Here is a 42,482-nt window from a genome sequence, read left to right as displayed (position 1 = left end):
CCCCCCGACACGACCCCTTCGCGCCGTACGCGACTGCCGGCCCCGTAGCTGCGGGCAGTCGTGCCGCTAGGGGCGGCACGGGTGGGCGCAGCGGCACCCCGCCAGCGCCGGGCTCGCGACCCCACCCGCCCCCCCCCCGCACCCGCGCCGGGGACCCGAGGACACCGGGCCGGTGTCAAGGACGTACCGTCACTTGTCGGCCTCCTCCAGCGGCGGTGCCGGCGGTGCCGCGGGGCGCAGCTTCAGCCAGGCCAGGAAGAAGAGGCCCAGGACCAGCATCCCCACCCCGGTCCACAGATTGATGTTCACCCCCTGCGCCTTGTCGATCTCCGCGTCGGACGCCGCGAAGCCCGCGATCGTCACGATGACGCCGTAGATCACGAACAGCCCGCCGATGATCCGCCGGATGTCGAACAGCCGCGCGGCGGTGGCGGACTTGGTCTCCAGCTCGGAGACCTCGTCCTGGAGGTTCTTGTCGGAGTAGGAATCAGACATGCTCTCTCAATCCTCCCGCGATCAGAACGAGAACGGGACGTAGCAGGCGGCGGCCAGGACGACCGCCCCCCAGCCCAGCAGCGCCGGCCGGCGGTACCACGCGTCGTCGCCCTTGGCCGGCGGCTCCGCCATGCCGGGGGACGTGGTGCCGTAGACCAGGCCCTGGAGCTCGGCGACCGGCTTGGGCCGGGTGAACAGGGACACCGCGACCATGACCACCGCACCGGCGACGAAGCCCGCGATCGCGGAGACGAAGTTGGCGCCCTGGTCGGAGGGGATGTCGATGATGCCCTGCTTGTAGATGACGAAGTAGTTCACCATCGCGGCGGTCGTGCCCGCGACCAGGCCCCAGAAGCCGGACTTCATGGACGCCCGCTTCCAGAACATGCCGATGATGAAGACCACGAACATCGGCACGTTGAAGAAGGAGAAGAGCGTCTGGAGGTAGCTCATGATGTTGGAGAACGAGGAGGCCAGGAACGCCGTGCCGATGGAGGCGAGGACGCCGATCACCGTGATCAGGCGGCCGAAGCGGACGTAGTAGCCGTCCTCGCGGTCCTTCGCCACGTACTTCTGCCAGATGTCGGTGGTGAAGACCGTGTTGAAGGAGGAGATGTTGGCCGCCATGCCCGCCATGAAGGCGGCCAGCAGACCGGTCACCGCGATGCCCAGGACGCCGTTGGGCAGCAACTGCTGCATGAGGTACGGGATCGCGTCGTTGTACTGGAGGTCCGAGCCGGGGGTGCCGATCTTCGGGACGAGGACGGCGGCGACCAGGCCGGGGATCATCACGACGAAGACGATGAAGATCTTGGGGAAGGCCGCGATCAGCGGGGTGCGCTGGGCCGCGGAGAGGTTCTTCGCCGACAGGGCGCGCTGCACCTCGGCGAAGTTCGTCGTCCAGTAGCCGAAGGACAGGACGAAGCCGAGGCCGAGCACGATGGTCAGCCAGTTGGCGCCCAGCGGGTTGTCGCTGCCGATGCCCGTGCCGCCCCACGCCGTCATGAAGTCGGAGCCGTGGGAGTGGGAGAGGGAGTCCGACAGGCCGTCCCAGCCGCCGACCTTCTTCAGGCCCAGGACGGTGATCGGGATGAGGCCGGCCAGGATCACGAAGAACTGGAGGACCTCGTTGTAGATGGCCGAGGACAGGCCGCCCAGGGTGATGTACGCCAGCACGAAGAAGCCGGCCACCACGATGGCGACCCACTCCGGCCAGCCCAGGAGGGCCTCGACGACGATCGCGAGGGCGTACAGGTTCACACCGGCGATGAGGATGGCCGCGACGGCGAACAGGGCCGAGCTGAGCAGGTGGGCGGCCTTGTCGAAGCGGAGCAGGAGGAACTCCGGGACCGAGCGGACCTTCGAGCCGTAGTAGAACGGCATCATCACCAGGCCGAGGAAGACCATCGCCGGGATGGCGCCGATCCAGTACCAGTGGGTCGTGTAGACGCCGTACTGGGCGCTGTTGGCGGCCATGCCGAGGATCTCGGTGGCGCCCAGGTTGGCGGCGACGAAGGCGAGACCGGTGACCCAGGCGGGCAGTGAACGGCCGGACAGGAAGAAGTCCAGGCTGGTCCTGACCGAGCGGCGGGCCGCGAAGCCGATGCCCAGCACGACCAGGAAGTAGATGCCGAGGATCGTGTAGTCGAGCCAGTTGGTGGGGAGTCGAAGCTCGGCGGCCAGATATGTGGTGCTTGTGGGGGTTTGCATTGAGCACTCGCTTCGTTCGCGAACTGATCCGCAGCGGAACCTACGCCTCCGCGTTCAGAAACTGAACACTTGCGGTGATGAACTTTGTTTGATCGTGATGAAGGGAGGGTGCGAAGGCGGCTGTGGTGGGTTGTGGCGTGTTATGTTTGATTGTGTTTGGTGATGGGACGGGTGGGCGCAGAGGAGTGCGGCAGTGAAGAAGACCTCGACCCGGCTGGCCGACGGCCGTGAGCTGGTCTACTACGACCTGCGGGACGACACCGTGCGCGATGCCGTCGACCGCCGTCCGCTGGAGCGGACCGTCACCACGTCCGAAGTGCGTCGTGATCCGCTGCTCGGCGACTCGGTCGCCGTCGCCTCGCACCGGCAGGGCCGCACCTACCACCCGCCGGCCGACCAGTGCCCGCTGTGCCCGTCGGACGGGGAGCGGCTGAGCGAGATCCCGGACTCGTCGTACGACGTGGTGGTCTTCGAGAACCGCTTCCCCTCGCTGGCCGGCGACTCCGGCCGCTGCGAGGTCGTGTGCTTCACCTCCGACCACGACGCCTCCTTCGCCGATCTGACCGAGGAGCAGGCCCGGCTCGTGCTCGACGCCTGGACCGACCGCACCTCCGAGCTGTCCCATCTCCCCTCCGTCGAGCAGGTGTTCTGCTTCGAGAACCGGGGCGCCGAAATCGGCGTGACACTGGGTCACCCGCACGGGCAGATCTACGCCTACCCGTTCACCACCCCCCGCACCGCCCTGATGCTGCGTTCCCTCGCCGCCCACAAGGACGCGACCGGCGGGGAGAACCTGTTCGACGCCGTCCTGGCCGGGGAGCTCTCCGGCGAGCGGGTCGTCCTGGAAGGCGAGCACTGGGCCGCCTTCGTGCCGTACGCCGCGCACTGGCCGTACGAGGTGCACCTCTACCCCAAGCGGCGGGTGCCCGACCTGCTCGGGCTCGACGAGGCGGCGCGCACAGAATTCCCCCAGGTCTATCTGGAACTGTTGAGACGCTTCGACCGGATCTTCGGCGAGGGCGAGCCTCCGACGCCCTACATCGCGGCCTGGCACCAGGCCCCGTTCGGGCACCTGGAGGAGTTCGACGGTGTGACGCGGGACGACTTCGCGCTGCACCTGGAGCTTTTCACCATCCGCCGTACGTCCGGCAAGCTGAAGTTCCTCGCGGGTTCCGAGTCCGGTATGAACGTCTTCATCAACGACGTGCCGCCGGAGCGCGCGGCCGAGCGACTGCGAGAGGTAGCGAGTTGATGAGCGGGAAGTACCTGGTGACGGGCGGGGCCGGATATGTCGGCAGCGTCGTCGCCCAGCACCTGCTGGAGGCCGGGCACGAGGTCGTCGTGCTCGACAACCTGTCGACCGGATTCCGCGAAGGCGTGCCGGCGGGTGCCTCGTTCGTCGAGGGCGACATCCGCGACGCCGCCAAGTGGCTGGACGGCTCCTTCGACGGCGTCCTGCACTTCGCCGCCTTCTCGCAGGTCGGCGAGTCGGTCGTGAAGCCCGAGAAGTACTGGGACAACAATGTCGGCGGGACCATGGCGCTGCTGGAGGCCATGCGGGGCGCGGGCGTGCGGCGGCTCGTCTTCTCCTCCACCGCCGCCACCTACGGCGAGCCGGAGCAGGTCCCGATCGTCGAGTCCGCGCCGACGAAGCCCACCAATCCGTACGGCGCCTCGAAGCTCGCCGTCGACCACATGATCACCGGCGAGGCGGCGGCCCACGGCCTGGGCGCGGTCTCGCTGCGGTACTTCAACGTCGCGGGCGCGTACGGGGAGTACGGCGAGCGCCACGATCCCGAGTCGCATCTGATTCCGCTGGTCCTCCAGGTGGCGCAGGGCAGGCGCGAGGCCGTCTCCGTCTTCGGCGACGACTACCCGACGCCGGACGGCACCTGCGTGCGCGACTACATCCACGTCGCCGACCTGGCCGAGGCGCACCTGCTGGCCGTGGCCGCCGCCACCCCGGGCGAGCACCTCATCTGCAACCTGGGCAACGGCAACGGCTTCTCGGTCCGCGAGGTCGTCGAGACGGTGCGCCGGGTGACGGGCCACCCGATCCCCGAGGTCGTGGCCCCGCGCCGGGGCGGCGACCCGGCGGTCCTGGTGGCGTCGGCGGACACCGCCCGCGAGAAACTGGGCTGGAACCCGTCCCGCGCGGACCTCGCGGGGATCGTGTCGGACGCGTGGGAGTTCGCGCAGCGGCGCGCGGGCTAGTACTTACCGCAGTTACCGGAAGGGCGAGGGGTCAGGGCATGGGCGAGGCTGTCGCGGGGACCGTCGGCGAGCGGTTCCGGGAGCTGTACGGGGCGGAGCCGGAGGGGGTGTGGGCGGCGCCGGGCCGGGTGAACCTCATCGGCGAGCACACCGACTACAACGACGGCTTCGTCATGCCCTTCGCCCTCCCGCACCAGGCCGTCGCGGCCGTCTCCCGGCGCGACGACGGCATCCTGCGCCTGCACTCGGCCGACATCGCGTCCGACCCCGTCGAACTGCGCGTCGCCGACCTGGCCCCCGGCTCGGACAAGTCCTGGACGGCGTACCCCTCGGGCGTCGTCTGGGCGCTGCGCGAGGCCGGTCACGAGCTGACCGGCGCCGACGTCCACCTGGCCTCCACGGTCCCGTCGGGCGCGGGGCTCTCCTCCTCCGCGGCCCTGGAGGTCGTGGTGGCCCTGGCGCTGAACGACCTGTACTCGCTCGGCCTGCGCGGCTGGCAGTTGGCCCGGCTGTGCCAGCGCGCGGAGAACGTCTACGTCGGCGCCCCCGTCGGCATCATGGACCAGACGGCCTCCGCGTGCTGCGAGGAGGGCCACGCCCTCTTCCTGGACACCCGCGACCTCTCCCAGCGGCAGATCCCCTTCGACCTCGCCGCCGAGGGCATGCGCCTGCTCGTCGTCGACACCCGCGTCAAGCACTCCCACAGCGAGGGCGAGTACGGCAAGCGCCGCGCCGGCTGCGAGAAGGGCGCCGCGCTGCTGGGCGTCGACGCCCTGCGCGACGTGCCGTACGACGGCCTGGACGCGGCACTGGAGCGGCTGGGCGACGAGGAGGAGGTGCGCCGCCTGGTCCGGCACGTCGTCACCGAGGACGAGCGCGTCGAGCGGGTGGTCTCGCTGCTGGAGTCCGGCGACACCCGGGCCATCGGGCCCGTCCTGGTGGAGGGCCACGCCTCGCTCCGCGACGACTTCCGCATCTCCTGCCCCGAACTGGACCTGGTCGTCGACACCTCCCTCGCCTCCGGCGCGCTCGGCGCCCGCATGACCGGCGGCGGCTTCGGCGGCTCGGCGATCGTCCTGGTGGAGGCCGCCGACGTGGACGCCGTCACCAAGGCGGTCGAGGACGCCTTCGCGGCCGCGGGGCTCAAGGAGCCGCGGGTGTTCGAGGCGGTGCCTTCGGCGGGGGCCCGGCGGCTGCTCTGACCGGGGCCGGGGCGGCGGCCCGGGGGCTTGTCCCCCGGGGGAGCTACGGGCAGGTGTCCACCGCGGGGTGACGATCGGGGACGGCCGGGTTCCTAGAGTCTTCCTCAGTCGCCGGGAACGACAACCGGGCGGCCGAGCAAGACCCTTGAGCACCCGACACCCGCCCCGTTCCTGCCCGTTGGAGGCCCCCATGTTCCGCACCCTCGCCAAGGCGACCGCCGCGATCGCCGTCGTCTCCACCGTGGCCGGCGCGGGCCTGGTCCTGGGCGAGCAGTACGCCAACGCCGACGCGAAGGCCAAGGACGCCGCCTCCGCGCGCTCGGCCGGGGCCTCCTTCACCGGCGAGAAGAAGATCCGCGTCGGCGGCCACACGGTCAACGTCTCCTGCTCCGGCCGCGCCGCGCACCGCCACGACCCCCTGGTGCTGCTGATGGCCGGCGGCGGCGAGGGCCTGGACAACATGGCCCCGCTCCAGAAGACGCTGAGCACGACCCACCGCGTCTGCTCCTACGACCGCCTCGGCGAGGGCAGGAGCGACAAGCCCGCCCGGGGCACCCTGCAGACCGCGGACGACACCGGTGCCCTGCTCACCAAGGTCCTCGACCGCCTCGCCGGCGACCGTCCCGTCGTCCTGGCCGGGCACTCCCTCGGCGGCTACATCGCCGCCCGCTACGCCCCCGACCACACCGACCGCGTCAAGGGCCTGGTCCTCCTCGACGCGACCATCCCCCACCTCACCCGCGACATGAACCGCACCGTCCCCGCCGACGCCACCGGCGTCGCCGCCCAGCTCCGCGACGGCGCCCTCGCGGTCAACGCCGGCCAGAACCCCGAGCAGTTCGTCATCGCCGACGGACCGGTCCGCTCCGCCGGGCGCATCCCCGTGGAGATCCTCAAGCACGAGTCGCAGTACGCCGAGGTCCCCCAGTACGGCCCCGCCCTCGAAGAGATGTGGGCCAACGGCCAGCGCGAGTGGCGCAAGCTCTCCCGTGACAGCCGGGTCACCACCGCCAAGGGCAGCGGCCACTACATCCACACCGACCGCCCCGACCTCGCCGTCAAGGCCGTCAACAAGGTCGCCCACCGCGCCGCCCACGCCCACTGAGACCTCCGCACCCCCTGACCGGCCCCGGACCGCGGCTTCCCCCGCCGCGGTCCGGGGCCCGGGGCGTCGAGGCAGCTCACCCCCGCTGTCTCAGCCCCACCGCTTCACCAGCGTGTACTCCGTGACACCGGGCGGGTAGTCGGGGATCACGCACACGACGTCGTAGCCGCGCCCCGTGTAGAAGCCGGGGGCCTGGAAGTCCCAGGTCTCCACGCGGGCGGCGGTGCAGCCGCGTTCGGTGCGGGCGGTGTGCTCGGCCTCGTCGAGGAGGGCCGAGCCCAGCCCCGAGCCGCGGTGGCGGTCGTCCACCCACAGGTACGTGACGTGGAGCCAGGTCGCCCAGGTGTGGCCGACCAGGCCGCCCGTCAGGTCTCCGGTCTCGTCCAGCATCCAGACGTGCAGCGGGAATTCGCGTTCGTGAGGGGTTCCGCGCAGGGAACGCAGGACGGAGGAGGCCGCCGTGTTCGTCTCCCGCAGGCGGGCGCGCAGCAGATCGCGCCGTTCCTTGTCGACTTCTGTCACTAGACGAAACATGCGGCACACCATAAACGCGCACGGGGGTCAGTTCTGCGAATAGCCTTCCGCCGCCTGCGCCCGCCCGTACTCTGATGGGCAGCACCGGTGGGGGCCGGTGCCGTTCAGGGGGCGGGACTGCCGGGTACGACGCCCGGGCGGGGGTAGCAGTAATCACACGGCACAGGTGTGTGCGGGGTCCGGGCACGGGACATCGGACGCCGTATCCGCGCCCGTGCCGGTGCCGCCATCCGAGGACGGACAGACGATGGGTATCCCCTGCTCCGCGCGGAGCTCGGGGGAGGGGGTTTCGTGGTTCGTATCCGAGTCCTGGTCGTCGACGACCACCGCATCTTCGCCGAGTCGCTCGCCGCCGCCCTGGCCGCCGAGCCCGACGTCGAGGTCTCCGCGGCCGGCAGCGGTCCGGCCGCGCTGCGCTGCCTGGAACGCGCCGCGTCCGAGGGGCGGCGGTTCGACGTCCTGCTCGTCGACGCCGACCTGGGCGGTCACGTGCCCGGCGCCCGGCCCGCCGTACCCGTGCGCGACGGCAACGAGGACGGGCTGGTGGACGGGATCTCCCTGGTCGCCGGGGTGCGCTCGGGGCAGCCGGGCGTCCGGGTCGTCGTCCTCGCCGAGAAGGACGACCCGAGGCGGGCCGCGCTGGCACTCGGGGCCGGGGCCTGCGGCTGGGTGGCCAAGGACTGCTCCCTGTCCCGGCTGCTCAGCGTCGTCCGGGGCGTGCTGCGCGACGAGACGCACCTGCCGCCCGCCCTGCTCACCGGCGTGCTGCGCGAGCTGACCGCCGCCCGCAAGCACCGCACCGAGAGCGAACTGCTGGTGGAGTCGCTGACCCCGCGCGAGCGCGAGGTCCTGCGCTGCATGGTCGCCGGCCTCGGCCGCAAGGCGGTCGCCGAGCGGCTGTACCTGTCCCCGCACACGGTGCGCACCCACATGCAGAACGTCCTGGGCAAGCTGGGCGTCCACTCCACCCTGGCCGCGGTGGCGCTGGCGCGCCGGGCCGGGGTGGGGCCCGCCGACCTAACCGGGGATGTTGTCGAACGGGGCGGTCAGCTGGCGTAGCAGGGCCGCCAGTTCGCTGCGCTGGGCGCGGGACAGCTCACCGAGGATCGCGCGCTCCTGGGCCAGCAGGCCCGCCAGCGACTGGTCGGCGCGGTCGCGGCCCTCGTCCGTGAGCCGGACCAGGACACCGCGTCGGTCGCTGGGGTCGGGCAGGCGCTCGACCAGGCCCTTCTTGGCCAGCCGGTCGATGCGGTTGGTCATCGTGCCCGAGGTGACCAGGGTCTGGGTGAGGAGCTGTCCCGGGGAGAGCTGGTAGGGGGTGCCGGCCCGGCGCAGTGCCGTCAGCACGTCGAACTCCCACGGCTCCAACTGGTGTTCGGAGAAGGCCAGCCGCCGTGCGCGGTCCAGGTGCCGGGCCAGCCTGCTGACGCGGCTCAGCACCTCGAGCGGTTCCACGTCGAGGTCCGGGCGCTCCCGGCGCCACGCTGCGACCAGCCGATCGACCTCGTCCTCCATGACGATCAGTGTAGTGGTTGTGTCGACGTGAAGTCTCTTGATGTCGACTCTCTTGACGTCGAGACAGTGTGGGCGTGACGCTGGGTACCCGTTCCGCACGGACACCCCTGGAGGCCCCATGCCCGCCACCGCCCCCACCTGGGACCCCGCCCAGTACCTGCGGCACGCCGGCCCGCGTGCCCGCCCCTTCACCGACCTCCTCGCCCGGGTCCCCGACCTCCCCGGCGACCCGCCCCGCATCGCCGACCTCGGCTGCGGACCCGGCAACGCCACCGTCCTGCTCGCCGACCGCTGGCCCACCGCCCGCATCACCGGCTACGACAACTCGCCCCCGATGCTCGAACGGGCCCGGCAGTACGCCGGTCCCACCCCCGGCGGCGGCCACCTCGGCTTCGCCGCCGCCGACGCCCGCACCTGGACCCCCGACGAGCCGTACGACCTCCTCGTCAGCAACGCCACCCTCCAGTGGGTCCCCGGCCACGCCGACCGCTTCCCCGACTGGATCGACGGCCTCGCCCCCGGCGGCACCCTCGCCCTCCAGGTGCCCGGCAACTTCGACGCCCCCAGCCACCGCCTGATGCGCGAACTCGCCGAGTCCCGGCGCTGGCGGGACCGCCTGGCCGGCGTCCTGCGCCACGACGACGCCGTCCTCACCCCGGAGGCCTACCTCGCCCGCCTCACCGCCGCCGGCTGCACCGCCGACGTGTGGGAGACGACGTACGTCCACCTGCTGCCCGGCGACGACGCCGTCCTCGACTGGGTGAAGGGGACGGGACTGCGGCCGGTGCTGGACGCCCTCGCCGACGACCCGGCCGCCCGCGACGCGTTCGTCGACGAGTACCGGGCCGTCCTGCGCGCCGCCTACCCCGCCCAGGCGCACGGCACCCCGTTCCCCTTCCGCCGGGTCTTCGCCGTCGCGCGGAAGGGAGACGGCCGCTGAGCACCGGCCCCGGCCGGGACGGCCGCTGAGCACCGGCCCCGGTCGGGGACGGCCGCTGAGTACCGTGCCCCGGCCCATGCGGCACGCCGCGCCCCCGGGCCCGGCTCACACCACGCCGTCGGCGGCGAGCACGTCGATCTCCTCCTCCGACAGACCGAGACCGCCGAGCACGGCCCGGGTGTGCTCGCCCAGCGCCGGGACCGCCTCCATGCGCGGCGCCCCGCCGGTCGGGCCGGGCGGGGCCAGTGCCGGGACCGGACCCGCCGGGGTGGGCACCTCGTGCAGGCGTCCGCGCGCGGCGAGCTGAGGGTGGTCCCACACCTCGGCGAGCGTGTTCACCCGGGCGTTGGCCACCGGCACCGCGTCGAGCAGCGCGATCGCCTCGGCACCGGTCAGCTCCGCGAACCGGGCCGCGATCAGCCCGTCCAGCTCCTCCCGGTGCGCGTCGCGGTCCGCGTTGGTGGCGTAGTGCGGGTGACCGGCCAGCTCCGGACGGCGCAGGAAGCCCGCGCAGAAGCCGCGCCACTCGCGCTCGTTCTGCACCGCCGTCATCACGATCGTCCCGTCGCCCGCCGTGAACGGGCCGTACGGACAGATCGTCGCGTGCGCCGCGCCCGCCCGCGGCGGCGGACCGGCACCGTCGAAGGAGTAGTAGAGGGGGAAACCCAGCCACTCCACCGTCGCCTCCAGCATCGACACGTCCAGGTGCGCGCCCCGCCCCGTCCGGCCCCGTTCGAGCAGCGCGGCGAGGACCGAGCTGTACGCGTACATCCCGGCGGCGATGTCCGACACCGGGATGCCCGCCTTCGCCACCTCCCGCGGCGTGCCCGTGACCGACAGCAGCCCCGACTCGGACTGCACCAGCAGGTCGTACGCCTTGCGGTCCGCGTAGGGGCCCGGCGCGCCGTAGCCGGAGATGTCGCAGACGATCAGCCCCGGATGCGCCGCCCGCAGCTCCCCGGCGCCCAGACCGGCCCGGGCCGCCGCGCCCGGCGCCAGGTTCTGCAGGAAGACGTCGGCGTCCGCGATCAGCCGGCGCAGCAGTTCCAGGCCCCGCGGATCCTTGAAGTCCAGGGTGAGGGACTCCTTGTTGCGGTTGACCCACACGAAGTGCGAACTCAGCCCCCGCACCCGGGTGTCGTACGCCCGGGCGAAGTCCCCCGTCCCCGGGCGCTCCACCTTGATCACCCGCGCGCCCAGATCGGCGAGCTGACGGCTCGCGTACGGAGCGGCGATCGCCTGCTCCAGCGAGACGACGGTGACTCCACGCAGCGGCTGCATGCCCTCGCCCCCCGGCGTCTAGCTCTTGCGGTGCCCGATCAGCCGCGGCTTCGGCTCCAGGCCGTCCAGGCCGTGCCAGGCCAGGTTCACCAGGTGCGCCGCCACCTCCGCCTTCTTCGGGCGCCGCACGTCCAGCCACCACTGGCCGGTCAGCGCCACCATGCCGACCAGCGCCTGCGCGTACAGCGGGGCCAGCTTGGCGTCGAAGCCGCGGCTCTTGAACTCGCGGCCCAGGATGTCCTCCACCTGGGTGGCGATGTCCGAGATGAGGGAGGCGAAGGAGCCCGTCGACTGGGGGATGGGGGAGTCGCGGACCAGGATGCGGAACCCGTCCGTGTACTCCTCGATGTAGTCCAGGAGCGCGAACGCCGCCTGCTCGCACAGCTCCCGCGGGTGCCCCGCGGTCAGGGAGCCGGTCACCATCTCGAGCAGCCGCCGCATCTCGCGGTCCACGACCACCGCGTACAGGCCCTCCTTGCCGCCGAAGTGCTCGTAGACCACCGGCTTGGAGACCCCGGCCTTCGCCGCGATCTCCTCCACGGACGTGCCCTCGAAGCCCTTCTCCGCGAAGAGGGTGCGACCGATCTCCAGCAACTGCTGGCGGCGCTCGGCGCCGGTCATCCGGGTGCGACGTGCGCGCCGCGGCTTGTCGTTGCTTGGGGTGCTGCTGGAGTCGGTCGCCACGGCGTCAATCATGCCGCCTTCGCCGTCTCCTTCCGGCGGCGGGCGTCGTCCTGCTCCGTGGTGCGGCGCGAATCGATACGCGAGCGTGACGGCCAGCGCACGTCGTACGCCCATCCCAGCCGCTCGAACCAGCGGATCAGCCGCGCGGAGGAGTCCACCTGTCCGCGCATCACACCGTGCCGTGCCGACGTCGGGTCCGCGTGGTGCAGGTTGTGCCACGACTCGCCGCAGGACAGGACCGCCAGCCACCACACGTTGCCCGAACGGTCCCGGGACTTGAACGGGCGCTTGCCCACCGCGTGGCAGATCGAGTTGATCGACCACGTCACGTGGTGCAGCAACGCCACCCGGACGAGTGAACCCCAGAAGAACCCGGTGAACGCACCCCACCAGGACATCGTGACCAGCCCGCCGATCAGCGCCGGCAGCGCCAGGGACACCACCGTCCACAGGACGAACTGGCGGGAGACCGCCCGCAGCGCCGGGTCCTTGATCAGGTCCGGGGCGTACTTGTCCTGCGGCGTCTGCTCCTCGTCGAACATCCAGGCGATGTGCGCCCACCACAGGCCCTTGATCAGGGCCGGCACCGTCTCGCCGTACCGCCACGGCGAGTGCGGATCGCCCTCGGCGTCCGAGAACTTGTGGTGCTTGCGGTGGTCCGCCACCCAGCGCACCAGCGGCCCCTCGACCGCCATCGACCCCGCGATCGCCAGCGCGATCTTCAACGGCCGCTTCGCCTTGAAGGAACCATGGGTGAAGTGGCGGTGGAAGCCGATCGTGATGCCGTGGCAGCCCAGGAAGTAGAAGAAGACCAGCAGCCCCAGGTCCAGCCAGCTCACGCCCCACCCCCACGCCAGTGGCACCGCCGCCACCAGCGCGAGGAACGGAACGGCGATGAACAGCAGCAGCGTGATCTGCTCGATCGAACGCTTCTGTTCACCGCCCAGCGTGGCGGAGGACGCCGCGGCGGAACCGGCCGGCTGCGGAGCGTCTGGAATCACATCGGAACTCGTGGTCATGCGCGTCCCCTGTGGGGTCGAGAACAGGTCCGGTGCCGGGCTCCGGAAACCCGTGCGGTTTTCCTACGGTTCCGTAACCTACGGCGACGTAAGTATGGCAGTGCGTGGCCGCACGGCAAGAGCCCCAGAGCCTGCGCGTCCCGGCCGACACCTATCCTGGAAGCCGGTCGGACAGCGCGGTCCGCTCTGATTACTTCCCGGACGACCCGACCGGTAAGCGGCGCCCCGCCGCACGGGACGGCCGTCCGGGTTCCCTCCCAGACGAGCTTCAACACTGCAAGGAGCCGCACCTGTGAGCAGTGCCGACGACCAGACCACCACGACGACCAGCAGCGAGCTGCGCGCCGACATCCGCCGGCTGGGTGATCTCCTCGGAGAGACCCTCGTCCGCCAGGAGGGCCCCGAGCTGCTGGAACTCGTCGAGAAGGTGCGCCGACTCACCCGCGAGGACGGCGAGGCAGCCGCCGAACTGCTGCGCGGCACCGAACTGGAGACCGCCGCCAAGCTCGTCCGCGCCTTCTCCACCTACTTCCACCTCGCCAACGTCACCGAACAGGTCCACCGCGGCCGCGAACTCGGCGCCAAGCGCGCCGCCGAGGGCGGACTCCTCGCCCGTACCGCCGACCGGCTGAAGGACGCCGACCCCGAGCACCTGCGCGAAACGGTCCGCAACCTCAACGTGCGCCCCGTCTTCACCGCGCACCCCACCGAGGCCGCCCGCCGCTCCGTCCTCAACAAGCTGCGCCGCATCGCCGCACTCCTGGACACCCCGGTCAACGAGTCCGACCGCCGCCGCCTGGACACCCGCCTCGCCGAGAACATCGACCTGGTGTGGCAGACCGACGAACTGCGCGTCGTACGGCCCGAACCCGCCGACGAGGCCCGCAACGCCATTTACTACCTCGACGAGCTGCACCTGGGCGCCGTCGGCGACGTCCTCGAGGACCTCACCGCCGAACTGGAGCGCGCCGGCGTCGAGCTCCCCGACGACACCCGCCCCCTCACCTTCGGCACCTGGATCGGCGGCGACCGCGACGGCAACCCCAACGTCACCCCCCAGGTCACCTGGGACATCCTCATCCTCCAGCACGAACACGGCATCAACGACGCCCTGGAGATGATCGACGAGCTGCGCGGCTTCCTCTCCAACTCCATCCGCTACGCCGGCGCGACCGAGGAACTGCTGACCTCGCTCCAGACCGACCTGGAGCGGCTGCCCGAGATCAGCCCCCGCTACAAGCGCCTCAACGCCGAGGAGCCCTACCGGCTCAAGGCCACCTGCATCCGGCAGAAGCTGGAGAACACCAAGCAGCGCCTCGCCAAGGGCACCCCCCACGAAGAGGGCCGCGACTACCTCGGCACCGCCCAGCTCATCGACGACCTGCGCATCGTCCAGACCTCCCTGCGCGAACACCGCGGCGGCCTCTTCGCCGACGGCCGCCTCGCCCGCACCATCCGCACCCTGGCCGCCTTCGGCCTCCAGCTCGCCACCATGGACGTCCGCGAACACGCCGACGCCCACCACCACGCCCTCGGCCAGCTCTTCGACCGGCTCGGCGAGGAGTCCTGGCGCTACGCCGACATGCCCCGCGAGTACCGCACCAAGCTCCTCGCCAAGGAACTGCGCTCCCGCAGGCCGCTGGCCCCCACCCCGGCCCCCGTCGATGCACCCGGCGAAAAGACCCTCGGCGTCTTCCAGACCGTCCGGCGCGCCCTGGAGGTCTTCGGCCCCGAGGTCATCGAGTCCTACATCATCTCCATGTGCCAGGGCGCCGACGACGTCTTCGCCGCGACCGTCCTGGCCCGCGAGGCCGGCCTCATCGACCTGCACGCCGGCTGGGCCAGGATCGGCATCGTGCCGCTCCTGGAGACCACCGACGAGCTCAAGGCCGCCGACACCATCCTGGAGGACCTGCTCGCCGACCCCTCCTACCGGCGCCTGGTCGCCCTGCGCGGCGACGTCCAGGAGGTCATGCTCGGCTACTCCGACTCCTCCAAGTTCGGCGGCATCACCACCAGCCAGTGGGAGATCCACCGCGCCCAGCGCCGCCTGCGCGACGTCGCCCACCGCTACGGGGTGCGGCTGCGCCTCTTCCACGGCCGCGGCGGCACCGTCGGCCGCGGCGGCGGCCCCACCCACGACGCCATCCTCGCCCAGCCCTGGGGCACCCTGGAGGGCGAGATCAAGGTGACCGAGCAGGGCGAGGTCATCTCCGACAAGTACCTCATCCCGGCGCTCGCCCGGGAGAACCTGGAGCTGACCGTCGCGGCCACCCTCCAGGCCTCCGCCCTGCACACCGCGCCCCGCCAGTCCGACGAGGCCCTCGCCCGCTGGGACGCCGCCATGGACGTCGTCTCCGACGCCGCCCACACGGCCTACCGCAAGCTCGTCGAGGACCCCGACCTGCCGACCTACTTCCTGGCCTCCACGCCGGTCGACCAGCTCGCCGACCTCCACCTGGGCTCGCGGCCCTCCCGCCGCCCCGGCTCCGGCGTCTCCCTCGACGGACTGCGCGCCATCCCGTGGGTGTTCGGCTGGACCCAGTCCCGGCAGATCGTCCCCGGCTGGTACGGCGTCGGCTCCGGCCTCAAGGCCCTGCGCGAGGCCGGCCTGGACACGGTGCTGGACGAGATGCACCAGCAGTGGCACTTCTTCCGGAACTTCATCTCCAACGTCGAGATGACCCTCGCCAAGACCGACCTGCGCATCGCCCAGCACTACGTCGACACCCTCGTCCCGGACGAGCTCAAGCACGTCTTCGACGCCATCAAGGCCGAGCACGAGCTGACGGTCCGCGAGGTCCTGCGCGTCACCGGCGAGACGGAACTCCTCGACGCCGACCCGGTCCTCAAGCAGACCTTCGCCATCCGCGACGCCTACCTCGACCCCATCTCCTACCTCCAGGTCGCCCTCCTGGGCCGCCAGCGCGAGGCCGCCGCCGCGGGCGAGGAAGTCGACCCGCTGCTCGCCCGGGCCCTCCTCCTCACCGTCAACGGCGTTGCGGCGGGCCTGCGCAACACGGGCTGACCCGGCCCGGCCGGCCCGCGGCCACCCTGACGGCCCGCGCGTGAAACACCGGTGCCCCGAGCTCACCGAGCCCGGGGCACCTCACGTCGTACGCCCGAACTCACACCGCGACAAACGCCGCCGTCAGCAGCGCGAACCCCGCCGCCGCCATCCCCCACGCCACCCGGGTACGCCGCAGCCCGCCCGCCACGACCACCGACGCCAGCAGCAGCGCCCCGCCCAACGGCACCCACGCGTACAGGATCCCGGCCGGACCCGACCGCACCGCGCCGTCACCGCCGGGCTTCAGCACCACGCTGTACGTCCGCCCCTTCGCCACCGCGACCGAGTCCTCGACGACGACCCGCTCCCGCGCCTGCGACCCCGCCGACACCGGCGTGTACGGCCCACTGCACACCCCACCCCCGCACCGGGTCACCTCAACGGTGCCCTGCTCCCGCCCCTTGGTCAGCAGCACGTGCTGCGCCGTGCCCCAGGACGCCCACACCCCCGCGATCAGGATCAGCACCGTCACCGTCCCCATCGCCGCGACCCGGCCGAACGTCAGCAGGGCGGAGGAGGCAGACGATGCGGAGGACGCGGACGATGCGGACGATGCGGAGGAGGCAGACGGGGCCTGACGGGCCCGAGCGGCGGCGGAGGCAGGCATGGCGGGGATCATTGGCCATGTCCGCACGCCCGGTCAACTCACCCGCGCACCATCGGCGGACAAGTCACGAGTTGTACGCGCTCTGCGCCCGCTCCAGCCCCTCGATCACCAGCGCCTCCACCGCGTCGGCCGCCCGGTCCACGAAGTAGCCCAGCTCCTTGCGCTCCGCCGACGAGAAGTCCCGCAGCACGAAATCCGCCACCGGCATCCGGCCCGGCGGCCGCCCGATCCCGAAGCGCACCCGGTGGTAGTCCGGGCCCAGCGACTTCGTGATCGACTTCAGCCCGTTGTGCCCGTTGTCCCCGCCGCCCAGCTTCAGCCGCAGGACGCCGTAGTCGATGTCCAACTCGTCGTGCACCGCCACGACGTTGCCCACCGGCACCTTGTAGAAGTCCCGCAGCACCGTCACCGGACCGCCCGACACGTTCATGAACGACATCGGTTTCGCCAGGATCACCCGCCGGTTCGCGGGCCCGGGCGGACCGATCCGCCCCTCCACCACCTGCGCCTGCGCCTTGCCGTGCCGCTTGAACCGCGCCCCGATCCGCTCCGCCAGCAGATCCACCACCATGAAACCGACGTTGTGCCGGTTCGCGGCGTACTCACCGCCCGGATTGCCGAGGCCGGCCACCAGCCACGGCGCGCCCGCGTCCGTCGTCACGTCCCTGTCTCCTTCGCGTCCCTCGTACCCGTGCCTGCCCGTCCCCGCATACGCGTCGGCCGCTGCCCCGCACGGGAACAGCGGCCGACCACACGATGACCGTGGAGAGGATCAGGCCTCGGCGGCCGCCTCGCCCTCGCCCTCGCCCTCGGCCGGGGCCTCCTCGGCCTGCGCGGCCAGGACCTGCAGCACGACGGTGTCGTCCTCGACGGCCAGCGACACGCCGGAGGGCAGCTCGATGTCCCGGGCGTGGATCGAGGCACCGGCCTCCAGACCCGCCACCGACACCGTGACCTGCTGCGGGATGTGCGTGGCCTCGGCCTCGACCGGCAGCGCGTCCAGGACGTACTCCAGCAGGTAGCCGCCGGGGGCCAGCTCGCCCTCGGCCTGGACCGGGATCTCGACCTGGACCTTCTCGCCGCGCTTCACCAGCAGCAGGTCGACGTGCTCCAGGAAGCCCTTGATCGGGTCGCGCTGGACCGACTTCGGGATCGCCAGCTCGTTGGTCTTGCCGTCGATGTCCAGCGCGATCAGCACGTTCGACGTACGCAGCGCCAGCAGCAGCTCGTGACCCGGCAGGGTCAGGTGCAGCGGGTCCGAGCCGTGGCCGTACAGGACACCGGGGACCTTGTTGTCACGACGGATACGACGGGCGGCACCCTTGCCGAACTCGGTACGGGTCTCGGCGGCGAGCTTCACCTCGGACATGATCACTCCTCGTAGTAAGAACAGGAACGGACGTGGTCACCCGGCCACGAACGGCCTGCTACGAAGAGCGCGTCGATAACGGAGACCCACACCCGCGAACACGGGTACGGCCTCCCTCGCCGAGCAACTCCAGCAGTCTACTCGGACGGGAAGGCCGTACCCAAAACGATCAACAGGCGAGGTCGCAGCCTGCAGAACGGTTACTGCACAAAGCTCACTGCTCGTCGAACAGGCTCGTCACCGAACCGTCCTCGAACACCTCGCGCACCGCACGCGCGATCGTCGGCGCGATCGACAGCACCGTGATCTTGTCCAGCTCCAGCTCGCTCGGCGTCGGCAGCGTGTTCGTGAACACGAACTCACTCACCTTCGAGTTCTTCAGCCGGTCCGCCGCCGGACCCGACAGCACACCGTGCGTCGCCGTCACGATGACGTCCTCCGCACCATGCGCGAACAGCGCGTCCGCCGCCGCGCAGATCGTGCCGCCCGTGTCGATCATGTCGTCCACCAGGACGCAGATACGCCCCTTCACATGACCCACGACCTCGTGCACCGTGACCTGGTTCGCCACGTCCTTGTCCCGCCGCTTGTGCACGATCGCCAGCGGCGCGCCCAGCCGGTCGCACCAACGGTCGGCCACCCGCACCCGGCCCGCGTCCGGCGAGACCACCGTCAGCTTCGAACGGTCCACCTTCGCACCCACGTAGTCCGCCAGCAGCGGCAGCGCGAACAGGTGGTCCACCGGGCCGTCGAAGAAGCCCTGGATCTGGTCCGTGTGCAGGTCCACCGTCAGAATCCGGTCCGCACCCGCAGTCTTCATCAGGTCCGCGACCAGACGCGCCGAGATCGGTTCACGCCCGCGGTGCTTCTTGTCCTGCCGCGCGTAACCGTAGAACGGCACGATCACGGTGATGGAGCGGGCCGACGCGCGCTTCAACGCGTCGATCATGATGAGCTGCTCCATGATCCACTTGTTGATCGGAGCCGTGTGGCTCTGGATCAGGAAGCAGTCCGCACCACGTGCCGACTCCTGATACCGCACGTAGATCTCGCCGTTGGCGAAATCGAAGGCCTTCGTCGGGACGACCCCGACACCCAACTGCTGGGCGACCTCCTCGGCAAGCTCGGGGTGTGCGCGGCCGGAGAAGAGCATCATCTTCTTCTCGCCGGTCGTCTTGATCCCGGTCACAGCACTTTCTCCTCAGAGGTTCGCAGCTGAGCGACATGGGCGCTCACCCGACTGACCGCGGGGGCGTCTCAGCTTGTGGGGTGCGGATGTGCACTTATCACGGTACGCCGTGTCCGACGCGCCGGTTTCCGGTCAGTCTTCGCCGTCCGCCTCACGGGACGCCGCCTCGGCCGCCTTCGCCGCCGCGCTCCCCGGACGCTTCCGGGCCACCCAGCCCTCGATATTCCGCTGCTGGCCACGGGCCACGGCCAGCGAACCGGGCGGCACGTCCTTCGTGATCACCGAGCCGGCGGCGGTGTAGGCACCGTCCCCGACCGTGACAGGAGCCACAAACATGTTGTCCGAACCGGTACGGCAGTGCGAGCCGATCGTCGTGTGGTGCTTGTCCTGCCCGTCGTAGTTCACGAACACACTCGCGGCACCGATGTTCGAGAACTCGCCGATCGTCGCGTCACCCATGTACGACAGGTGCGGGACCTTCGTCCCCTCGCCGATCGACGCGTTCTTCGCCTCGACGAACGTACCGATCTTCGACTTGAGGCCCAGCCGGGTCCCGGGCCGCAGATACGCGTACGGACCCACGGAAGCCTGCGGACCGACGTGCGCGCCGTTGGCGACCGTGTTGTCCACCCGCGCCCCCGCCCCGACCCGGGTGTCCGTCAGGCGGGTGTTGGGGCCCACCTCGCAGCCCTCCGCCAGATGCGTCGCCCCGTGCAACTGCGTACCCGGGTGGACGACCACGTCCTGCTCGAACGTCACCGTCACGTCCACCCACGTCGTGGCCGGGTCCACCACCGTCACGCCGGCCAGCATCGCCCCGGTCAGCAGCCGGTCGTTCAGGATCCGGCGCGCCTCGGCGAGCTGCACCCGGTTGTTGATCCCCGCGATCTCGCGGTGATCCCCGGCCACCGACGCACCCACCCGGTGCCCCGCCTCGCGCAGGATCCCGAGCACGTCCGTCAGGTACTCCTCGCCCTGGCTGTTGTCCGTGCGCACCTTGCCCAGCGCGTCCGCGAGCAACTGCCCGTCGAAGGCGAAGACACCCGAGTTGATCTCCCGGATCGCCCGCTGCGACTCCGAGGCGTCCTTGTGCTCCACGATCGCCGTGACGGCACCCGAGGCCCCGTCCCGCACGATCCGGCCGTACCCGGTCGCGTCCGGCACCTCGGCGGTCAGCACCGTGACGGCGTTCCCGTCGGCCGTGTGCGTGGCCGCGAGCGCCTTGAGCGTCTCGCCGGTGAGGAGGGGAGTGTCCCCGCAGACCACCACCACGGTCCCGTCCACGGCACCGCCCAGCGCCTCCAGGCCCATCCGCACGGCGTGCCCGGTGCCGTTCTGCTGCTCCTGGACGGCGGTGCGGACGCCGGGGGCGACCTCGGCGAGGTGCGCGGTGACCTTCTCGCGGGCGTGCCCGACGACGGCGACCAGGTTCTCGGGGTCCAGCTCACCGGCGGCGGCGAGCACGTGCCCGACGAGGGACCGGCCGCACAGCTCGTGCAGGACCTTGGGAGTGGCCGACTTCATACGGGTGCCCTCACCCGCTGCGAGAACGACGACGGCTGCCGGGCGAATGGCGCTCACGGGATGCCCTTCGGCTGTTGAGGAGGTGGGGACATCCGCAGGATACCGGGGCGGTTTGCGGGGGACATGAGTGCGGGCCCTGACGGCACTGTCTGGCAGTCAGGACCCGAACTCAAGGCTCCCGGGGAAGGAATCGAACCCTCATTCAAGAGACCAAAACTCTTTGTCCTGCCATTAGACGACCCGGGATGGTTTGCCTGCTATGTCCGATTTTCTAGATCGGTTGCGGGCGCAGCCCCTACTATGCCGTACCAGGCGCCCTCCATGCGACGGTACGGGTCGGCGCTCTTGCGGACGTAGATCATCAGGCAACCGTGGTAAGAGTTCCCGGTGTTTTCGCGTCGTACGAGGGTTGTGCTTCTTGAGCGTGGCCCTGCTGAATGCTGACGCGTACGGTCGGGCGGTCTCGCGTCACTTCCAGCAGGTCGAGCCGTCGCAGGAAGAGGCTGATCACGTTGGGGTCTGACTGCTGTGCGCTCGGGCGAGGCAGGTCCCGCACCCACAGCGAGATCGAGCTCTTGCTGCACCCCAGCTCCATCTGAATCTGGTCGTACGTCGAGCCCTGAAGCCGTAGCTCCCGGGCCCGCTCCCTCAGGCCGTCCTTCGCGCGCGGCCGCTTCGTCCACTCGGGAGGCGGCTCGCCCTTCACGAGCCGGTTGAGTCCGCGTACCTGTTCTGTGAACGTGCCATGGGCATACCGTCCGGCCGGAATGCTCGCCTCCGGAGATGAAGGGCGCGGGGTTCACCGGTTCGAGGGGTATCGCGTCCTATCGTTTGTCGAAAGTCACCGGAAAGGGGGCGGTCGGCGCCCGTAGGCTGGAGGCATGACCACGACGGGGGAAGACCACGCGCCGGCCCGGGGTGGGCCCGCGTGGTGGGACAGGCGGCGCGGTGCGGTGCTCGACGTGAGCCTCGGTGCCGTGTCCGCGCTGGAGTGTGCGGTGGAGGGGGTTCCGTTCGCGCGGGACGCCGGGATCCCGGTGGGGACGGGGGTCCTGTTCGGGCTGCTGGCCGGTTCGGTGCTGGTGGTGCGGCGGAAGTGGCCGGTTGCGGTGGTGCTGGTGGCGCTGGCCATCACGCCGGCCGAGATGGGCTTCCTGCTGGGAGTCGTCGGCCTGTACACGCTGGCGGCGTCGGAGCTGCCGCGGCGGATCATCGGGGCCCTGGCGGGGATGACGTTCCTGGGGACGTTGATCGTGACGTTCGTGCGGTTGCGGCAGGACATGGGCCGGGAGGGCGTGGACGTGGGGGACTGGTTCTTTCCCTTCGCGTCGATCGGGACGTCCCTGGGCATGACCGCGCCGCCGTTGCTGCTCGGCCTGTACGTGGGGCAGCGGCGCCGGCTGATGGAGAGCCTGCGGGAGCGGGCGGACAGCCTGGAGCGGGAGCTGCAACTGCTCGCCGAGCGGGCGGAGGAGCGCGCGGAGTGGGCGCGCGGCGAGGAGCGGACGCGCATCGCGCGGGAGATGCACGACGTGGTCGCGCACCGGGTGAGTCTGATGGTGGTGCACGCCGCCGCGCTCCAGGCGGTGGCGCGGAAGGACCCGGAGAAGGCGGTGAAGAACGCGGCGCTGGTGGGCGACATGGGCCGGCAGGCGCTGACGGAGCTGCGCGAGATGCTCGGGGTGCTGCGCAGCGGCGGGGGCGGTGCGCGTGCGGAGCGGGCGTCGGTGCCGTTGGCGGCGGTGGGGATGGCCGCCGCGGTGGCGGCGTCGCGGGCGGCGGAGGACGGGGAGGCGTCGTCGGACGGGCCGTGTCTGTCGGAGCTGGAGGAGCTGATCGGGCAGTCGCAGGCGGCCGGGATGGTCGTGGACCTGTCGGTGGAGGGGGAGACGCGGCTGTATGCGGCGGAGGTGGAGTCGACGGCGTTCCGCGTGGTGCAGGAGGCGCTGACGAACGTGCACAAGCACGCGGCGGGCGCGAAGACGTATGTGCGGCTGGCTCACCGGGTGTCGGAGATCGCGATGCAGGTGGAGAACGAGCCGCCGCCGGAGCTGTCGGGGGAGGCGTCGGCGCGGTTGCCGTCGGGGGGCAACGGTCTGGTGGGGATGAAGGAGCGGGTGGCCGCTCTGGGGGGTGTGTTCGTGTCGGGGCCGACCGATGCGGGGGGTTTCCGGGTGTCGGCGGTGATTCCGGCGTCGTAGGTGCGGCGGCGTAGGCCCGGCGTCGTGGGTGCGGCGTCGTGGGTGCGGGGCGGTTTCAGCTCGTGGTGAGGCGGGTGGGCTGGGTGCCGGCGACCAGGGTGGCGAGGGCGGCGTCGATGGTGGGGCCGAGGTACCAGTCGCCGGTGTGGTCGAGGGCGTAGACGCGGCCTTCGGCGTCGATGGCGATGAGGGCGTGGCTGTCGGTCTCGGTGCCGAGGGGGCAGGTCTGGGTGTCCAGGGCGCGGCCGAGGTCGCCGAGGGTGCGGGCCATGTGGAGGCCGTGCAGGGGGTCGAGGTGGACGGCGGCGGGGGCGATCTGGCGGCCGGGTCCGGTGGGGGTGATGTGGAGGCCGCCGAATTCGGCCCACGCTTCCACGGCGGCGGGGAAGACGGTGTGGCGGTGTCCCGCGGGTGAGGTGTGTGCGCGCAGGGTGTCGGCCCAGATCTCGGCCTGTTTGATGTCCCAGCGTCCGGGTTGCCAGCCGGCGTCGCGGAGGGCGGCGTCGACGGGGACGGGGAAGCGGGGGGTGGAGGTGCGGTCGGCTTGCATCTGCCCTTGGTTCGTCTCGTCGGCTGGTTCGGCTCGGTCTGTCCGGTCAGTCCTGGTCGGCCGTGGGGTCGACGACGCGGACGCCGAAGTGGGCGGTGAGGGCGGTGCAGGCGCGGCAGGGTGCGGCGAAGGCGCCGTGGAGGGGGTCGCCGTCCTCGCGGATGCGGCGGGTGGTGAGTTTGGCGTGTTTGAGCGCTTTGCGGGCTTCGCCGTTGGTCATGGGTCTGCGTGCGGCGCGCTTGCTGCGTGCGGCGTCGGCGGTGGCGAGGTGCCGGGAGATGAGGATGGTCTCCGCGCAGCGTCCGGTGTAGCGGTCGCGTTGGCCGCTGGTGAGGGTGTCGAGGAAGTCCTGGACGAGGTGGTGCAGGGCGGGCGGGGTGTCGGCGCGGGTGGCGGTGCCGGTGAGTGTGGTGCCGCGTACGGAGAGGGCGGCGGCGACGGTGGGGAGTATGCCGTCGCGGCGGTGCCGGAGGGTGGGGGCCTGGGCGGCGTCGGTGCTGCTCCAGCCGATGCGGGGGTCGCCGCCGCGGGGGTCGTCGGACCGCGCGGTGTCGGGTCCCGTCTGTGTCGCACTCATGATCGTTTCCCCTCCTGAGCATCCCCCCGGAGGTCACAGGGTGCCAAATCGCGTGGCTGCTGTGGAAGCTGGGGCGTGGCGACACGCCCGGGTATGGGCGGTGTGTCACGGGAGGGTGACGGCTGGTCACGGAAGCGGGGCGGGCGGGTGACGGGCGCGGGGTCCGGTGCCGGTGACCCCTCCGGCGGTACCGCATAGGCTGTCGGCACCGCGCTCGGACGCGGTGGACCAGACAGTGCAGGCAGATCAGACGGATCTGGCAGCAGACAGACGCCGCAGGGGGCAACCGCCATGACGACAGGTCGGCTCGGGCAAGCAGCCGCGCCGCCGAACGCGGCCTATGCCGGGCAGGTCGTGCATTTCCCGGATCCGGTGCGGGCGGCCCGTCACCCGAGAGGGGTACGGGTGGACGCGGGTGGTTACCCCGATTTCTCGCCGTACGCGCGTGCGGTGGCGGAGATCGCGGACCCGCCGGAGGGGTTCGGGGTCGACGAGTTGCGGCTGACGGACTACGTGTCGGCGAACGCGGCGCTGTCGGCGTCGGGGCACGAACTGTGGGACACGGTGCCGGCGGTGGCGACGCCGCACGGCTGGACGTGGCACCACGTGGCGGGTTCGCGGCGGATGGAGCTGGTTCCGGTCGAGGTGAAGGCGTTGTTGCGCCATCACGGCGGGATCGCGACGGCGGCGGTGGACCAGGGCAAGCGGGGCACGCGGCCGTTGCAGGAGACGCGTCCGGCGCACTTCGGTCTGCCGAAGTCGGGTGTGGCGGTCACGGAGCAGCAGGTGCAGGGGGTCGAGGAGGATCTCGGGTACCGGCTGCCGGGTGCGTACCGGTCGTTCCTGAAGGCGGCGGGCGGGTGCGCGCCGGTGGGTACGGCGCTCGACGCGGAACTGGGGCTGCTGGTGGACCAGCCGTTCTTCACGGTGCGTGAGGAGGCGGCGGTCAACGACCTGGTCTACGTGAACAAGTGCCTGCGGGACCACCTGACGAAGGACTACCTGGGTGTCGCGTTCGTCCAGGGCGGTCTGCTCGCGGTGAAGGTGAAGGGCGAGCGGATCGGTTCGGTGTGGTTCTGCGCGTACGACGACGTGCGGGACGTGGATCCCGCGTGGCCGCCGGCGGAGCGGGTGGAGCGGCTGCTGCTGCCGTGCGGTGAGGATTTCGACGCGTTCCTGTCGCGTCTGGCGGGCTCCCCGCCGGAGTTGGAGACGGTGGCGAACCTGATGGTGGACGGCGGGTTCGCGCGTGCGGTGCCCGTGTCGGCGTCGGTAGGGGAGTGAGCTGACGATGGTGACGTTCGCGCAGGCGCAGGAGCGCGCGGAGGAGTGGGTCAACGGCGAGTTGCCGGCGTACCAGCACCGGGAGGTGCGGGTGCGGGAGTTCGACCTCGGGTTCGTGGTGTGGGCCGAGGACCGCGCGGACGGCCCGCGTTCGGACGGGGGTGCGCAACGGCTGGTGATCGCCCGGGACAGCGGGGAGGCGACGCTGTGGCCCTCGTTGCCGGTGGGCGAGGTGATCCGCCGTTACGAGGAGGAGTACGGCCGTCCCGACGAGGCCGAGGCGTCGGTTCCGCCGCCCGCGGCGCGGGTGGACCTGAACCAGACGTCGTTCCTGCTGAGTCCGCCGGAGTGGTTGCAGGAGGCGGCGGACCGGATCGGCATTCCGGACCGCCGCCGGGGTGACGGCGACGGGTCGGGTGGCGACGCCGGGGGTGCGGGGTCGGGCGCCGGTGGTGCGCTGCCCGGGACGCGGGCCGGGGTGCCGTCGGCGCCGGCGGCGTCGGCGGACGCCTCGTCCGGGAGCGGCGCGGGCTGGCCGGGCGCGGGTGCGTCCGGGGCGCCGGGTGCGCCCGCCGGGGCGACTCCGTGGGCGGGGACGGACACCAACGCGGACGCCGGTGAGGACCGTTCCGTGCCGCTGCCGCAGACCGTGTTCGCGCCGCCGTTGAGCGGTGCCGACGACGAGACGCCGCCGCCCTCGACGGCGTCGGACGCCAAGACGGCGCTGATGTCGGGCGGCAGTCAGCTTCCGCCGACGGCGCTCGCTCCGGCGATCGGGGAGCCGAGTGCGCCGGGCGCGCCGGGTGGTCCGCACGCGCCGGGAGCGCCCGCCGGGGCGGGTACGCCGACGCCGCCGCCCGCGGGCGCCGGGAGCAGTACGCCGCCGCCCGCGCCGTCGACGCCGCCCGCGGGGCAGCCGTCCGCCGGTGCGGGTGCGCCCGCCGCGCCGTCCGGGCCGTCCGCGGCGCCCGCCGGGGACATCGCCGACGCGGCGACCAGCAGGGCGACGCCTCCGCCGCGCCGTGGCGCCGGCGCGTCCACGCCGCATCCGCCGGGCGCCCCGGGGGTGCCGGGCGCGCGTCCGGGGAGCACGCCCGCGCCGGGCACGCCGGCGGGCGGTTACGTGCCGACCCAGCTCGTGTCGTCGCTCGGCCCCGAGGGACCGGAGGGCGGTCCCGGCACGCCGCCTCCGCCCAGCGCCCCCGGCACGCCGCCTCCGGCCGCGCCGGGTACGCCGCCTCCGCCGAGTGCGCCGAACGCTCCGGGTGGGACACCGCCGGGCGGGGTGCACCACGCCGCCACGATGCTGGCCGACCCGGGCAGGCCGGGGGCTCCCGGCGCCCCGCAGCCTCCCGGGCCGCCGCCCGCGGCTCCGCGTGCGCCCGGCGCCCCCGGCGCCCCCGGTGCTCCGGCCGCGCCGGGTACGCCACCGCCGCCCCCGGCGGCTCCCGGCGCTCCCGGTGCCGTGCACCACGCGCAGACCGTGCTGGCGTCGCCGTCCCTGGGTGGCCCCGGCGGCATCGGCACGCCTCCGCCGCCGCCCGGTGCGCCCGGCGCTCCGGGTGCCGTACCGCCGCCTCCCGGGCAGCCGGTGCCGGGGCAGCCGCCGGCGTACGGCTATCCGCCGCAGCCCACCGGTCAGCCGACCGTCGGCCCCGGCTACCAGGCCGTGCTGCGCTACCGCGCGCAGGACGGCTCCGAGCAGCAGCTGATCCGGCGTTCCGCGCCGGGCACGCCGCACCCGGAGTGGCAGATGTTCCACGAGCTGCGCTCCATGAACGTGCCGCCGGACCAGGTGCTCGAACTGCACACCGAGCTGGAGTCGTGCGAGCTGCCGGGCGCGTACTGCGCGCGGATGATCCGGGAGCAGTGGCCGCAGGCGCGGATCACCTCGATCGCGCCGTACGGTCCCGATCACGCGAGCCGGCAGCAGGGCATGCAGCAACTTCTGGCGCACCAGGGCGAGTTGCACCAGGTGGCCGACGGTCCCGCGCGTCCGGCACCGGTGCGGGCGCCGCTGCCGCAGGTGCAGCCGGCGCCGCCGGTTCCGCCGGAGGGCATCGGGCAGGAGCTGGCGGCGGCGTTCGGACCGGGTGTCTTCCGGTTCGAGCAGGCGGCGGTGTCCCGGCAGGGCGTGCCGCCGGTAGTGGCGCAGACGCTGGTGGCGGCCGGGCTGCCGATGGACATGGGCCCGTTCTTCTGGGCGCAGGCCCAGCCGGGGCGCCCGGTGCCGACGCTGGCGGAGCTGGCGGCGGAGCGCGGGGTGCAGCCGGCCTCGGACGCGGGGTCGTACCTCGTCGTGGGCAGCGACTTCGGGCGGGCGGTCTGTGTGCAGTACGGCACGGCGGCCATCGTGGCGGTGCCGGTGGAGGCGGGGCCGGGCGGTGCGCCGGTGCCGCCGCAGTTCGTGAACACGGGGCTGCCGGAGTTCGCGCGCTGTCTGGCGCTGCTGGGCCGGATGTGGCGGCTCAGGTTCGGTCTGAACCAGGAGCAGGCGGGCCGCTGGACGGTGGACTTCCAGGCGCAGTTGGCCGCGCTGGACCCGGCGGCGCTGGGGTCGCCGGAGAGCTGGTGGTCGGTGCTGCTGGAGCAGATGTGGGACGGGCTGCTGTGAGGCGCTCGCGCCGCTGACGTGCCCGAGGGGCGGGGCCCGGCCGACCGGTGAGTCGGCGGGGCCCCGCCCTTTTGTGTGCGGTGTGTCGGATTATGTGGGCTTACATCCGGTCCATAGAGTCGGACGGGTCCATGTGATGCGGCAGGTTCACCCCGGGGTGGGCCTCGGGTGATGCAGGGGTGATGGGCATGAGCGGTGCTTCGGCGTCTCCCCACGGCTTCGCGACCGTACGCGGGCGCGGGCGCGGCTACCGTCCCGATCAGGTGGACGCGTACGTCGCGGCCCTCTCCGACGAGCGTGACGCGGCCTGGGAGCGGGCCGCCCGGCTCACCGTGCTGGCCAGGGAGATGGAAGCGGACCTCGGGGACCTGGAGGAGGCGGTCGAGCAGCTCACCGAGCAGGACTACGAGGTGCTGGGGGAGCGTGCCAGGGAGTTGTTCCGGCTCGTCGAGGCGGAGGCCGAGGCGGTGCGGGAGCGGGCGCGTGAAGCGGCGGCGGAGCTGACGCAGGACGCGCGGGCGTACGCCGCCGGGGTGCGGGAGGCGGCCCGGGCGCACGCCGACGCCGTACGCGCCGAGGCCGACGAACGGGCCCGGCAGGTGCTGCTCGCGGCCCGTGCGGAGGCCGACGGGGCGAGGATCGAGGCGCGGCGCGAGGTGAAGGCGGGGCGCGCGGAGGCGCTGAACGCGCTGCGGGAGGCGCGCGGGCGCAGTACCCGGATCGCGGCCGAGCAGGAGCGGGAGCTGGCCGAGCGGTGGGCCGCCGCCGAGCGGGACGAGCAGGAACGCGCGCGGGCCCTGGACGCCCGCCATGCGGAACTGCTGGGGCGCGCGGAGCAGGCGGTGCGCGAGGCCGAGCGGGAGCTGGCGGAGGCCGGGCAGGCGGCCGGGCGGTGCCAGGAGGAGGCGCGGGAGCGGGCGGCCGGGCTGCTCGCCGGGGCCCGGGCGCGTCAGGAGCGCATCGCCCGCGACACCGAACGGGTGCTGCGCGAGCACGGGGAGCGGTGGGACGAACTGCAGGCCCAGATGGAGTCCGTGCGCAGCAACCTCAGTTCGCTGACGGGCCGCGCGGTGGAGTGACGCCCGCGCGGAAGGGGCGGGCCGGTGTGCGGCCGGGCCCCGAAACGCCCGGTCGGCTTGCTCCTGACGTCGCGTCAGGGTGGAGGCTCGGTGCGCCCCAGGGGGGAGGGCAACCCCGAGACCTGCTCCACCGAGGGGTGGAGTGCCCCTAGGGGTACCTCCGTACTACGGGTCGGGGAGGGTTCGTACCGGCGGAGGACGAGAGGGGCCCGGTGCGGTCCTTAATCTGGCTTTACGCCGCTGGGGGGCGGCGGACCAGACCCGCGGGGGTGGGGTTTTCCCCAGCAGAAGACTGCGCTGAACACCAGCGCGGTCGGCCCCCGGTTCCGGCCAGACTCTTCGGGACGGCAGCACGGTACGGGCGCGGCGGCACGGACGCCGCGCAGGGCACCGGCGGCCCACTCGATGACCGACATAGGAGACTTGACATGACATCGGCCGTGAGGATTCCCCCGCACGGGAGCACGGGAGGGCGTACGGCCGTTGCCGCGCGGGCGCGGCAGGTCGTGAAGGCCTACGGAACGGGCGAGACCCGGGTGGTCGCCCTCGACCACGTGGACGTGGACATAGCCCGCGGTCGGTTCACCGCGATCATGGGTCCCTCGGGGTCCGGCAAGTCCACGCTGATGCACTGCCTGGCGGGCCTGGACACCGTCACCAGCGGGCAGATCTTCCTGGACGAGACCGAGATCACCGGCCTGAAGGACAAGAAGCTCACGCAACTGCGCAGGGACCGGATCGGGTTCATCTTCCAGGCGTTCAACCTGCTCCCGACGCTCAACGCGCTCGAGAACATCACGCTGCCCATGGACATCGCCGGCCGCAGGTACGACCGCGCGTGGCTGGAGAGGGTCGTGGAGACCGTGGGGCTCGCCGGGCGGCTCAAGCACCGGCCCACCCAGCTCTCCGGCGGTCAGCAGCAGCGGGTCGCGGTGGCGCGGGCGCTGGCCGCCCAGCCCGAGATCATCTTCGGTGACGAGCCGACCGGAAACCTCGACTCCCGCGCCGGTGCCGAGGTCCTGGGCTTCCTGCGCCGCTCGGTCACCGAACTGGGCCAGACCATCGTGATGGTCACCCACGACCCGGTGGCCGCCAGCTACGCGGACCGGGTGCTCTACCTCGCCGACGGCCGGATCGTGGACGAGATGCACCAGCCCACCGCGGAAGCCGTCCTCGACCGGATGAAGGACTTCGACGCCCGGGGGCGCACGTCATGACCGTCGTGAAGACCTCGATGCGCAACTTCCTCGCGCACAAGGGCCGGATGGCGCTCTCGGCGGTGGCGGTGCTGCTGTCGGTGGCGTTCGTGTGCGGCACCCTGGTGTTCACCGACACGATGAACACCACCTTCGACAAGCTGTTCGCGATCACCTCCTCCGACGTCACGGTCTCCCCGAAGGACGCCAAGAGCGAGGAGACCCCGCAGAGCGGGGTGCCCGAGTCGCTGCCGGCGTCCACGCTGGAGAAGATCCGCTCGGTGGACGGCGTCGAGTCCGTCGAGGGCGCGGTCGCCTCGACGAACGTGACCGTCGTCAACGCCGACAACGACAACGTGGGGGCCACCAGCGGCGCCCCGACCATCGCCGGGAACTGGACCAGGAACGACCTGCGTTCCATGGAGATCACCTCGGGGCACGCCCCGCGCGGTCCGGCCGAGACGATGATCGACTCCGACACCGCCGACAAGCACGACCTGAAGATCGGCGACGAGCTGCGCACCATCGCCCAGACCGGCGACTTCAAGGCGAGGATCGTCGGCATCGCCTCCTTCACCGTCACCAACCCCGGTGCCGCGGTCGTCTACTTCGACACGCCCACCGCGCAGCGCGAGCTGCTCGGCGGCACCGGCCGGTTCAGCCAGTTCAACATCACCGCCGCGTCCGGCGTCACCGACGCACAGCTCAAGCAGAACGTCTCCGGCGCCCTCGGGGACGGCGCGTTCAAGATCCAGACGGCCAAGGAGGCGTCCGACGAGGGCCGCGCGGACATCGGCGAGTTCATGGACGTCATCAAGTACGCCATGCTCGGCTTCGCCGGGATCGCGTTCCTGGTCGGCATCTTCCTGATCATCAACACCTTCTCCATGCTGGTTGCCCAGCGCACCCGCGAGATCGGCCTCATGCGGGCCATCGGCTCCTCCCGCCGGCAGGTCAACCGCTCGGTGCTGGTCGAGGCGCTCCTGCTCGGCGTCGTCGGCTCGGTCCTCGGCGTCGCGGCCGGTGTCGGCATCGCGGTCGGCCTGATGAAGCTGATGTCGGCGGCGGGCATGAACCTGTCCACCGACGACCTGACGATCAAGGCGGCGACCCCGGTGACCGGCCTGGTCCTCGGTGTCGTGGTCACCGTCCTGGCCGCCTACCTGCCGGCCCGCCGGGCGGGCAGGATCTCCCCCATGGCCGCCCTGCGCGACGCCGGCACCCCGGCCGACGCCAAGGCCGGCTGGATCCGCGGTGCGATCGGCCTGGTGCTCACCGGCGCCGGCGTCGCCGCCCTGCTCACGGCCGCCTCCGCCGACAAGGCGGGCGACGGCTCGCTGATGCTCGGCGCGGGCATCGTCCTCTCGCTCATCGGCTTCGTCGTCATCGGCCCGCTGCTGGCCGGCGTCGTGGTCCGGGTGATCAGCGCGGTGCTGCTGCGGGCCTTCGGCCCGGTGGGGCGCCTGGCCGAGCGCAACGCCCTGCGCAACCCGCGCCGCACCGGCGCCACCGGTGCCGCCCTGATGATCGGCCTCGCGCTGGTGGCCTGCCTGTCCGTCGTCGGCTCCTCCATGGTCGCCTCGGCCACCGGCGAGCTGGACAAGACGGTCGGCGCGGACTTCATCGTCCAGGGCAACCAGCGGATCGTCCCGCAGGCCGAGAAGGCCATGACCGGCACGCCCGGCCTGGAGCACGTCACCCGCTACAAGGTGCTCGACGCCACGCTGACCTCGCCCGACGGCAAGACGGACGACGACGGCCTCACCGCCGCCGACCCCACCTACGCCGAGGACGTGCGCCGCGCGACGACGGAGGGCACGCTCTCCGCCGCCTACGGCACCGACGCCATGTCGGTCGGCTCGGACTACGCCGAGAAGCACGGCGTGCACGTCGGCGACACCGTCACCGTCGCCTTCAAGGGCGGCGAGACCGCCAGGCTCAAGGTCGCGGCGATCACCAGTGACGACGTGGCCATCGACCAGGGCGCCCGGTACATCAGCATCGAGACGATGGAGAAGTACCTGCCGGCCGGCAAGGTCCCGCCGAACACGATCATGTTCGCCAAGGCGAAGGACGGCCAGGCCGACCAGGCGTACGCCGCGCTGAAGAAGTCGCTGGACGCCTACCCGCAGTACCAGGTGGCCGACCAGACCGACTACAAGCAGGAACTGAAGGACCAGATCGGCCAGCTCCTGAACCTGGTCTACGGCCTGCTCGCCCTCGCGATCATCGTCGCCGTCCTCGGTGTCGTGAACACCCTGGCGCTGTCGGTGGTCGAGCGGACCCGGGAGATCGGCCTGATGCGGGCCATCGGCCTCTCCCGCCGCCAGCTACGCCGCATGATCCGCCTGGAGTCCGTGGTCATCGCCCTCTTCGGTGCCCTGCTCGGCCTCGGCCTGGGCATGGGCTGGGGCGCGACGGCCCAGCGGCTGCTCGCCCTGGAGGGCCTGAACGTCCTCGACATCCCGTGGCCGACGATCATCGGGGTCTTCATCGGCTCGGCCTTCGTGGGCCTGTTCGCCGCGCTGGTCCCGGCCTTCCGGGCGGGCCGCATGAACGTCCTGAACGCCATCGCGACGGAGTAGCACCCGGCCCGACAGCCACCGCACACGGGGGTTGCGGGGGAGGGCCCGGCGCCGACGTCCCAGGGGGGCGGGGCGCCGGGCCTCTTTTCGCGGGGGCCTTCCAGCCCACCGAGCCGGAGTCGCATGGTGGGCGGGTAGAGGCCCCGGGCCCAAGAGGGGGTGGAGCACCCTGGTGCGCCCACCGCGGTCCCGGCCCGTCACGTACTCCGGCGACGGCTCTGTGTCGTCGGTGCCCTGCTTGTGTCGTGCGCGGTCCGGCGTTGTCGGTGCCCTGCTTGTGTCGTGCGCGGTCCGGCGTTGTCCGTGCCCTGCTTGTGTCGTGCGCGGCCCGGCGTCGTCCACACCCCGCCCGCGTCATCCACAGCACCCGCGTCATCCACAGCCCCGGCGCCGAGGAGCGGACCGACGTAACCTGGACAGCCCCGACCCTCACCGAGTCGGGCTACTCGCGTTGCCCCACCCCCCTCGCACGGAAAGCGCCCCGAATGAGCCTGCACGGTCTGCTCGACGCCGTAGTCAAGGACACCGCCCTCGCGGAAGCGATCTCGGCCGCCGCAGACGGCAACCGCATGCACGTCGACCTGGTCGGCCCGCCCGCGGCCCGCCCCTTCGCGATCGCCGCCCTGGCCCGCGAGACGGGCCGCCCGGTGCTGGCGGTGACGGCGACGGGACGCGAGGCTGAGGACCTGGCGGCGGCCCTGCGCTCCCTGCTGCCCCCCGAGGGCATCGCGGAGTACCCCTCCTGGGAGACCCTCCCGCACGAGCGGCTCAGCCCCCGCAGCGACACCGTCGGCCGCCGCCTCGCCGTGCTGCGGCGCCTGGCCCATCCCCGCCCCGACGACCCGGAGACCGGCCCCGTCTCCGTCGTCGTGGCACCCGTGCGCTCCGTGCTCCAGCCGCAGGTCAAGGGCCTGGGAGACCTGGAGCCGGTCGCCCTGCGCACCGGGCAGAGCGCCGACCTGGAGGAGGTCGTCGAGGCGCTGGCGGCAGCGGCGTACGCGCGCGTCGAGCTGGTCGAGAAGCGCGGCGAGTTCGCCGTGCGCGGTGGCATCCTCGACGTCTTCCCGCCGACCGAGGAGCACCCGCTCCGGGTCGAGTTCTGGGGCGACGACGTCGAGGAGATCCGTTACTTCAAGGTCGCCGACCAGCGTTCCCTGGAGGTCGCCGAGCACGGCCTGTGGGCCCCGCCCTGCCGCGAGCTGCTGCTGACCCAGGACGTGCGCGAGCGGGCCGCCGCCCTCGCCGAGGACCACCCCGAGCTGGGCGAACTGCTCGGCAAGATCGCCGAGGGCATCGCGGTCGAGGGCATGGAGTCGCTGGCCCCGGTCCTCGTCGACGACATGGAACTGCTCCTGGACGTCCTGCCCGTGAGGTCGATGGCCGTGGTCTGCGACCCGGAGCGGGTGCGGACCCGGGCCGCCGACCTGGTGGCGACCTCGCAGGAGTTCCTGCAGGCGTCCTGGGCGGCCACCGCCGGCGGCGGCGAGGCGCCGATCGACGTCGACGCCGCCTCCCTGTGGTCCATCGCCGACATCCGGGAGCGGGCCCGCGAGCTGGGCATGATGTGGTGGTCGGTCTCGCCCTTCGCCGCCGACGAGTCGCTGACGTCCGCCGCCGGCGAGGAGGGCGACCCGGACACCCTCAAGCTCGGCATGCACGCCCCCGAGACCTACCGCGGCGACACCGCGAGGGCGCTGGCCGACACCAAGGGCTGGCTCGCCGACGGCTGGCGCGCGGTCTACCTCACCGAGGGCCACGGCCCCGCCTCCCGCACCGTCGAGGTCCTCGGCGGCGAGGGCATCGCCGCCCGCCTCGACCAGGACCTCGGCGAACTCAGCCCCTCCGTCGTGCACGTCTCCTGCGGCTCGGTCGACCACGGCTTCGTCGACGAGGCCCTCAAGCTGGCCGTGCTCACCGAGACCGACCTGACCGGCCAGAAGGCCGCCGGGCGCGAGGGCGCGCGGATGCCGGCCCGGCGCCGCAAGACCATCGACCCGCTCACCCTGGAGGCGGGCGACTACATCGTCCACGAGCAGCACGGCGTGGGCCGCTACATCGAGATGGTCCAGCGCACCGTCCAGGGCGCCACCCGCGAGTACCTGGTCGTGGAGTACGCCCCCGCCAAGCGCGGCCAGCCCGGCGACCGGCTCTACATCCCCACCGACCAACTGGAGCAGATCACCAAGTACGTCGGCGGCGAGGCCCCCACCCTGCACCGGCTCGGCGGCGCCGACTGGACCAAGACCAAGGCCCGCGCCAAGAAGGCGGTCAAGGAGATCGCCGCCGACCTGATCAAGCTGTACAGCGCGCGCATGGCGGCGCCGGGACACGCCTTCGGCGCGGACACCCCCTGGCAGCGCGAGCTGGAGGACGCCTTCCCGTACGCGGAGACGCCGGACCAGCTCACCACCATCGCCGAGGTCAAGGACGACATGGAGAAGACGGTCCCGATGGACCGCCTGATCTGCGGCGACGTCGGCTACGGCAAGACGGAGATCGCGGTCCGGGCCGCCTTCAAGGCAGTCCAGGACGGCAAGCAGGTCGCGGTGCTGGTGCCGACGACCCTGCTGGTGCAGCAGCACTTCGGGACGTTCAGCGAGCGGTACGCGCAGTTCCCGGTGAACGTCCGGGCGCTGTCCCGCTTCCAGACCGACACCGAGTCGAAGGCGACGCTGGAGGGGCTGCGCGACGGCTCGGTGGACATCGTGATCGGCACCCACCGCCTGTTCTCCTCCGAGACCAGGTTCAAGGACCTGGGCCTGGTCATCGTCGACGAGGAGCAGCGCTTCGGCGTCGAGCACAAGGAGCAGCTGAAGAAGCTGCGCGCCAACGTCGACGTGCTGACCATGTCCGCGACGCCGATTCCGCGCACCCTGGAGATGGCGGTCACCGGCATCCGCGAGATGTCCACGATCACCACCCCGCCGGAGGAGCGCCACCCGGTCCTGACCTTCGTCGGCCCCTACGAGCACAAGCAGATCGGCGCCGCGATCCGCCGCGAGCTGCTGCGCGAGGGCCAGGTCTTCTACATCCACAACCGGGTCGAGTCCATCGACCGCGCGGCGGCCAAGCTCCGCGAGATCGTGCCCGAGGCGCGCATCGCCACCGCCCATGGCCAGATGTCGGAGCAGGCGCTGGAGCAGGTCGTCGTCGACTTCTGGGAGAAGAAGTTCGACGTGCTGGTCTCCACGACCATCGTCGAGTCCGGCATCGACATCTCCAACGCCAACACCCTCATCGTCGAACGCGGCGACAACTTCGGCCTCAGCCAGCTCCACCAGTTGCGCGGCCGCGTCGGCCGGGGCCGCGAGCGCGGGTACGCCTACTTCCTGTACCCGCCGGAGAAGCCCCTGACGGAGACCGCGCACGAGCGGCTCGCCACCATCGCCCAGCACACCGAGATGGGCGCGGGCATGTACGTGGCGATGAAGGACCTGGAGATCCGCGGCGCGGGCAACCTGCTCGGCGGCGAGCAGTCCGGCCACATCGCCGGCGTCGGCTTCGACCTGTACGTACGGATGGTCGGCGAGGCCGTCGCCGACTACCGGGCCTCGCTGGAGGGCGGTGTGGAGGAGGAGCCGCCGCTCGAGGTCAAGATCGAACTGCCCGTCGACGCGCACGTCCCGCACGACTACGCGCCCGGCGAGCGGCTGCGGCTCCAGGCGTACCGGTCGATCGCCTCCGCCAACAGCGAGGAGGACATCAAGGCCGTACGGGAGGAACTCGTCGACCGCTACGGCAAGTTGCCGGAGCCGGTGGAGAACCTGCTGCTGGTCGCGGGCCTGCGCATGCTCGCGCGGGCGTGCGCCGTCGGCGAGGTCGTGCTCCAGGGCAACATCCGGTTCGCGCCGGTGGAGTTGCGCGAGTCCCAGGAGCTGAGGCTCAAGCGGCTCTATCCCGGCAGCGTCATCAAGGCGGGCACGCACCAGGTGCTGGTACCGCGCCCGAAGACCGCGAAGGTGGGCGGCAAGCCGCTGGTCGGCCGGGAACTGCTGGGCTGGGTGGGCGAGTTCCTGACCTCGATCCTGGGGTCGTAGCGCCCGCTCGCGCCGGACGGACTCGTCTCGCTCGCGCCGGACGGTTTCGTCTCCGTCGGAGAGCCGGAGGACGTGCGGAAGCCCCGCGCGCAAGCCGCCCGCGGGCCTGGGGAACGCGTGCCTGGGGAAGTCGCCCGCGCACCTGCGGAAGTCGCCCGCACATGCGGAAGCCGCCCGCGGAGGAAGTGCCGTGGGCGGCTTCCGTGCGTCCGGGCAGGGGGAGCGCCTACTGGTGCTCCGGTCCGCCGCCCCGCTCGCGTCCGAAGCCGAGCTTGCCCTCGGCCTGCTGCTGCGCGGCGTCGACCTGCTTCTCGTACTTGCCGCCGGTCCTCTGGTTGACCTGGCGTTCGGCGGCGTCGGACACCTTCCTGGACTTGTCCTTGTCCTTGCCGGCCATGCTCTTCATCTTGTCGAGGATGCCCATGCAGAGCTCCTTCCGAGACGTGACTCACTGTCGACCGTACGACAGATATGTCCCGCGTGCCCATTAATGCCCGGCTGACGCCCCCTATGGCCCCGACCTCTCCCTCGCTACGGTGGTCCCTGCGAAACGGCAAGGGGAGGGGCGCGCATGAGGCGGCACAGCAGGATTCGTACCGGTTGGGCCGCGGGCGCGGTACTCGCCCTGGCCCTGGTGACCGGCTGCGAGGGCCTGGAGTCGGACGGCGACGCCCCGGCCTCCGGCGGCGGTGCCGAGGCTCCGGCCTCGGGTCATGCCGTCAGCCCGCTGAAGAACCCGGACGGGACCGCTCCCGGCCTCGCCCCGGTGACGGGGGACGGGCCGCAGGCCGAGGCCCGCAAACTGATCGACGGGCTGGCCACCAAGGGGCGCGGTCCGAAGACGGGGTACGAGCGCGACAAGTTCGGCTACGCCTGGATGGACACCGCCGACGGCGTCCCGCTCGCCCGCAACGGCTGCGACACGCGGAACGACCTGCTCAAGCGCGACGGCCAGAAGGTGCGCTTCCGGTCCGGCTCCGACTGCGTGGTCATCGCGATGACGCTGGACGACCCCTACACGGGGACGAGCATCGAGTGGCGCAAGCAGAAGGCGGCCGAGGTGCAGATCGACCACGTCGTGCCGCTGTCGTACAGCTGGCAGATGGGCTCCTCGCGATGGCCGGAGAGCAAGCGCCGGCAACTGGCCAACGACCCGCTCAACCTGCTCCCCGTCGAGGGCCGCGCCAACTCCGCCAAGCGCGACGCGGGCCCCGCCACCTGGCTGCCGCCCAGCAAGCCGGTGCGCTGTGCGTACGCGGTGCGGTTCGCGCAGGTGGCCGCCAAGTACGAACTGGCCGTGACGAAGGCGGACAAGGCGATGATGTCCGAGCAGTGCGGGGGCTGACGCCGGACGCGGGGGCTCGGGGGTGCGGGCGGGGGCGGTCGCGGGAGGCCGTCAGAACTGGCCGTTGCCGAGGATCTCGCCGTCGGCGTCGTAGATGGTGACGAGGCCGTTGTCGCTGTCCTTCCAGTCGGCGAACGCCGAGGCGATGAGCTTGGCCGGGCCCATGCCCTCGCCCATGATGCCGCCGGTGAAGTCGGTGTAGACGTCCGCGGCGTCGAGGATGTCGTTCTGCTCGTCGGCACCCTGCACCTTGGTGACGTGGGAGACGGCGTCCTTCTCGTTGGGCGTGCCGTTCTTCTGCACGAACGCCTTGAACTGGTCGGCCTGGGAGGCCTTTCCGGCGGCCTTGTCCTCGGCGGGCTTCGCTTCGGCGGTGTCGTCCGCCTTGCTGCCGCCGTCCCCCTTCGTGCCGCCGGCCGCGTTCTGGTCCGCGCTCGCCGAGGTGCGGCTGTCGCTCTTGCTGTCGCCGTCCCCGTCGCCCGAGTTGGCCGACAGTGCGCCGATGACGGCGATCCCCACCACGGCACCCAGCACGATCTTGGTCTTCATCCCCATGACGTCGGTCCTCTCCCCAAAGACAGATCGGTCGACCGTGAACCGAGGTCCATCACCTCGTCCGGTTCGATGCGTCAATAAGACCAGAGGCTGTGAACCGAGTCAACACAATTCACAGGGGTGGGTCGATACACGATGTGAATCAGGGCGCCCGCATGTTCGTCGGTAGGATCGGCCTCACACGACCAGGACGAGGGGGCCCGAGCGTGCGGGACAAGGGGACACCCGGGACAGCCGGGACCGACGGAACAGCCGGGGTCGGCGGGACCGCCCGGGCCGACGGGACCGCCGGGGCGGGCGGTACTGCCGGGGTCGGCGGGACAGCCCGGGGCGACGGGACGGAAGTGACCGCCGCCGGTATCGCGCGACTCGCCGGCGTCGGCCGCGCCGCCGTCAGCAACTGGCGCCGCCGGCACGCCGACTTCCCGCAGCCGGTCGGCGGCACCGAGACCAGCCCGTCCTTCGCCCTCGCCGACGTCGAGGCCTGGCTGCGCGCCCAGGGCAAACTCGCCGAGGTCCCCCCGCGCGAACGCGTCTGGCAGCAGGTCGCCGGCCACCCCGACGGACCGGCCACCGCCCTGGCGCACACCGGCTGCGTCCTCCTGCTCATCCACGACCGCCCGCCCCTGTGGCTGGAAGCGAGCGCCGGCTCCGACGAACGCCTCGCCGCCATGCTCCCCGCCGCCCTCGACCACGTCCTCGACGCCCGCTTCGGCCCGGCCCCCGACCGCACCGTCCCCACCCCGATCGCCCCCCGCCTGCTCCCCTCCGTCCCCCTCCTGCGCGGCGCCGCCGAACTCGCCGCCGGACCGGGCGCGGGTGCCCGCAGGACCTTCGAGTTCCTGCTCGGCCGGCACCTCGACGCCAACCCGCGGCAGTACACCCTCACCCCGGACCCCCTGGCCGAGCTGATGGCCGAACTCGCCGGCCCCGCCCGCACGGTCCTCGACCCCGCCTGCGGCACCGGCACCCTGCTGCGCGCCGCTGCCGCCGCAACCCGCCCCGGACAGGAGCTGTACGGCCAGGACGACGACCCCGCGCTGGCCACCCTCACCGCCCTGCGCCTCGCCCTGAGCACGGACGCCACCGTCCGCGTCGCCCCCGGCGACAGCCTGCGCGCCGACGCCCTCCCCGGCCTGCGCGCCGACACCGCCCTGTGCCACCCGCCGTTCAACGAGCGCAACTGGGGCCACGACGAACTCGCCTACGACCCCCGCTGGGAGTACGGCTTCCCGGCCCGCACCGAGTCCGAACTGGCCTGGGTGCAGCACGCCCTGGCCCGCGTCCGCGTCGGGGGCACCGCCGTCGTCCTCATGCCGCCCGCCGCGGCCTCCCGCCGCTCCGGCCGCCGCGTCCGCGCCGACCTGCTGCGCCGCGGCGCCCTGCGCGCCGTGATCGCCCTGCCCGCCGGCGCGGCGCCGCCGTACAGCCTCCCCCTGCACCTGTGGGTGCTGCGCCGGCCCGAGAAGGCGCCCGCGCAGCCCGAGGTGCTGCTCGCCGACACGGGGCAGTTCGCCGGGGAGGGACGCGGCGGACCGGACTGGCGGTCCGTGCGGGAGGCCGTGCTCGACGCCTGGAGCGCCTTCGACCGCACCGGCCGGCTCGACGAACGCCCGGGCCTGGCCCGCACCCTGCCCGTCATCGAACTCCTCGACGACGACGTCGACCTGGCCCCCGCCCGCCACCTGCCGCCCCCCACCGCCACCGGCGCCGGCGGACGACTCACGGACGTACGCGAGCGCCTGGACGAAACCCTGCGCCTGACCGCCGAACTGGCCCCCGCCGCCCCCGCCCCCGGACGCGCCGCGGCGCCCCGCCGGCCGCTCACCACCGTCGGCGAACTCGCCCGCGGCGGCGCCCTGACCCTGCGCACCGGCACCCACGGCGGCCACGCGCGCGTGCCCGTCCTCACCGACCACGACGTCCTCGCCGGCACCGCCCCCTCCGGCACCCTCCCGGAGAGCGACGAGGAACCCGTCCTGACCGAACCCGGCGACGTGGTCGTGCCCGTACTCGGCGGCGGCACGGTCGCGCGTGTCGTCGACGCCGCCACCGCGGGCGCCGCCCTGGGACGCAACCTCGTGCTCCTGCGCCCCGACCCCGCCGCCCTCGACCCCTGGTTCCTCGCGGGCTTCCTGCGCGGCACCGCCAACCACCGGCAGGCCAGCAGCTACGCCTCCACCGCCACCCGCCTCGACGTGCGGCGCCTCCAACTGCCCCGCCTGCCCCTCGACGCCCAGCGCGGCTACGGCGACCGCTTCCGCGCCCTCGACGAGTTCGAACGCGCGCTGCGGCTCGCGGGCCGGCTCGGGGAGCAGTTGGTGCGGGGCATGTACGACGGGCTCACGGACGGCACGGTGGACCCGGGGCGCTGACCCGCCGCCGGGCGGAGCGGCAACGGTTCGGCACATCCGTGACCCGTTGTCCGTGCGGGCCTATACGCTCGGATCTCCACTCGAACGGCCGGGTCCGTCCGGCACGTCGGCACCACCGGTCCAGGAGCAGTCATGTACGGCAACAGCGCCGGGCCGCCGCCCTCCCGCGGCGCGGCCACCGTCATCACCCTGCGCGTGCTGTACGCCGCCGCCGGCTTCCTGTCCTGCGGACTGCTCGCCTGCGTACCGCTGTTCCGGGTCGCCGTCCTGCGCGGCCGCTGGTACGACTGGACGGCCGCCTGGGCGAGCCTGCCGCTGTCCGTCGCCTGCCTGGCCGTGGCCGGTTCGCTGCCCGAGACGGACCACCGCACCGACGTCGCGGTGGCCGCGGCGCTCCTGCTCGGAGCGGCGGCCACCGCGCACTTCCTGGTGCTCGACATACGCCTGCACGCCGCCCCCCGCCATTTCACCGGCCACCCGCAGCCCCACACTCACACCCCCGCCCCCGGCCCGCACCACGCCCCGGCCCACCCGGCGGGCCCGTACCCCTACGCGCCGCCGCCGCAGTACCGCCCCGCCCCCGCCCCCCGCGACGGCCGCGACGGCCGCGACGGCCGCGACGGCCGCGACGGCCGCGACGGCCGCGACGGCCGCGACGGCCGCGACGGCCGCGACGGCCGGCACCAGGGCGGAAGGTGACCGTGGCGACAGGACGCGTCGTCGCCGGCCGCTACGAGCTGTCGACGCTCATCGGCCAGGGCGGCATGGGCCAGGTCTGGACGGCCTACGACCGGCGCCTGGACCGGCGCGTGGCGGTGAAGCTCCTGCGCCCCGACAAGGTGGCCGGTGCCGAGGCCGACGAACTGCGCCGCCGCTTCGTGCGCGAGTGCCGGGTCACCGCCCAGGTCGACCACCCCGGCCTGGTCACGGTGCACGACGCGGGCAGCGAGGGTGAGGACCTCTTCCTCGTCATGCAGTACGTCGACGGCGCCGACCTCTCCGACCACCTCGCCGAACACGAGCCCTACCCGTGGCAGTGGGCCGTCGCGGTCTGCGCCCAACTGTGCGCCGTCCTCAGCGCGGTGCACGCGGTGCCGATCGTCCACCGCGACCTCAAACCGCGCAATGTGATGATCAGACAGGACGGCGCGGTCACCGTCCTCGACCTCGGCGTCGCCTCCGTCATGGACGCCGACACCACCCGCCTCACCCACACCGGCACCCCCGTCGGCTCGCCCGCCTACATGGCACCCGAGCAGGCCATGGGCGGTGCCGTCGGCCCGTACACCGACCTGTACGCGCTCGGCGTCCTGCTGCACGAACTGCTCAGCGGCGAGGTGCCGTTCGCCGGTTCCACCGCACTCGGCGTGCTCCACCGGCACCTGTACGAGCCACCGCTGCCCGTGCGCCGCATCCGCCCCGAGGTTCCCGAGGCGCTCGAAGACCTGGTCCTGCGCCTGCTCGCCAAGGACCCGCAGCACCGCCCCGCCTCCGCCCAGGAGGTCTACGAGCACCTGTCGCCGCTGCTCCCGGCGCGCGGCGTGCCCACCGGCGGTCCCCTCGATCCCACCCGCCCCTTCGTGCGCCCGCACGCCCCCTGGCCCGACCGCGCCCGCACCCCCGCCC

Annotated in this window: 34 protein-coding genes, 1 tRNA gene and 1 pseudogene; 18 read left to right on the top strand and 18 right to left on the bottom strand. The window is 72.4% G+C overall.

Annotated features, from left to right (window positions below; genetic code table 11):
- Positions 1–189 precede the first annotated feature (189 nt).
- Together IG88_RS0133640 and IG88_RS0133635 are read right to left on the bottom strand one after the other, a co-directional pair.
- Positions 190–495 (bottom strand): hypothetical protein, encoded by a 306-nt coding sequence (locus IG88_RS0133640; protein ID WP_031049459.1) that lies wholly within the window; start codon positions 493–495, stop codon positions 190–192.
- Between the two features lie 21 nt (positions 496–516).
- Entirely contained in the window at positions 517–2,205 is a 1,689-nt protein-coding gene (locus IG88_RS0133635; protein ID WP_031049458.1) for a sodium:solute symporter family protein, read from the bottom strand.
- A 193-nt stretch (positions 2,206–2,398) separates the two neighbouring features.
- Here IG88_RS0133635 and galT point away from each other — a divergent pair, with 193 nt between their 5' ends.
- From galT to IG88_RS0133615, 4 genes are all read left to right on the top strand, one after another.
- Entirely contained in the window at positions 2,399–3,457 is a 1,059-nt protein-coding gene (galT, locus tag IG88_RS0133630) for a galactose-1-phosphate uridylyltransferase (RefSeq protein WP_031049457.1), read from the top strand.
- Positions 3,457–4,419, top strand: coding sequence for a UDP-glucose 4-epimerase GalE (gene galE, locus IG88_RS0133625; RefSeq protein WP_031049456.1), 963 nt, complete (start codon positions 3,457–3,459; stop codon positions 4,417–4,419). Before galT ends, galE begins: the two co-directional genes overlap by 1 nt.
- 38 nt (positions 4,420–4,457) lie before the next feature.
- Positions 4,458–5,621: a galactokinase gene (galK, locus tag IG88_RS0133620; protein ID WP_031049455.1), complete on the top strand. Its 1,164-nt coding sequence runs from the start codon at positions 4,458–4,460 to the stop codon at positions 5,619–5,621.
- Between the two features lie 190 nt (positions 5,622–5,811).
- The gene (locus IG88_RS0133615; protein ID WP_031049453.1) at positions 5,812–6,726 is read left to right on the top strand and encodes an alpha/beta fold hydrolase; all 915 of its coding nucleotides are present in this window, start codon (positions 5,812–5,814) and stop codon (positions 6,724–6,726) included.
- A 90-nt stretch (positions 6,727–6,816) separates the two neighbouring features.
- Here IG88_RS0133615 and IG88_RS0133610 read toward each other — a convergent pair whose 3' ends face one another.
- Positions 6,817–7,272 carry a GNAT family N-acetyltransferase gene (locus IG88_RS0133610; protein ID WP_031049451.1) on the bottom strand — a complete coding sequence of 152 codons (456 nt, stop codon included), beginning with the start codon at positions 7,270–7,272 and terminating at the stop codon, positions 6,817–6,819.
- A 279-nt stretch (positions 7,273–7,551) separates the two neighbouring features.
- Between IG88_RS0133610 and IG88_RS0133605 the strand changes: the two genes are divergently transcribed.
- On the top strand, positions 7,552–8,319 hold the full coding sequence (locus IG88_RS0133605) for a response regulator transcription factor (protein WP_030404920.1): 768 nt from the start codon (positions 7,552–7,554) through the stop codon (positions 8,317–8,319).
- Here the strand turns inward: IG88_RS0133605 and tamR are convergent.
- Positions 8,278–8,775, bottom strand: coding sequence for a MarR family transcriptional regulator TamR (gene tamR / locus IG88_RS0133600; RefSeq protein WP_007450665.1), 498 nt, complete (start codon positions 8,773–8,775; stop codon positions 8,278–8,280). The two genes, IG88_RS0133605 and tamR, sit on opposite strands and share 42 nt — an antisense overlap.
- 118 nt (positions 8,776–8,893) lie before the next feature.
- Between tamR and IG88_RS0133595 the strand changes: the two genes are divergently transcribed.
- Entirely contained in the window at positions 8,894–9,715 is an 822-nt protein-coding gene (locus IG88_RS0133595; protein WP_031049448.1) for a trans-aconitate 2-methyltransferase, read from the top strand.
- Positions 9,716–9,820: 105 nt separating this feature from the next.
- Here IG88_RS0133595 and IG88_RS0133590 read toward each other — a convergent pair whose 3' ends face one another.
- Genes IG88_RS0133590 through IG88_RS0133580 form a run of 3 tightly spaced genes read right to left on the bottom strand, consistent with a single transcriptional unit; the run spans position 9,821 to position 12,699 of the window.
- Positions 9,821–10,996, bottom strand: a complete 1,176-nt coding sequence (locus IG88_RS0133590) for a CaiB/BaiF CoA transferase family protein (protein WP_031049446.1) — start codon at positions 10,994–10,996, stop codon at positions 9,821–9,823.
- Positions 10,997–11,014: 18 nt separating this feature from the next.
- Complete coding sequence (locus IG88_RS0133585; RefSeq protein WP_031049443.1) at positions 11,015–11,692, bottom strand: TetR/AcrR family transcriptional regulator; 678 nt, start codon at positions 11,690–11,692, stop codon at positions 11,015–11,017.
- Entirely contained in the window at positions 11,689–12,699 is a 1,011-nt protein-coding gene (locus IG88_RS0133580) for an acyl-CoA desaturase (RefSeq protein WP_031049442.1), read from the bottom strand. The genes IG88_RS0133585 and IG88_RS0133580 overlap by 4 nt, the downstream gene beginning before the upstream one ends.
- 292 nt (positions 12,700–12,991) lie before the next feature.
- Here IG88_RS0133580 and ppc point away from each other — a divergent pair, with 292 nt between their 5' ends.
- Positions 12,992–15,727 (top strand): phosphoenolpyruvate carboxylase, encoded by a 2,736-nt coding sequence (gene ppc / locus IG88_RS0133575; protein WP_031049440.1) that lies wholly within the window; start codon positions 12,992–12,994, stop codon positions 15,725–15,727.
- Positions 15,728–15,827: 100 nt separating this feature from the next.
- Here the strand turns inward: ppc and IG88_RS0133570 are convergent, their stop codons facing one another.
- The 7 genes and pseudogenes from IG88_RS0133570 to IG88_RS39420 form a co-directional block, all read right to left on the bottom strand.
- Positions 15,828–16,388, bottom strand: a complete 561-nt coding sequence (locus IG88_RS0133570) for a hypothetical protein (RefSeq protein ID WP_031049438.1) — start codon at positions 16,386–16,388, stop codon at positions 15,828–15,830.
- A gap of 52 nt (positions 16,389–16,440) precedes the next feature.
- Positions 16,441–17,037 carry an aminoacyl-tRNA hydrolase gene (gene pth, locus IG88_RS0133565; protein WP_031049437.1) on the bottom strand — a complete coding sequence of 199 codons (597 nt, stop codon included), beginning with the start codon at positions 17,035–17,037 and terminating at the stop codon, positions 16,441–16,443.
- 111 nt (positions 17,038–17,148) lie between these two features.
- Positions 17,149–17,745 carry a 50S ribosomal protein L25/general stress protein Ctc gene (locus IG88_RS0133560; protein ID WP_031049436.1) on the bottom strand — a complete coding sequence of 199 codons (597 nt, stop codon included), beginning with the start codon at positions 17,743–17,745 and terminating at the stop codon, positions 17,149–17,151.
- 214 nt (positions 17,746–17,959) lie between these two features.
- The gene (locus IG88_RS0133555) at positions 17,960–18,934 is read right to left on the bottom strand and encodes a ribose-phosphate diphosphokinase (protein WP_030404929.1); all 975 of its coding nucleotides are present in this window, start codon (positions 18,932–18,934) and stop codon (positions 17,960–17,962) included.
- A 132-nt stretch (positions 18,935–19,066) separates the two neighbouring features.
- On the bottom strand, positions 19,067–20,515 hold the full coding sequence (gene glmU / locus IG88_RS0133550) for a bifunctional UDP-N-acetylglucosamine diphosphorylase/glucosamine-1-phosphate N-acetyltransferase GlmU (protein ID WP_031049435.1): 1,449 nt from the start codon (positions 20,513–20,515) through the stop codon (positions 19,067–19,069).
- 118 nt (positions 20,516–20,633) lie between these two features.
- A tRNA-Gln gene (locus IG88_RS0133545) sits at positions 20,634–20,704 on the bottom strand.
- Between the two features lie 11 nt (positions 20,705–20,715).
- A pseudogene (locus IG88_RS39420) lies at positions 20,716–21,176 on the bottom strand (hypothetical protein); the annotation flags it as partial.
- Between the two features lie 163 nt (positions 21,177–21,339).
- On the opposite strand from IG88_RS39420, the gene IG88_RS0133535 reads away from it, so the two are divergent.
- On the top strand, positions 21,340–22,659 hold the full coding sequence (locus IG88_RS0133535) for a sensor histidine kinase (protein ID WP_031049433.1): 1,320 nt from the start codon (positions 21,340–21,342) through the stop codon (positions 22,657–22,659).
- 55 nt (positions 22,660–22,714) lie between these two features.
- On the opposite strand, the gene IG88_RS0133530 is transcribed toward IG88_RS0133535, so the two are convergent.
- Together IG88_RS0133530 and IG88_RS0133525 are read right to left on the bottom strand one after the other, a co-directional pair.
- Positions 22,715–23,209 carry an SUKH-3 domain-containing protein gene (locus tag IG88_RS0133530; RefSeq protein ID WP_031049431.1) on the bottom strand — a complete coding sequence of 165 codons (495 nt, stop codon included), beginning with the start codon at positions 23,207–23,209 and terminating at the stop codon, positions 22,715–22,717.
- Positions 23,210–23,255: 46 nt separating this feature from the next.
- Positions 23,256–23,786 (bottom strand): YwqJ-related putative deaminase, encoded by a 531-nt coding sequence (locus tag IG88_RS0133525; RefSeq protein WP_031049429.1) that lies wholly within the window; start codon positions 23,784–23,786, stop codon positions 23,256–23,258.
- A 291-nt stretch (positions 23,787–24,077) separates the two neighbouring features.
- On the opposite strand from IG88_RS0133525, the gene IG88_RS0133520 reads away from it, so the two are divergent.
- The 6 genes from IG88_RS0133520 (at position 24,078) to mfd (ending at position 36,581) form a co-directional block, all read left to right on the top strand.
- The gene (locus tag IG88_RS0133520) at positions 24,078–25,070 is read left to right on the top strand and encodes an SMI1/KNR4 family protein (protein WP_031049428.1); all 993 of its coding nucleotides are present in this window, start codon (positions 24,078–24,080) and stop codon (positions 25,068–25,070) included.
- Between the two features lie 7 nt (positions 25,071–25,077).
- Positions 25,078–27,684 (top strand): SUKH-4 family immunity protein, encoded by a 2,607-nt coding sequence (locus IG88_RS0133515; RefSeq protein ID WP_031049426.1) that lies wholly within the window; start codon positions 25,078–25,080, stop codon positions 27,682–27,684.
- Positions 27,685–27,872: 188 nt separating this feature from the next.
- Entirely contained in the window at positions 27,873–28,763 is an 891-nt protein-coding gene (locus tag IG88_RS0133510) for a hypothetical protein (protein WP_031049424.1), read from the top strand.
- 428 nt (positions 28,764–29,191) lie between these two features.
- Positions 29,192–29,980, top strand: a complete 789-nt coding sequence (locus IG88_RS0133505) for an ABC transporter ATP-binding protein (protein ID WP_031049422.1) — start codon at positions 29,192–29,194, stop codon at positions 29,978–29,980.
- Complete coding sequence (locus tag IG88_RS0133500) at positions 29,977–32,544, top strand: ABC transporter permease (protein ID WP_031049420.1); 2,568 nt, start codon at positions 29,977–29,979, stop codon at positions 32,542–32,544. Before IG88_RS0133505 ends, IG88_RS0133500 begins: the two co-directional genes overlap by 4 nt.
- A gap of 485 nt (positions 32,545–33,029) precedes the next feature.
- Positions 33,030–36,581: a transcription-repair coupling factor gene (gene mfd, locus IG88_RS0133495; protein WP_031049417.1), complete on the top strand. Its 3,552-nt coding sequence runs from the start codon at positions 33,030–33,032 to the stop codon at positions 36,579–36,581.
- A 226-nt stretch (positions 36,582–36,807) separates the two neighbouring features.
- Here mfd and IG88_RS0133490 read toward each other — a convergent pair whose 3' ends face one another.
- The gene (locus IG88_RS0133490; RefSeq protein WP_030404941.1) at positions 36,808–37,005 is read right to left on the bottom strand and encodes an antitoxin; all 198 of its coding nucleotides are present in this window, start codon (positions 37,003–37,005) and stop codon (positions 36,808–36,810) included.
- A 147-nt stretch (positions 37,006–37,152) separates the two neighbouring features.
- Between IG88_RS0133490 and IG88_RS0133485 the strand changes: the two genes are divergently transcribed.
- Entirely contained in the window at positions 37,153–37,926 is a 774-nt protein-coding gene (locus tag IG88_RS0133485; RefSeq protein WP_031049415.1) for an HNH endonuclease family protein, read from the top strand.
- A gap of 51 nt (positions 37,927–37,977) precedes the next feature.
- Here IG88_RS0133485 and IG88_RS0133480 read toward each other — a convergent pair whose 3' ends face one another.
- Positions 37,978–38,481: a hypothetical protein gene (locus tag IG88_RS0133480; RefSeq protein ID WP_031049414.1), complete on the bottom strand. Its 504-nt coding sequence runs from the start codon at positions 38,479–38,481 to the stop codon at positions 37,978–37,980.
- Between the two features lie 344 nt (positions 38,482–38,825).
- Between IG88_RS0133480 and IG88_RS0133475 the strand changes: the two genes are divergently transcribed.
- The 3 genes from IG88_RS0133475 to IG88_RS0133465 form a co-directional block, all read left to right on the top strand.
- Positions 38,826–40,856, top strand: coding sequence for an N-6 DNA methylase (locus tag IG88_RS0133475; protein WP_031049413.1), 2,031 nt, complete (start codon positions 38,826–38,828; stop codon positions 40,854–40,856).
- Positions 40,857–40,988: 132 nt separating this feature from the next.
- A complete protein-coding gene (locus tag IG88_RS40460) occupies positions 40,989–41,555 on the top strand; it encodes a hypothetical protein (protein ID WP_051852172.1) in 567 nt (188 codons plus the stop codon).
- 65 nt (positions 41,556–41,620) lie between these two features.
- The coding region (locus tag IG88_RS0133465) for a serine/threonine-protein kinase (RefSeq protein WP_234332426.1) at positions 41,621–42,482 on the top strand (862 nt) is incomplete at its 3' end.

The sequence above is a fragment of the Streptomyces sp. NRRL F-5650 genome (genome assembly GCF_000721365.1).
Lineage (GTDB): Bacteria > Actinomycetota > Actinomycetes > Streptomycetales > Streptomycetaceae > Streptomyces > Streptomyces ardesiacus.
This window is presented reverse-complemented; position numbering and strand designations above follow the sequence as displayed.

Coding starts and splice junctions, on each gene's coding strand:
- IG88_RS0133610 (WP_031049451.1), bottom strand. CDS start 7,272: ATGGTGTGCCGCATGTTTCGTCTAGTGACAGAAGTCGACAAGGAACGG.
- IG88_RS0133585 (WP_031049443.1), bottom strand. CDS start 11,692: ATGATTGACGCCGTGGCGACCGACTCCAGCAGCACCCCAAGCAACGAC.
- IG88_RS0133590 (WP_031049446.1), bottom strand. CDS start 10,996: ATGCAGCCGCTGCGTGGAGTCACCGTCGTCTCGCTGGAGCAGGCGATC.
- IG88_RS0133570 (WP_031049438.1), bottom strand. CDS start 16,388: ATGATCCCCGCCATGCCTGCCTCCGCCGCCGCTCGGGCCCGTCAGGCC.
- IG88_RS0133560 (WP_031049436.1), bottom strand. CDS start 17,745: ATGTCCGAGGTGAAGCTCGCCGCCGAGACCCGTACCGAGTTCGGCAAG.
- IG88_RS0133635 (WP_031049458.1), bottom strand. CDS start 2,205: ATGCAAACCCCCACAAGCACCACATATCTGGCCGCCGAGCTTCGACTC.
- IG88_RS40460 (WP_051852172.1), top strand. CDS start 40,989: ATGTACGGCAACAGCGCCGGGCCGCCGCCCTCCCGCGGCGCGGCCACC.
- tamR (WP_007450665.1), bottom strand. CDS start 8,775: ATGGAGGACGAGGTCGATCGGCTGGTCGCAGCGTGGCGCCGGGAGCGC.
- IG88_RS0133500 (WP_031049420.1), top strand. CDS start 29,977: ATGACCGTCGTGAAGACCTCGATGCGCAACTTCCTCGCGCACAAGGGC.
- IG88_RS0133595 (WP_031049448.1), top strand. CDS start 8,894: ATGCCCGCCACCGCCCCCACCTGGGACCCCGCCCAGTACCTGCGGCAC.
- IG88_RS0133525 (WP_031049429.1), bottom strand. CDS start 23,786: ATGAGTGCGACACAGACGGGACCCGACACCGCGCGGTCCGACGACCCC.
- IG88_RS0133530 (WP_031049431.1), bottom strand. CDS start 23,209: ATGCAAGCCGACCGCACCTCCACCCCCCGCTTCCCCGTCCCCGTCGAC.
- mfd (WP_031049417.1), top strand. CDS start 33,030: ATGAGCCTGCACGGTCTGCTCGACGCCGTAGTCAAGGACACCGCCCTC.
- IG88_RS0133480 (WP_031049414.1), bottom strand. CDS start 38,481: ATGGGGATGAAGACCAAGATCGTGCTGGGTGCCGTGGTGGGGATCGCC.
- IG88_RS0133490 (WP_030404941.1), bottom strand. CDS start 37,005: ATGGGCATCCTCGACAAGATGAAGAGCATGGCCGGCAAGGACAAGGAC.
- IG88_RS0133640 (WP_031049459.1), bottom strand. CDS start 495: ATGTCTGATTCCTACTCCGACAAGAACCTCCAGGACGAGGTCTCCGAG.
- IG88_RS0133615 (WP_031049453.1), top strand. CDS start 5,812: ATGTTCCGCACCCTCGCCAAGGCGACCGCCGCGATCGCCGTCGTCTCC.
- IG88_RS0133520 (WP_031049428.1), top strand. CDS start 24,078: ATGACGACAGGTCGGCTCGGGCAAGCAGCCGCGCCGCCGAACGCGGCC.
- galE (WP_031049456.1), top strand. CDS start 3,457: ATGAGCGGGAAGTACCTGGTGACGGGCGGGGCCGGATATGTCGGCAGC.
- IG88_RS0133535 (WP_031049433.1), top strand. CDS start 21,340: ATGACCACGACGGGGGAAGACCACGCGCCGGCCCGGGGTGGGCCCGCG.
- IG88_RS0133580 (WP_031049442.1), bottom strand. CDS start 12,699: ATGACCACGAGTTCCGATGTGATTCCAGACGCTCCGCAGCCGGCCGGT.
- IG88_RS0133505 (WP_031049422.1), top strand. CDS start 29,192: ATGACATCGGCCGTGAGGATTCCCCCGCACGGGAGCACGGGAGGGCGT.
- galK (WP_031049455.1), top strand. CDS start 4,458: ATGGGCGAGGCTGTCGCGGGGACCGTCGGCGAGCGGTTCCGGGAGCTG.
- IG88_RS0133485 (WP_031049415.1), top strand. CDS start 37,153: ATGAGGCGGCACAGCAGGATTCGTACCGGTTGGGCCGCGGGCGCGGTA.
- IG88_RS0133515 (WP_031049426.1), top strand. CDS start 25,078: ATGGTGACGTTCGCGCAGGCGCAGGAGCGCGCGGAGGAGTGGGTCAAC.
- IG88_RS0133510 (WP_031049424.1), top strand. CDS start 27,873: ATGAGCGGTGCTTCGGCGTCTCCCCACGGCTTCGCGACCGTACGCGGG.